The sequence below is a fragment of the Prosthecobacter sp. genome (assembly GCF_014879935.1).
In the GTDB taxonomy this organism is placed as follows: domain Bacteria; phylum Verrucomicrobiota; class Verrucomicrobiia; order Verrucomicrobiales; family Verrucomicrobiaceae; genus Prosthecobacter.
Window position 1 is genome coordinate 1 of sequence record NZ_JACSRD010000184.1, and the last position, 56550, is coordinate 56550.

A 56550-nucleotide genomic window follows, 5' to 3' on the forward strand; every position below is an offset into this window, starting at 1 on the left:
TTCGTCATTCGTCATTCGTCATTCGTCATTCGTCATTCGTCATTCGTCATTCGTCATTCGTCATTCGCCGTTCCCCATGCCCCGCCTGCTCCTCTTCGACATCGACGGCACTCTCATCGACAGCCACGGCGCAGGCGGAGGAGCGATCCTTGATGCGGCCGAGGAGCATTTCGGCATCAAACGCGAGCAATTGCCGCCGCTGCAACTGGCCGGCGCCACCGATCCAGCCATTGCGATGGACGTCTTCACCCTGGTGAAGCGTGAACACACCCGCGACGACGTTTTCGCCTTTCTCGACCGCTATCTGGCCAATCTACAGCGCCGTCTTCAAGCCGAGGACTTCAGCGGCTTCACCCTGCCCGGCGTGGTCGAACTGCTGGAAACCCTCCGCCGCGAAACGGACGCTCATCTTGGTCTGCTGACGGGCAATGTCCGGCGTGGTGCGCAGATCAAGCTCTCCCGCCACGGCATTCACCACCATTTCATCGACGGCGGTTTCGGCTGCGACCATCACGACCGCAATCAGCTCGGTCCCGTGGCTCTGAAACGCATGCAGGACGCCACCGGCATGACCTTCAATGCGGCCGATGTCATCGTCATTGGCGACACGCCGAAGGACATCCGCTGCGCCGAGGCGTTTGGCGCGAAATGCCTCGCCGTCGCCACCGGGCAGTATTCCTGTGCAGAACTCAGTGCGCTCAAACCGTGGCGCTGCGTCGAATCCTTTGCCGACGTGCCCGCCATCGTCGAATTGCTGCTCAGAGCAGCCTAAAGTGGTCCGCACAGTCCTCTGTGCGGTCTGCGAACGCCGCCCCTTCCGCACACAGGACTGTGCGGACCACCTTCAGCCATGAGCCATTCTCCAGATGCCACACGCGCCATGCGGCTGTCCCTCGCCGTGGGATTCCTCATGCTCGTGCTGAAGGTGGGTGCGTATCTGCTGACCGGTTCAGCGGCCATCCTTGGGGATGCGGCGGAGTCGATCGTGCATGTCGCCGCCGTGATGTTCGCCTCCTTCAGCCTCGGCTACCTGCACAAGCCCGCCGATGACGACCATCCCTACGGCCACAGCAAGATCGCTTTCTTCTCCGCCGGCATCGAAGGTGCGCTGATCATCGTCGCGGCCCTTTTCATCATCGTGGAATCCACCCGCCGCTGGATCCAGCACCTGCCGCCGGCCAATCTCGACCAAGGCCTCATCCTGACCGCGCTCACCATTGTCATCAATGCCGTGCTCGGCCTCTACCTCATCCGCACGGGCAGGAAAGCGGGATCACTCATCCTCGAAGCGAACGGCAAACACGTGCTGACCGATGTCTGGACCAGCCTCGGCGCCTTGGTCGGCCTCGGGCTGGTCGCTCTCACCAGCTGGCATGGCTGGGACCCGCTCTGCGGCCTTCTCATGGCCGCGAACATCATCTGGACCGGCTATGGCCTCATGCGCCAGAGCGTCGGCGGATTGATGGACACGGCTGATCCGGAGCTCAATGCCGCGCTCGACGCCGCCCTGCGTCGGGAGACCGAGAAACACGGGCTCCACTTCCACGCCCTGCGCCACCGCGATGCTGGCGAGATGCACTACGTCGAGGTGCATCTTCTCTTCGATGACGGCATCATGCTTCGCGACGCGCATCGCATCGCCACCGAGATCGAACAGGCGGTCGAAGCCAGTGTGGACCGCCCCGTGCTCATCACCACGCATCTCGAATGCCAGGGCGACCACGACGAGCTTCACCAGCACGGCGAGGCCAGCGATCCGAAACGCATCCGTCCATGATTCCGCTGTCCGCAGATGCCTTGAACGAAGACTCCGCCGCATGGCACGTCACCGTGCTTGATGAGGTCAATTCGACGAGCGACTGGCTCAAATCGAACGCTGCAACGCTTCCCGTCAGCACCGTGGTTTTCGCCGAATCCCAAACCGCCGGCCGCGGCCGCCGCGACAACCGCTGGATCGCCCCGCGTGGCAAGGATTTGATGTTCTCGCTGCTCCTGCAGCCTGCCGCGCCGCTCGAAAAGTGGCCGCGCATCACCACCCTGGCCGCGCTCGCGATTTGCAAAGCCATCGAGGCCGAACTGCCGCTGCAGCCACGCATCAAGTGGCCCAACGACGTGTATTTGAACGACCGCAAGATCAGCGGCCTGCTCGCCGAGACCGTTTCGACGCCGAACGGCCTGCGTCTCGTGCTCGGCATCGGTTTGAACGTCAACACGCTCGATTTCCCGCCCGATCTGCCCGCCACGTCGCTCCTGAAGCAGCTTTCCTCGCCCGTTCTTCACGAGATCAACCGCAACGCGCTCGCAGCACGCCTGCTCGGCACGCTCCACGCTGAATTCCAACGCAGCGACGACAACTTCACCACCGCCGTTGCCGAGGTCCGCGAACGAAGCTGGCTGCTCGGCCGACAAATCCGCGCCAAAGCCCCGCACGGCGAAGTCTTCGGCCGTGTCCTCGATCTGAACGAGGAAGGCCACCTCATCCTCGAATTCCCCGACGGCAGCACCCACACGCTGACCAGCGCGGACGAGGTGCGGCCGACATCGTTTTGCTGAGCTGATTTAGCGGCAAGCTGGCAACAGACCTGCTTTTCCTGAGCACAGCCCCGGAGCAATGACATAAATGCTTCATGGATCAGGCTCACATTTCCCATTCTTTTGCTTGAGAATTTGATCTCATCCCGAATAAGATCGGCCCACAATCACCTCCTCATAAACTCATGAGCTCAGAACACGAACTGCCGGCCGATTCCGAGGAAACCACATCGCGAGCAAGCCTGTTTCCAACGGTGGAAGAGATGGCGGCCCTGCTGCCGCAATACGAGTTTCACAGTGTCATCGGCACGGGAGGCATGGGCGCGGTGTATCTCGCACGACAGGCGGCCCTGGACCGGTGGGAGGCCATCAAGGTGCTGCCAGCCTCGGCCTCGCTGGATCAAGAGGAAGCCGGGCGCTTCATCTCCGAGGCCAGGGCCATGGCGAAGCTGAACCACCCGCACATCGCCGCCGTGCATGACTTTGGCCAGACAACGCAGGGACACCTCTATCTGGTGATGGAGTTCGTGAACGGGCAGGACCTCCATGCGCTGATCCACAGCGACCTCGTCAATGCGGATCTCATCCGGGCGCTCGTGTTTCAACTGTGTGATGCCCTTCAGTATGCGCATCATCACGGCGTCATTCATCGTGACATCAAGCCGGCCAACATTTTGATCGCCGAGAACTGGCAGGCCAAGATCGTGGATTTCGGCCTCGCCGGCGGCTGGAACATCAATCCTTCGGAAGGCTCAGCGTATGGAACGCCCGACTACGTGGCTCCCGAACGCCTGACACCAGACGCGGTGGTGGATCACCGCGCGGACATCTACGCGCTCGGTGTGGTGATTCACGAGATGTTCACCCGTGTCACGCCGTACGCTTCCGGCAGTGTGGCCGGAGAAGGCATTCCCGCCGAGTTTGTGGCCGTCATCAACCGCTGCATGGAAGCGGACCCGGCCCGGCGCTTCCAGCACTGCGGCGAGATCAAGAGCTTCCTCTCCGCCGCAGCCATCAAGCCGTCTTCGACCACCTCAGCAGCTCCAGCCAAACGGGCGCTTCCTCCGCATTTGCAGGCACGGGTCGGGCCGCGCAGCCCAAACCGCCCGGTCAAGACCACGGGCGGTGCCGGCAAATGGCTGTGGGCGACAGCCTGCATCCTTCTGCTCATGGCGGGCGGATGGTTCATCCAGAATCAAAAGACCAAGGCGTCTGCAAGCGCGGGCGCTTCGGCATCGGCAGACAAGCCGTCTGCGACCAAAAGCGGCAAGCCCGCCGAAACTCCCGCCGGTGCCGAGGGCAGCCCTGCGGGTCCGTTCAAACCTGGAGCGGGAGAGTTTTCGATCCTCAAGCGACTCACGGGTCACAAGGAATTCGTTCTCGCTTCTGCCATCCTTCCCGATCAGCGGCGGGCGGTTTCAGGCGGCAACGATGACACGTTGATCGTCTGGGACCTGGCCTCCGGCAATGCCTTGCAAACCTTCCCCTCCCCGGTGGGTGATGTGGATGGGATCGTCCCGAGCAAGGATGGAAAGCTGCTGCTGCTGTGGTCCGTGCGGACCGACCAGGTCTCCATCTTCGATCTCGCTTCTGGAGCTTCGAAGGCCCTGATCCGCGCCCCCACCAAGGCACTGAACAACGTGGTCTGGTCGGCCGATGAAAAGACGGCCTATTTGCTCTGCGCCGACACGGACGGCGGCGTTTACCACTGGGATCCGCAGGAGGGCGCCGTGCTGAAAAAGTTCAGCGAGTGGCCACGTGCCGCATTCCACGCCTTTCCGCTGCCAGCGGAATCATCCGGAGCAGAAACGCAATTGCTGGTCCTCGGCAGCACGCTCAAACCCAATCCGGGAAGCGCCGCGCCAAACACCAGCCCGCTGATCATCGACAAGCCAGCCGCAGGCATCTTCTCGGTCCCAGGACATTCACTCGTGCGCACTCCGGTGTACAACAATCTCCGCAACAAGCTGTCAATGTGCCCGGATGGCACCGCCCTGCTCGGCGGCCTCGGTGCCCTCTACATCCTCGATCTCCCGGATCTCTCCACCCGGACGACCATTCCAGCACAAAACCAGGTGGCGGCTTTGAGTTCCACCTGGCTCGCAGGCGGGCGCATGATCGCAGCAGGCCTGAGCACAGGGCTCCTGCGCATCTTCGAGGCCGACACCGGCACCGAACTGCAGAGTCTCGACATCGGATTGCGTGCCACCAAGATCAGTGTGGACGCCGAAAGCCAATGGCTGGTCGTCTCCGGTGTTTCCATCGATCCGAAGAACCCCAAAACCGAAGATTATGACGTGCTCGTGGTGCGGCTTCCGGATCTCACCAAGCTCGGCTCCGCAGAAGGCGCCCTGCGTTATGCGAAGCGGCAGCTCAACCGGCTGGACGCCATCGATCCCGAACTCGCCGCTCTCCGCAAAGAGGCCAGCCCCGCCGACGGCATCGCCAGCGACGAGGAGCTGCGCACGCGTGTCATCGACCTGACCACCAAATATGGCGCGGCTCTCAGCCGTGCCGCCGCGACCGCCCAGACCGGGCAGGACGTGGCCATGAAGGTGGAGGCGGCGGCCATCGGAACCGGAATGGCCGTGCCCCCGGCTTCGAATGACGCCGCCACTTCAGGAGAGCACAAACGCCTGCGCGAAATCTACCGGCAGCAACTGGCCCAGCTCGAAACCAGGCGCCAGGAGACGGCCGCATCCATGCGCGAAAAACTCACCACGACAGCAGCCGCTCTCGCCGAAAAGCGACGCCAGGCTGCAGACATCCCGGGAGCCACCCGCTGCGAGGCTCTGCTCGCCAGTTTTGACGAGGTGAAACCTTTTGAGACAGTCGTTGCATCATGCTTCACCGGAACCGCCCCCTCCACCGTGGCCGCGGCTCCTGCGGCTCCGACGCCGGCGGTGGCATCGGTGGGCACCCCCCTCAGAACAGCGCCACCTCCCCAGTCGCTCGTCATGCCTCCGGCTTCCACGACAGCAAGTGTTTCAACAGCCCCCAAAATTCCCTTCGCCAAAGGAGTGCGGACGGAGGTCACCGTCAGCCGTCCCTCAAAGACCACCAATTTCGACGACAAGACCCAGGTCATCACCCCGAAGGTGAAGCTGACAAACACGACAACGGAAACGTATGAGGGCTACAAGGCCGTGCTTTGCATTCTGGGTGAAAGCGTGGAACAACGTGGCGTTTACAAGATCCTGGCCCGCCACGAGATCGCCGTGTCACTTGCGCCGAGACAGGTGCTCGACAGTGAAGGCAAAACGGTCATGACAGAGTTCGACAATTTTGCCGCGAATGGCGTCAGCTTCGGGTTCAAATACGACGGTTGGGTGATTCAGGTCACTGATCCTCAGAACGCGGTTGCCTACACAAAGTCCACTTCACCCACCTTGGAGAAACTTGTCGAGGTGATTCCCTCTCTCAAGGAAGGACAGACTTATGACAAACGCTGGAAGCCGTTCGATTACCGATCGTTTTGATCGCTTGACCGTCCCCAAGTCGTCCGGGCTTTGTCGTTGAATTCCCAGTTCCTGCGGACTACTAGGCGCGCCCCATGTTCCGCGCCGTCCTCACGTCCCGTCTGCAAGCCGCTTTCACTGCGGCAGGCATCGAATTGCCCGCTGGCTTCACTCCGAATGTCGTCATCGCTTCCGACACGCGATATGGCGACTACCAGAGCAATGCGGCGATGGTTCTCGCGAAGCAGCTCAAGGCAAACCCACGTGCCCTTGCGCAGCAGATCGTGGACAAGCTCGACGTCACCGACCTGTGCGAAAAGACCAGCATCGACGGCCCGGGCTTCCTCAATTTCACGCTCAGCGCCGCCGCTTTGGCGCAACGGCTCGCGGTCATCGTTTCGGATGACAAAGTCGGCGTTCCAGCCGTCGCGCAGCCGAAGACCATCGTCGTCGATTTCTCCGCGCCGAACATCGCCAAGCCGATGCACGTCGGCCACATTCGCAGCACCTTCATCGGCGACTCGCTGGCCCGCGTGGCACGCTTCATCGGCCACAAGGTCATCACCGACAACCACGTCGGCGACTGGGGCACGCAGTTCGGCATGATCATCCACGGCTGGAAAACGCAGCTCGATCAGGCGAAGCTTAAAGCGGACCCAATTCACGAACTCGTCAGCGTATATAAAGCCGTCAACGCCGCCACGAAGGCCGATGAAAGCGTTTTGGAGACCTGCAAAGCCGAACTCGTGAAGCTTCAGCAGGGCGACGCCGAAAATCTCGGAATCTGGAAGGAATGCGTGCGCCTCACGCTCGAGCAGCTCGAAAAGGTTTACAGCACGCTCGACATCAAGTTCGACCACTACCTCGGTGAGAGCTTCTACAACGACGCCTTGGCCCCGCTGGTGGCCGAAATGCTCACGCAAGGCATCGCGACGATCAGCGAAGGCGCGACGGTCGTCTTCAGCGATGGCAGCGTGAAGCCGGAAAACGATCCTTTCCTCATCAAGGAGAAGGACGAGTGGAAAGCCGCGCCGTGCATCATCCGCAAAGGCGACGGCGGCTTCCTCTACGCCACCACGGACCTTGCCACGATCGACTACCGCGTGAAGGAATGGAAAGCCGATGAGATCTGGTATGTCGTCGGTGCGCCGCAGCAGCTCCATTTCCGCCAGGTCTTCGCTGCGGCTCAACGTCGCGGTGTGACCACGAAAATGACGCACATCGCGTTCGGCAGCATTTTGGGACCGGACGGCAAGATGTTCAAAACCCGCAGCGGCGAGACCGTCGGCCTGCTCGAAGTCATCGACGAAGCCATCGAACGCGCCCGCGCCGCCGCCGATGAAAAAGAGCAAGGTTTCACTACCGAAGAGAAAGACGAGATCGCCCGCATCATCGGCTCTGGAGCCGTGAAATACGCCGAACTCAGCCAGAACCGCCTCACTGACTACAAATTCAGTTGGGACAAGATGCTGAGCCTTCAGGGCAACACCGCGCCCTACCTGCTCAACGCCTACGTCCGCACTCGCAGCATCTTCCGCAAGCTCGATGGCGCTGTCACCCTCACCGCTGATTTGGCAATCACCGAGCCCGCCGAGCGTGCCTTGGCGATGAAATTGGCCCAGTTCGCCGAAAACGCGCACGACATCCTCGACGACCATCGCCCGAATCTGCTCGCGAACTACCTCTACGAGCTCGCCGACACCTACCACAGCTTTTACGAAGCCTGCCACGTCCTCCGCGCCGAAGGCACCGCTCGCAACACCCGCCTCACGCTCTGCGAAGCCACCAGCCGCGTCCTCAAGACCGGCCTCGGCCTCCTCGGCATTCAGACGACGGAGCGGATGTGAGGAAAGCGCTCAGCGCTGCGTCAGGCCTTGTGACGTCTCGCTGCTTCAGCGGCCTGCGTCATTTGAGAGGCCCTGCTCATCGTGCATCCCGGACTGGAAGGCGGTGGAGCCGGCTGGTCAGGCTGCGGCCTGGACCCGGGGTCTGGCAGGAGGTCTGCAATCAACACGAGTGAACCGATGACGGGAAAAAGATGGCGTTTGATGCTCATGACGGACAAAATAATGATCATTCGCGACAGAAGCGTCAATCCTCATTGTCATGCCCCTGCCACACCGGCCACTTGAAAGCGCAGCGGCGATCCTGACCCCGCTAGATCGCGCACGTTGGCTGCTGTTGAGATTGCTGGGCCCACTGGCAAAGCCACTGGTGCGGAAACGCGAACTGCGAGTGCTGGTGGCCGGATGTGGCGTGATTGGCTTCTCACTGGCGGCGACGTTGCTCTCTCCGTTCTGGCTGCTCGCGCTGGGGCCGGTGATGCTCGGAGTGCCGCATCTGGTGGCGGATCTGCGTTATCTCGTGGTGCGTCCCGGGTTGCATCGACGGCGTGTGTTCTGGCTGCCAGTCGGTTTGCCATTGCTGCTGGCGGGAATGGCTCATTTCACGATGACCAGTGGCTTGGCGGCCTGCGCTGCCATGGCATTGCTGGCGCGTGGAACTGTGGCCCGCAAGGCGATCGCGCTGAGTGTCATCGGAGGGTGTCTGGCGGGCGTGTGGATGGCTGGCGAGGTTTCAGCTCTGATCTTTGCTCATCTGCACAATCTCATCGCCGTCCTGCTGTGGTGGTGCTGGAGGCCGCGCAGCGGTTCGCGGCGTCAGACGTTGGTGCCTCTGTTGTTTGTCACCGCTTCCGTCGTGATTGCAGGTGGATGGCTGGAGCCGTGGACACGTGGTTTGTTCTGGCAACCTGCGGACCTCGGACCGGATTATCATCTGGCGTTTCTGGCCCCTGGAATCGCCGCACCCTGGGCCATGCGGCTGGTGCTGCTGTTCGCCTTTGCGCAGTCTGTTCACTACGGAGTGTGGCTGCGACTGATTCCGGAGGACGACCGACCGCAGCAGACGCCGCGCACGTTCCGCGCCAGCGCACGCGCCTTGCAGGCCGATCTCGGGACACCGCTGCTCACGGCTGCGGTCATCATTGCCCTTGGGATCTCACTTTGGTCGGTGTTTGATCTGTCAGCTGCACGGGAGAGCTATCTGCGCATGGCGCTGTTTCACGGCTATCTGGAACTCATCGCCGCCACGTGGCTGTTCGTGGAGCGCCCCGCTGCCCTGGAGGAATTGGCGTGAGCTTGGACAACTGGTCAGGCGCCTATTGGTTCACCCAGGCCGTCGAGGTACCGGTTTACCTGTGTTTCGCACGCTCACTGAACCTCAAGAAGCGGGCTGTTTATGCGTTCGGTGCCAGCACGATCACACACCCGTTTCTATGGTTCTGCCTGCCGTGGACCAGCAGTCCTTACCTGCCGCTGTTGATCGTGGCTGAGACGTTTGCCGTGGTCCTTGAGGCATGGTGGGGCCGGGGGTGGAAGATTCCACGCCCGTGGACCGCGTCGCTGATCGCCAACGCCACCAGTGCGTGCCTGGGTTTTGCCGTTCGCCACGCCTTTCAAGCATAGTCTGGAAGATCGGCCGTTCCGCACAGTTTAGGCGGCATGCGCTCACTGGTTCTTCTTTTCATCGTCGGATTCGGCTCTGCCCGGTCGGAACAACTGCTGGCCTTCGATGGCGCGGCTGGATTTGGAGCCTTCGCGAAGGGCGGCAAAGGTGGACGGGTCATCGAAATAACACGGCTGGATGACGATCTAGACAGTCCGCCAGAAGGCACCTTCCGTTGGGCCGTGACTCAAAAGGGGCCGCGCATCGTGAAGTTTCGGGTCGCGGGAACGATTCAATTGCAGGACGCGGTGGAGATTCGCGAACCTTTCATCACGATCGACGGGCAGGATGCGCCGGGGATGGGCGTCTGCATTCGGGGAGGCAGTTTGGAGTTCAAGGACACGCATGACATCATCGTGCGGCACATCCGTGTGCGGCTGGGAGATGAGACAACGCTGCGGAAGAACCGTGAAAAGGGCCTGAAGCGGCCAAAAGGCTCCGGCGGACTGGATTGCATCGAGCTGAAGAACTGTCGCGATGCCATCTTCGATCACATCTCGGCTTCCTGGAGCTGCGATGAGCTGTTCAGCGTGGTGCATTGCCGGAATGTGACCGTGCAGTGGTGCCTGCTGGCGGAACCGCTGAGCAATCCGGCCATTCATCCCTATGGCGACAACCACGCGTTCTGCTTCAACTCCAGCGCGAACACCTTGAGCGTGCATCACTGCCTGTTCGCCCGCTACGTGATGCGCGGACCGCAGTTTGAAGCCAATGACATGCGCAAAGGCGACGATTACGCGGTTCAGATGGAAGCCATCAATAATGTGATGTTCGACTACCAGCGTTCCGGCTCGCGTTACACGACGGGAATCGAGGATCACAAGGACGAGGCGGCGAAACAGGGTTACGCGTTCCAGTTCATCGGCAATCTCTACCTCGGCGACCCAAAGCGGCCTGCCATCGAAGCGGTGATGAAACACGAGGTGCATGATGGCGTGCGTGCTTTTGTCGATGATCGGAAGCTGGTGCAGCTCAGCGACACGAAAGGCCGCGAGAAGCTCATGAACGATGCCTTGAAGCAGATTCAGGAGCAGCCCGTGTTCACCAGCCCCGTGCCGATCGCGGCAAAAAGCGCCGATGAAGTGATTCACAGCGTGCTGGAGGGCGCGGGCTGCTCCCACGCGCGCGATGCGGTGGATGAGCGAGTGATTGCCCATGTGCGTGAGAAGAAGTTCCAGCCGGTGCTGCACTCACAAAACGAGGTGGGCGGCTGGCCGAAACTGGCGGAGTGAGGAATCGCTGGCACGCGCCTCATTCGTCACTACACATTCGGCCTCTGCCATGCCAGTCCCCCTTCTCGACGTCAACGCCCAGAACCACCCTCTCGAAGCCGAACTCCAGGCCGCCTTCACGAAGGTGCTGAATCACGGGCGGTTCATCATGGGACCGGAGATGGAGGTCTTTGAGCAGGAAGTGGCGGCCATGACAGGTGCGAAGCACGCGCTGTCGGTCTCTTCTGGCACGGACGCGCTGCTGCTGGCGCTGATGGCGCTGGACATCAAGCCGGGTGATGAGGTGTTGTGCCCAGCGTTCACGTTTTTTGCCACGGCAGGAGCGGTTTCGCGTCTGGGAGCCGTGCCGGTGTTCACGGATGTCTGCCCGGTCTGTTTCAACATGGATGTGAATGACGCACGGGCAAAGATCACGGCCAAAACGAAGGTGATCATGCCGGTGCATCTGTTTGGTCAATGCGCGGACATGGACCCGATCCTCGCGCTGGCGAAGGAACATGGCCTGAAAGTGATCGAGGACACGGCGCAGTCCATCGGCGCACAATACAAGGGCCGTCAGGCCGGCACGATGTCGGACTTCGGCACCTACAGCTTCTTCCCGAGCAAAAATCTCGGCGGATTCGGCGACGGCGGCATGCTGGTCACGAATGACGACAATCTGGCCGAGTATGCCCGCGTTCTACGCGTGCATGGCGGCAAGCCGAAGTACTACCATCACTACGTCGGCGGCAATTTCCGCATGGACACGCTGCAATGCGCCCTGCTGAGCGTGAAGCTGAAGCGCTACGCGCAATACACGGCGGACCGCCAGCGCAACGCGGCGCATTACATCGCCGGGCTTTCCAAACTGCCCGGCGTCGTCCAGGCTGATCCGGCGCACTGCAAGTGCCTGAAGTCGCAGGACGACTGGCTGACCGCGCAGAACGCCAAGATCGTGCTGCCGGTCAGCTACGAACATAACTCGCACATCTGGAACCAGTTCACGCTGCGCGTGCTCGATGGCAGACGCGACTCGCTGCGTGATCACCTCGTGGCCGGGAAGATCGGCTGCGACATCTACTATCCTGTCACGCTCGACCAGCAGAAGTGCTTCGCGAATCTGCCGGAAAGCTCACGTGCCGGTTGCGAGGTGTCGCATCGCGTGGCGGGCGAAGTGCTCAGCATTCCGATCTACGGCGAATTGACCGAAGCACAGCGCAACGAGGTGATTTCAGTGATCGCCGGGTGGCTGTGATCGAGGTGCCCGCCGAACTCAACGGCGGCTGTCTTCACCCGACAAAAATGAAGGCCGACGAATCGTCGGCCTTCGGGAAAATCACTGTTTTGGCGCTGATGGCGGGGCCGCTGGCGCAGCCGTCGTAGGAGCCGCCGGTGCTGGTGTGGTGGCTGCAGGCGGAGCCGCAGGTGCCGGTGTGGCTGGCGAACTTGGCGGAGCAGGAACGGGGGCAGGCGCAGCAGGAGCGGGCTGTGGAGTCGCTGGCGCGGCCGGTGTCGGCGTGGTCGCAGTTGGAGGCAGCATGGCAGGAGCCACTGGCGCTCCAGGAGGTGCGATGCTGGCACCGAGACCGCCACCGCCAGGAGCGAGATTGATTTTGGGCATGCCAGGAATCGTGGGGGCGGCGCCGGGCTTCGGCTCGACTTTGGGAGCCGGGGGCGGATCGACTTCCTTGGTCGGCAAAGAAGCGGCGATCCAGTTCAGGCGGTCCTGGCCCAGGCTTTGGAACTCCTGCCGGTCGGCAAACTTCACCGCAAGCTCCTCGTAGGCCTTTTTGGCCTCGTCCTGCTTGCCTTCGGCCCAAAGAAGGTCGCCGAGGCGGATCTGGGCCAGAGGAGCGGCTTCACTGCTGGAAAACTCGTTCGTGATGCGCTCAAAGACGGCCTTGGCCTCTTTGCGGTCGCCCATGGAGTCAAGCTTGGTGCCAAGGCCCAGCAGCACATTCACGGCCAGCGGATGATCCGCATGCTTCGTGGTGAACTCACGCAGCGCTTCAATGGCCGAGCTCTTCTTGTTTTGATCCCAGAGCAGGTCCGCTTTCAGGAGCAGCGCGTTGGCGGCCGCGTTCGTCCCGGCATAACGGGAGATGACAAGATCGCAGTCCTCGACCGTCTTCGCCGCCGTGAATGCCTCCGCAGCCTCGTTCGCCTTCACCTTGCTCTGATGGCTGATGAAGCCATAGGCGCAGATGGCCAGCACCACGATGACGAAGAGCCAGACGAGCTTGCGGAAATTGTCCTCCAGAAACTTCTCCACGCCGGTGGACGGGACTTCCTGGGACATTGTATCGAGTTGGGACATGATGGGGAGGCTTGAGGGGATGAATGACGAATGTCGAAGTCAGAATGACGAGTGTCCGGGATGCGAATGACAGAAGCTCATGATGCGCTCAGGCATTCGTCATTCGGATTCCGTCATCGTGACTCTCACGCGCCGACCTTGGCACGAGCTTCGTCGGCCAGGGCGGTGGAGAGGTAGCGTTCACCCGTGGAGCAGGCGACGGTGACGATGAGCTTGCCGGCGTTTTCGGGCCGCTTGGCGACTTCAATGGCCGCGCAGACATTCGCGCCCGTGCTGATGCCGACGAGGATGCCTTCTTCCTTCGCCAGGCGACGGGCCATGGCGAACGCGTCGTCGTTGCTGACCTTGACGCACTCGGTGATCTGGGGATTTCCAGCGCTGTCCTTGAGGTGGAGGTTGGCAGGCACGAAACCGGCACCGGTGCCCTGGATCTTGTGTGGGCCGGGCTGCACGGGCTGTCCGGCGAGCGTCTGATTGATGACCGGCGAGGCCTCAGGCTCCACGGCGATGGCGGCAAAGGAAGGCTTGCGAGCCTTGATCACTTCGGTCACGCCGGTGATCGTCCCGCCGGTGCCGACAGCGGCCACGAGGATGTCGATCTTGCCATCGGTGTCAGTCCACAGCTCCTCGGCGGTGGTTTTCGCGTGAATGGCGGGGTTGGCAGGGTTTTCAAACTGCTGCGGCATCCAGGCGTTCGGCGTGGTCTCGACGAGTTCGGTCGCCTTGGCGATCGCGCCTTTCATGCCCTGCGCACCCGGGGTGAGAACGAGCTCGGCTCCGAGCAGGGCCAGAAGCGTGCGCCGCTCCAGGGACATCGTCTCAGGCATCGTCAGGATGAGCTTGTAGCCCTTCGCGGCGGCCACAAAGGCCAGCGCGATGCCCGTGTTGCCACTGGTGGGCTCCACAATCACGGTGTCGGGCTTCAAAATGCCCTTCTTTTCGGCGTCTTCGATCATGGCCATGCCGATACGGTCCTTCACGCTGCCGAGCGGATTGAAGAACTCGCACTTGAGGGCGATGGTGGCATTCAGGCCGGCGGTGACCTTGTTCAGCTTCACCAGCGGGGTCTTGCCCACGGTTTCGACGATGTTGTTGTAGATGCCCATGATGTTCGGAGGTTGCGGTTGATCGTGATTGCCGGTTCCGGCGGTTGTTTCAGAAATCAATGCTGGGAGCAGAACTCCTCGAAGCGGTCCATGCCGGCGTTGATGATGTCCAGGCCGGTGGCGTAGCTGAAGCGGATCGTGTACTCGGAGCCGAAGGCCACGCCGGGCACGGCGGCCACCTTCTGCTTGCTGAGCAGCTTCTCGCAGAAGTTCACCGACTTGATCTGCATCGGTTCGATATCGACGAGGAAGTAGAAGGCGCCCATCGGCTCGACGACGCGGACGTTCTTGATGTTCGAAAGGCGGCCTAGCATGTACTGGCGGCGCACGTCGAACTCATCGCGCATGTCGCTCACGATCTGCTGGTCCATCTGCAAGGCGGCGAGGGCGCCGTATTGCGCGAAGCTGGTCGGATTGCTCGTGGTGTGGCTCTGGATCGTGTCGATGGCCTCGGCGATCTTTTTCGGGGCGGCGGTGTAGCCGAGACGCCAGCCAGTCATCGCATAAGCCTTGGAGAAGCCGTTGATGGTGATGGTGTGGTCGTAGATGTCTTTGCCCAGGGAAGCGATGCTGACATGCTCATGGCCGCCATAGACGAGCTTCTCGTAGATTTCGTCGGAGAGGATCACGATGCCCTCGCCCACGGCGATCTCGGCCAGCGCCTTCAGCTCGTCCTTGGAGTAAACCGAGCCGGTCGGATTGCCTGGCGTGTTGAGAATGATCATCTTCGTCATCGGGGACATGGCGTCCTCGAACTCATCGGGGGTCAGCTTCCAGCCGTTCTCACGCTTCGTTTCGACGATCACCGGAATGCCGCCGACCATGCGCACCATCTCCGGGTAGCTGGTCCAGTAAGGGGCGGGAATGATGACCTCATCGCCCGGATTCACCACGGCGAGGATCGCATTGTAGCAGGAGTGCTTCGCACCGCAGTTCACGCTGATCTGGGAGGGGTCGTACTGCACGCTGTTGTCCACCATGAGCTTCGCGGCGATGGACTCGCGCAGTTCCAGGATGCCGGCGCTCTCGGTGTAGCGGGTTTTGCCGGATGCCAGGGCCTCCGTGGCGGCGGCGATGATCGGAGCTGGCGTATTGAAGTCCGGCTCCCCGGCTCCGAAGCTCAAAACGTCCACGCCCTGCTTCTTCAGCGCCTTCGCCTGAGCTGTGATGGACAGGGTCATGGAAGGGGCGACTTCGGCGATGTTTTTGGCGATGAAATCCATAGAATGAGGCTGGGTTGGACGGTAAAAATGCGGGGGGCCGCCTATAAAGGAGGGGGCCGTGGCTTTGTCAATCAATCGTCCCGTGCGCGTCCATGGCCTGCTTGTGCATGACAAAACGCCGCCGTAGTCATGCCGCACATGACAAGTCAACGCCCGCCCGCCCCCCATCGCCGCCAGCCTGTTCCGATCCGGGGGCTGGCGCTGGATGTGCTCGGAGAATGGGCTGCGGGTGATCGCTTCGCGGCCGAACTTCTCGACCAGGCGCAACGTGAGTGCGGCATCGCTGGCTCTGACGCGGCTTTCTTGCGGGACATCGTGCTCACCACCCTGCGTAATCTCTCGCTGCTCGACCACTGGATCGCCGTGCTCACGGACAACAAGCACCTCGACCATCGCAGCCGCTGGGGCCTGCGCATCGGCCTTTGCCAGCTTTTGATCCTGAAAGTCTCCGAACACGCCGCTGTCAACGAAACCGTCGCCGCCACCGGCCGTGCACGCAGTCTGATCAATGCGGTGCTGCGCCGTGCCTGCCGTGAATCTGCTGCTCTGCTCGATCAAGTCGATGCACGGCCGCTCGAAACCCGCACCTCCCACCCCAACTGGCTCGTGGAGCACTGGCAGACGGTGTTTGGCTCCGAGAAAACGGCCGCGCTGTGCGAATGGAACCAGCAGCCCGCGCCCATGTGTGCTCGCATCAACCGCCTGCATCCCGACATGGCGGATGCATCCGACGATTTCATCGTCTGCGAGTCGCTGCCGCGTGAAGACCTTGCCGCAGGCAAAGTGTACATGCAGGACCCCAGCACGGCGCTCGCCCCACGGCTGCTCGCACCTCAGCCAGGACAGCGCGTGCTCGATGCCTGCGCCGCTCCGGGTGGCAAAACCGCCCTTCTCGCCCAGCTCATGAACAACACGGGCGAAATTATCGCCTGTGACGTCTCGCCAGGCCGGCTGCGTCGTCTGGAAGGCAATCTGCACCGCCTCCAGGTGGCCAACGCGCGCATCGAACAGCACGACTGGGCGCAGGATTCCGTGCCTGCGTTTGCGCAGGATGGCTTCGACCGCATTCTTCTCGATGTTCCCTGCTCAAACACCGGCGTCATGCGCCGCCGAGTCGATGTGCGCTGGCGTTTGAAGCCGGAGGACCTCCAGGCACAGGCGCAAACGCAGGAACGCCTGCTGCGAAACACCCTGCGCGTCCTGAAACCCGGCGGCATCCTCGTTTACAGCACCTGCAGCATCGAACCGGCGGAGAACGAGCAGCTCGTTGCCATGGTTCTCGAATCAACTCCCGGCCACGAACTCGTGACCACCAGCCGCAGCTTCCCACCGGACGACCAGATCGACGGGGCCTTCGCCGCCGCGATCGGCCGCATCTGATCAAAATCCGGCGTGACATTCGTCTTCCCACTCATCACAACTCCTCCCGCCATGAAACTCACCTCGATTCTCCTCTCACTCGGCCTTGCCTTTCAGCTCCAAGCCGCCGACGCGCCAAACGCCGCTGGTTTGCAGCTCTACAGCCTGCGCAGCCAGTTCAAACTTCGCGGTGTGCCGTGGACGCTCGACCGTGTGAAGGAGTTTGGCATCAAGGAGGTCGAACTCGCGGGCACCTACGATCTCACGCCCGAGCAGTTCAAAGCGGAGCTGGAACAACGCGGGCTCAAGGCCGTCAGCAGCCACTTTCCGTATGCACGCTACAAGAACGATCTCGACAACGTCGTGAAGGACGCGAAGACGCTCGGCATCAAGTATGCCGGCTGTGCCTGGATCGACCACAAGGACAGCTTCGATGAAGCTGAGTGCCGCGACGCGATCGCCACCTTCAACAAAGCAGGCGAAGCACTCGCCAAGGAAGGCATCACCATGTTCTACCACGCCCACGGCTTCGAGTTCGAAACCTATGGAGACGGCACGCTCTTCGACCTCTTCATGCGTGAGACGAAACCCGAGTTTGTCTCCGTGCAGATGGACGTTCTGTGGATCGTCTTCCCCGGCCAGGATCCGGTGAAGCTGCTGGAGAAGTACAACGGCCGCTGGAAGCTCATGCACCTCAAGGATTTGAAGAAAGGCGTGCAAACCGGCTTCCTCACCGGCAAAACTGACGTCGCCAACGATGTCACCCTCGGCACCGGCCAGATGGACTGGGCTTCCATCTTCGCCGCAGCCCGGAAAAACGGCGTGCAGCACTACTTCATCGAGGACGAATCCCCCACCTCGATGGATCAGATCCCCAACAGCCTGACATTCCTCCGCGCCAACGGCTTCGAGTGATCCCATGCCACGCCGCCTCCACGCCAGCATCCTGCATGGCGTTTTCATCCTTTCCGGCATCTCGGCGCTGATCTACCAGCTCGTGTGGCAGCGGGCGCTGCTCACGATCTACGGCAGCAACGTCGAATCCGTGGCGATGGTGGTGGCGGCGTTTCTCGCCGGACTCGGCATCGGCAGCCTCTTCGGCGGTTGGATTTCCAAATCCACACGAGCACCGCTCGTGCTACTCTTCGGTCTCGCCGAACTCGGTGTCGGTGCCTACGGCCTCGTGTCGCTGAAGCTGTTCGATACCGTCGGCGCGATCACCTCGGCACAGGCGCACGGCCTCACGACCGGCGTCCTCGTCTTCCTGCTCGTTTTTCTGCCCACGCTGCTCATGGGAGCCACGCTGCCCATGCTCGTGGCGCATCAGGTGCGCGACACCGCGCACGTGGGGCAGACGGTGAGCCGGCTCTACTTCGTGAACACGCTCGGCGCGGCCCTCGGTGCCTTCATCGCCGCGAAATGGCTTCTCGGTGGCTTCGGCATGCGCGGAACGGTTCACATCGCCGCCAGTTTGAATGCGCTCGCGGCTCTGATCGTGCTCATCGCGCTGCGCAAAGCACCGCAAGCCTCCGATCAGCCTGCCACATCACACATTCCTGATCCCTCATCCCAAATCCCCTTCCCCACGGCGCTCTGGTGGTCCGCGCTCTCCGGCTTCCTCGCCCTTTCGTGGGAGATCATATGGTCCCGCGTCTTCAACTTCGCCAGCGCCTCGCGCGCGCCCGTTTTCGGCTACATGCTCGGCAGTTACCTGCTCGGGCTCGCGTTAGGATCGCTGTTCAGCCAGCGATTGCTGGCTAAAGCCGGCGGCCTCCGACTCAAATTCGGACGTTGGGTGCTGTTGTCGAGTGTGTGTGCTTTCATGATCGCGCCAATCACCGCCATCATGGCTGCACAGGTTCATTGGGAATATGGCTTCATCCTCGTCGTTGCCGCGGGGATGCTGCTCGGCATCACTTTTCCACTGCTCTGCCAAGCCGCTATTCCACCAAGTAAAGACACAGGCAGCCAGCTCTCGCGGCTCTATCTCGCCAACATCATTGGTTCCGGTGCTGGAAGCCTGCTCACCGGTTTCCTTTTCATGGAATGGACAAACTTGCAGCTCCTAAGCGTACTGTTGCTGCTCGTTTCGTGGCTGTGGGCAGAGTCAATTGGCCGCTTCCAACTGCCTCACAAACAACGTTGGCAGCCGCTTTGCGTGATGGCCGTCAGCTTGGGCACCTTCCAAGGCTTCTATGAGCGCCTGCAATACAAGCACGACTTCAACTATGGCATGAGCTTCGCCCAGACCATCGAATCGCGCCACGGAGTCATCACGGTGGACACCAGCGGCGCGGTTTACGGCAACGGCGCTTACGACGGCATGATCGGCACGAAGCTGGAGCCGAAGTCCTGGCTCGTGCGGCCTTACTTCCTCTCCGCCGTGCATGATCGCATCGAAAACGTGCTCGTCATTGGCGTCGCCAGTGGTTCGTGGACGCAGATCCTCGTCAATCATCCGCAGGTGAAAAAGGTCACTGCCATCGAGCTCAGCCACGGCTACCTCGATTTGATTCGCTCGCGCCCCGAAGTCGCCAGCCTGCTCACCAATCCGAAGCTCGAACTCGTCATCGACGACGGCCGCCGCTGGTTGCGGCAGCATCCGGAAGCGAAGTTTGACGCCATCGTGATGAACACCACGCACCACTGGCGCGAATTCGCCTCCGCACTGCTCTCCCGCGAGTTTTTGACCGAGGTCAAAGCCCACCTCACACCCGACGGCATCGCCTTCTGGAACTGCACCGAGTCACCACGTGCCGCCCGCACGGGCATGGACGTGTTCCCGCACACGATGATGGTGATGAACCACTGCCTCGCCAGCAACGCCCCGCTGGAGCCAAACCGCGACCGCTGGCAGAAAATCCTCGCCGATTACCGCATCGACGGCCAGCCCGTCATCGCCGCCGATCAAATCGAAGGCGTCCTCACCTTCCTCGACGTCGAATCGCTCCCCGTGCCCGGTGACATGTGGCACTGGTGCCGCCGCGAGGCCATGCAGCAGGCCTGGGGCAAGGCCGAAGTGATCACCGATGACAATCTAGGCCACGAGTATCGCTGAGCGTTGCATTTGCATCCGCCGCCGTCCCTGCCTAAACAGACGCATGCCTGCGACCACTCCCACCGCGATGATCGATCTCGTGCGCGAGACTGTTTTGCCCGATCTGCCTGCTGATTTCAGCGCCGAGGCCGATTTTTTCGAGTCGGGGCTTGATTCGATGGGCGTGATGCAGCTCGTGATGTTTCTGGAGGAGCGCTTCGCCAAGAAGGTGGAGCCTGATGAGCTCAGCCGGGCGAATTTCCGCAGCGGAAACGCCCTGGCCGCGCTGGTGAACGGACAAGCCGCATGAGCACCGCGACGCCCGCCATTCCGCAGTTTCCGATCACCGGCACGGATGGATTCGTCACCGCGCTGGATCATCTCTCGCGTGCCGCGGATGGACGTGGACTCGATGCGCTGAGCCAGATCGATGTCGCCGGCCAGCCGGATGTGGAACGGCTGCGATGGCTCGCAGCCGAGTTACCGAAGCGTCTGCCGCTGCTGCACGCCACGCTGCGCAAAGATGGCGTCTGGGCGGTTCCGTATTGGGAGTGTTCCGGCGAACCGACGCCGGTGCCGATGCAGTTTCATCGCCTCCGTGGCGTGAGCGGGCCGGAAAACTCGGAAGTCGAGTCCATCTCCGAATTGCGAGCATTGCGCATGCATGGGCAGCCACGTGCCTCGCTCGGCCCGCCGCACATCCGCTTCGATGTCGTGCGCACGGGCGATCAAACATGGTCCATCGTGATGAACTGGTCCCACCTGCTGCTCGATGGCACCGGCGTGGAGCTGTTGTTCAAACACATGAACGAGCTGTGGCTCGATCCGCAGGCCGTTTCGCCGCAGCAGCCGGTCATCACGGACAACCGGCCATGGTGGAAGCTGTTTCAGGAGAGCGAGGCATGCGGCCGGCACCTCATGAAACTCGGCGCCGAGCCGTTTGTGTCCGCCAGCCGCGGCAGACTCGTCACCGGCCGCCGTGGCTGCTTCTGGGAGACGTTTTCGCCCGAGGAAACGGCGAAGATCCGGCTCACGCTCGGCAAGATCGGCGGCGACATGATGCGCACTTTCTTCTACGCCGGACTCGCCGCACGCTGCCATCAGGCCGTGTTTCAATCCCGCGGCCAGCATGATCTCTCGTATGCCGTGCCCATGCCGGTGCAGCAGCGGCCGAAGGATGCGAATGGCAAAACAGCCGTGTTTCAGAACCACATGGCGATGTTCTTCTTCATCCTAAAAGAAAACGATCTCACCGACCTCGGCACGGCCAGCAAGGCGCTGATGCGGCAGCACATGGAGCATCTGAAGCTCAAGCGGCACCTGTCCTTCAACGCCATGCAGCTCCTCATGCGCCGCATGCCGGGCAAGCTGATGCTCGACATGGTGCGCCTGGGCCAGCGAGGCGAGATCGCCTCATTCTACCACGCCTACACCGGCAGCTTTGGCGAAGGCATGACGACCTTCTGCGGCGGTGACATCCTCAACGCCATCCACATGCCCACGCTGTGCGCGCCTCCCGGCAGCGGCCTGTTTGTCTCCGAATGCCGCGACCAGCTCACCGTCACCGTGAGTTACCTCGACTCGTGCCTGAGCGAGTCCGAGACCGATCTCATGCGCGAGCGCTGGCGTTCTGACCTTCTCGGTGAATGATGCGGCCATGAACCCGGATGTTCTTGTCATCGGCGGAGGCAGCGCAGGCGTGGCGGCAGCGATTGCCGCCGCACGTCGGGGCGCGGACACGCTGCTGGTGGAACGCCACGCCTTTTTCGGCGGCGCCGGCACCGCCTCGCTCGTGCATTCGTTCTGCGGTTTGTATGATCTGCCTCAAACTCCTGAGGCGGCACCCCAAGTGGCCAATCCAGGGCTGCCGGCCGAGTTGGAGCGCGAACTGCGTGCTCAAGGCATCGCGCATGGCCCGCTGCGCATGGGCAAGGTGGATGTGCTCATGCATCAGCCGCAGCGTCTGGCGTTGTTTTTTGATCAATGGTGCTCCCGACAAGCGAATCTCAAGGTGCTGCTCCACACGAAGGTCATCGATGCCCGGGTGGAGTCTCGACACGTCGCCGAAGTCACACTGCACTGCCGTGGCAGCACCTGGAAAGTGCGTCCACGCACGATCGTCGATGCCAGCGGTGACGCGGTGCTCGCAGCGATCACGAATCATGCCTGGGACCAGACTCCCGCGAAGGAACTGCAGCGCCCGGCCTACATCGTCGGGCTCGCCGAGGTCGATGCCGCTGCTTTGAGCGGCGACGGACCGCTGAAGATCGCCGGATGCCTCGCCCGGGCCATTCAGGATCAAAAATTGCCCGCCGCCGCAGCCGGAGCGCATTTCCGTGCGGGAACGACCGCAAACGAAGCCTTCCTCACGCTCGATCTCACCGGCGACTCGCCCGAATGCCCGTTCGATGCGACCGACGCCCGCAGCCTGACCTGGATCGAGATGCAGGGCCGAGAGGTGACCTTCGCCATCGTCGAGCATCTGCGCACGGCATTCGAAGGCTTCTCGAAGGCACGCATCACCACACTGCCGCTGCGTGCTGGCATTCGCGAAAGCCGCCGCTGGATCGGTGAGACCGTTTTGACCGAAGAGGACCTGCTGGAAAGCCGTGACAGCGATGACTCAGTCGCCTACGCCACCTGGCCAATGGAGCTGCGCGAAACGGCCCGTGGCCCGCGTCTGCTCTATCCGCGTGAGCCGAAGGCCTGCGGCATCCCGCTCGGTTGCCTGCGTGCGCGTGATCTGGGCAATGTGTTCGTCGCCGGACGCTGCCTTTCGGCCACGCATCGTGCCCAGGCGAGCATTCGCGTCATGGGCACGGCGGTGGCGACCGGACAAGCAGCGGGCATCGCTGCCGCAAATGAAGAACAGAACACCGCAGCTCTTGCGCAGCACGTCAGGGCGGCTTTAAGCGATTTAAAAGCGTGAACATCGTCGATCTCATCTTCCAACGAGCCACCGCGGCGGACAACGCGGTCATCAGCCCGGAGCTGAGGCTCACGTTTGGCGAGCTGGAGGCACGCATGAACGACTGCGCGAACCGCATGAGCGCCGACGCGGCATGGCCGAAGAAAAGCCGGCCGCGCATCGGGCTCGATGCTCCCAGCGGTACGGACTACATCGTGGTGGCGCTGGCGATCTTGAAGCAGAACGCCTGCTTTGTGCCGATCCCGGCCGAACTGACCGCCAGCGAGCGTGCGCAGCTCGCGAAATCGACCGCGCTCGATGCGATCGTGTTTGCCAAAAACGCCGAGGATTGGCGCATCGAACCTGTGACGCACGATTCGACGCCTGCCTTCGATGAAGCAGCCCTTGCGGCACTGAACCCGGCTTTCATCCGCTTCAGCAGCGGCACGACAGGCACCTCGAAAGGCATCGTGATCTCGCACGAGACGCTGCTGGGCCGCATCACCGCGGCGAACGAGGGTTTGCGCATCGGTCCGCAGGATCGTGTGCTGTGGGTGCTGCCGATGGCGCATCACTTTGCCGTTTCGATCATTCTTTACCTCTACCACGGCGCCACCACGATCCTCGCCCCTGCGAGCGACCCGAAAGTGATGCTGGCGATGATGCGCGAGCATGGCGCGACGGTGATGTATGGCTCGCCTTACCACTACACGATGCTTTCGGGCCAGCCGGATGCGGCTGCTCTTGGATCCTTGCGTCTCGCCGTTTCGACGGCTTTCGCCTTGAGCACCGAGGTCGCGGCACTTTTCGCGAACAAGACCGGCCTGCACCTCACGCAGGGCATGGGCATCATCGAAGCCGGACTGCCGATCCTGAATTTGGAGCATGCGAAGGACAAACCGACCTCCATAGGCCAGCCGCTGCCTGCGTTTGAGGTGAAACTCGATGACGGCGAGCTGATGCTGCGCGGACCGGGCTTGTTCGACGCGTATCTGACCCCCTGGCAGCCACGAGATACCGTCTTGCGCGATGGATGGTTCGCCACGGGCGACATCGCGGCACAGGATGAGGACGGCTGCCTTTACCTGCGCGGCCGTGTGCGCAGCGTGATCAATGTCGGCGGCTTGAAATGCTTTCCTGAGGAGGTGGAGGCGGTTTTGTGCAGCCATCCAGGCGTCAAAGCGGCGCGTGTGTCCGCACGCGCCCATCCCGCACTGGGAGCGATGCCTTCGGCTGAAATCATCCCGCAGGATGCGGCAGCACCACCGCCGGTGGGCGAGCTGAGAAAACTTTGCCAGGAGCGTCTCTCCGCCTACAAAGTGCCGCTGTTCTACACGTTTGTCTCCGAGCTGCCATTGACCGCCAGCGGCAAGCTGCGCCGCTACTGAAGTCCCCCATGAAACGCTCCCCACGAATCGCCATTCTCGGTGCCGGACCGGCCGGCAGCGCCCTGGCCGCCCTGCTGGCACGTCAGGGCATCCAGTCCGTCGTTTTTGATGACGAAAAACGCCCCGCGCTGCTGGTTGGTGAATCACTCATTCCCGCCATCGTCGCGATTCTCCAGCGCATGGGCATCGAGGACCGCGTGGCCGCCATCGCGCAGCACAAGCCGGGCGCGAGCTTCATCCACCACTGCGGCACGCGGATGGATTTCAACTTCATGTCCGTCAAAGGACGGCTGCCAACCTACGCCTACAATGTGCCGCGGCCCGCATTCGACGATTTGATCAAAGACTTCGCGAAGGAACAAGGCGTGACCTTTGTGAAGCATCGCGCTCACCTCGTGGCGCATCCGGGTGGCAAGCCAGAACTCGAACTGGACGCTGCCGCGCTGGCCGCGGGCGGTTGGAGCGATGGCGACAAGCCCGCGCTCGTCGTCGATGCAAGCGGACGCTCGCGCACTTCGGCCAAACTGCTCGGCATCCAGGCCGAAACGGGTCCGCGCAAGGACACGGCGCACTTCGCGCACTTCACCGGCATCGAGCATCCGTATCCGCAGGGCCAGATCGCCATCATGTTTCACGAATGGGGCTGGAGCTGGCGCATTCCGCTGCCGGACCGCCTTTCGTTCGGCGTGGTGATGAATCCGAAGTCGCTGGCCGACTTCGGCGCGAATGGCGAGGAGAGGCTCGACAAGATCCTGGCGACCGACAGCGTGCTCGCACCGCTCGGGAAGGGCCGTCAGCGCGTGAGCGACGTGTACACTTACACGAACTACCAGCTTCTCTCGGACCGTGCGCATGGTCCCGGCTGGGTGTCGATTGGCGACGCGTTCGGCTTTGTCGATCCCATGCTCTCGCCGGGTGTCTTCCTCGCCCTCGATGCTGCAGAGTCGCTGAGCGCGATCTTTGCGAAGCACGGCGCCGCATTGCTCGATTCCCCTGACAAACTGACGAAGGAACTGGCCGGCTACGAGAAGCGCCAGCGCGCCTGGCACGAGGCATGGCACGAACTCATCTCCTACTTCTACGACGGCCGCATCGTGGCCTTCTACGAACGCGGCATGCAGCTCAAAGCGGACTATCCTGGCTGGTTCAGCAACATGATGGAGTCGGTTTCATCGCGAACGCTGGCGATGATGGCCACGGGAGCCTCCACGATGTCCGCCTGGAACCGTGGTTACCTGCGCAGTTGCTCGAAGTGGCTGCTGAATCGCGACCGGGCCAAGGAACTCGCCCTGCCATAACCTCCGCGAATGATGTTTGCGCGATTGCAGTCCTCCCCCACAGCCGCGCACGTGCTGCCGCTGGTGCTGTTCACGCTATTGAACGCCCTCCCCGGCCTGTTTCGCGTGGAGAACTCGGAGCTGCCATGGCATGTCCGTGCCCCGGAGCACTGGGCCTATCCCTTGCAGACGGTGATCTGTGCGGCCGCGCTGCTGTTCTTCCGAAAACACTACACCCTCAAGCCCTGGCGGGGTCTGGGGCTGGCGTTTGTGCTGGGCATTTTGGGCATTGCCGTGTGGATCGCCCCCTCGCTGCTGCGGGAGCACTGGGTGCAGCAGGGGCACGAACCTGCGTCCTGGTGGAAATGGCTGGGGTTGGCCGAGCGAACGGACGGGTTTGATCCGATGATCGCGAAGGATTCCGCCCTCTGGCTCGGCACGGTGGTCGGCTTTCGCTTTGCGAGAATGGTGCTGGTCGTGCCTTTTATCGAGGAGCTGTTTTGGCGCGGGTTTTTGATGCGATTCTTGCTCGTGGAAGATGGGCGGTTCGAGAAAGTCCCGTTCGGCATGCATTCGTGGCGGGTTTTCTGGATCGTCACCGTGGCGGTGATGCTGATTCACAACACGGAGGACTACCTGGGCGCTCTGGTGTGGGGTTCGCTGATGTATTTCGTGGCCGTGCGGACGAAGAGTCTCGGTGCCTGCGTGTTCATGCACGCGATCGGGAACCTGGCACTCGGGCTCTACGTCATGAAGACGCAGCAGTGGGGCTTCTGGTGATCAGCCCTGAAGGGTCTCCACACGCATCCAGCTCGGCTCTCCACGCACGCATTTCAGCTCGCGGATGGCGGTGATGGCCTTCTTCATGTCGCCGAGACGCGCGTCGTGGATCATGAGCACGAGCGATGTGGCACCACTGGTGTCTTCGAGGTCTTCAGGCTGGATCATCGACGAGATGCCGATGCCGCGCTCCCCCAGCACCGTGGCCACCTGGGCGAGCACTCCCGGCACGTCATCGACGGTCAGACGCAGGTAATAGTGAGACACCGTGTCCTCGATCGGCTTCGATTTGCCGTAGAGGCCATGCGGAACGAACCCGCTGTGGCGTGCGCCATGCATCAGCACGGCGGCGGCCTCGCAGAGGTCGCTGATCACACTGCTGCTGGTCGGGTCCTGACCGGCACCACGGCCATAGAAGAGCGTCTCGCCGACGACATCGCCATTCACAAGCACCGCGTTGAAGGCTCCGCTCACGCTGGCGAGCACGTGCGAAAGAGGCACCAGCGCGGGCTGCGTGCGCACCTCGACGAGGCCGTTTTCATCCGCACGGATGACGGAAAGCAGCTTGATCGTGTAGCCGAGACGGGCGGCGAATTTGAAATCGGTGATGTCCACCCGGTCCACGCCTTCCACGTGCACCTTGTCTTGCGGAATCCAGAAGCCGTAGCTGAGCGACGCCAGGATGATCGCCTTGTGGGCGGCGTCCCAGCCGCTGACATCGAGCGTGGGATCGGCCTCGGCATAGCCTTTTTCCTGCGCCTCCTGAAGAGCGTCCTCATAGCTGAGGCCTGCCTGCGACATGCGGGTGAGGATGTAGTTGCAGGTGCCGTTGATGATGCCGTGGATGGAGCGGATATGGTTCCCCACGAGGCCCTCCTGCAGCACCTGGATGATGGGAATGCCTCCAGCGACGGCCGCCTCGAAGTAAATCGGTACACCGCATTCCTCGGCGAGGGCAAAGAGTTCCTTCCCGCGCTCAGCCAGCAGCGCCTTGTTGCCGGTCACCACGATCTTTTTCGCCCGCAAGGCTGCGGCGACCATCTCGTAGGCCGTGGTCGTGCCGCCGATCAGTTCGACGATCACCGGAATGGCGGGATCATTCACCAGTTCCTTCCAGTCCGTCGTCAGGAGCTCCGCCGGCACCTCCACATCCCGCGACCGGCTCAGATTGCGCACCGCCACGCGGGTCACTTGCAGCTCCGCCCCGATGCGCTGGCTGATCAGGGCCCGGTTCTTCAGGAGATTCTTGAACACTCCGGCACCCACATTGCCTAAACCTGCCAAACCTATGTTGATGACACGCGGGGAGCTGACGCTGGACATGATGGGAGAAGTGTTGCCGGAAAAGAAGGGCCGTAGTCATGGCGGAGGCCCCGGGAACTCGCAAGCGGGAACCCTCGCGAAGACGTGCTCCACAATTCCCCTAGGCGAGCGAACCAAAACCACTGAAAATCAACGATTTGCGTCGAACAAGTCGCAAATTAGGCCTTGTCCGGCGGGGGCCTCGTCTGGTAAAGAATCTTTTATTCATATGGCTTTCCGTTCAATCAGCTACTGGTTCGTCTGTAGCGCTCTCGCTGTCATCGCGGTAGGCGCTGCCGAGCCAGTCGTCGATTCGGCCGCCTTCAACCTGCCGGGGGACGTCCCGGCGCTCGTGCAGCCGGTGCCGGAACCCAGCCGGGCGTTGCTGCTGTTCGCCGGCATCATGGCGATGGCGTTCACCTATCGGAGAGCCTGGCTGAACTGGAAACGCAGTGCCCAGGGCTGACCCCTGGCTTCCCCTGTTTTGGCGAGTGTTTTTTGATCGACGCCCTTCCACGCGCCGCCTAGCCTCGCGGCCATGAAAGCGATTCCCGCCCTGCTTTTCCTCGGCTGTGCAGCCCTTCCCGCCGCTGACCTGTCTTTTCCGAAGGCGGCCGTCGCCAGCGTGAATCCCATCGCCACCCAGGCGGGTGTCCAGGCGCTGAAAAAGGGCGGAAACGCCGTGGATGCCGCCATTGCGGTCGGTTTGACGCTCGGAGTCGTCGATGGGCACAATTCAGGCATCGGCGGCGGCTGTTTCTTTGTCATTCACGGCGCCGACGGCACCGTCACCTGTATCGACGGTCGTGAAATGGCCGGAGCAGCGGCGAGCCGCGACATGTATGTCATCAACGGCAAACTCGACAACGAAGCCAGCAAGACCGGGGCGCTCGCCTCCGGGGTGCCGGGGTATCTCAAGGCCTGCGCCGTGGCCCAGAAAAAGCATGGGAAGCTCAAGCTGGCCGATGTGCTGCTGCCTGCTGCCGAGATCGCGGAGAAAGGCTTTCCCATCGACGAAGTCTATGAGCGCAAACTGGCCGCCACCGCCGCCAAGCTTGCCCTTTTCCCGGCTTCCGCAGCCATCTTCCTCAAAGACGGCAAGCCCTTGAAAAAGGGCGACACTCTGGTCCAAACCGACCTTGCAGCCACCTATCGCGCTGTTGCCGAAAAAGGCGTCGAATGGTTCTACGAAGGCGAATTCGCCGCCAAAACCGCCGAATGGATGAAAAACAACGGTGGCATCCTCACTGCGGCTGATTTCGCGAACTACCAAGCCCCCGAACGCGAACCGATCCGCTCGAAGTATCGCGGCTACGACCTCGTCACCATGCCGCCGCCCAGTTCTGGCGGCGTCCACGTCGCGCAGATCCTGAACATCCTGGAAAACTTCCCGCTGCGACACTTCCGCGCCAGCAGTCGCGTTCACGTCATCACCGAGGCCATGAAGCTCGCCTTTGCGGATCGCGCCCACTGGCTCGGCGACCCCGATTTCGCCAAAGTGCCGCGTGGCCTCGTCGATCCGGCCTATGCGAACGAACTCGCGAAAAAGATCGACCTCGATCACGTGACCGCCGTTCCCGGCCATGGCATGCCGCCGCATTGGGAAGGCGACATCTTCGGGAAACACACCACCTTCCTCTGCACCGCCGACGCCGAGGGCAACTGGGTGGCTCTCAATCAAACCATCAACACCGCGTTTGGCAGCAAAGTCGTCATTCCAGGCACCGGAGTGCTCTTGAACGACGAGATGGACGACTTCGCCGTGCAGCCCGGCGTGCCAAACGCCTTCAAACTCGTCGGAGCCGAAGCCAACGCCATCGCCCCCGGCAAGCGCCCGCTTTCCAGCATGAGTCCGACGATTGTGCTCAAAGACGGCAAGCCCGTCATCGTCACCGGAGCTGCCGGCGGTCCCACCATCATCACGCAGGCGCTGCTGCTGCTCACCCACATCATCGACGACGGCATGCTGCCCGCCGAGGCGCTCGCCGAACCACGCTTCCATCACCAATGGAACCCGGACGAGTTGAAGATCGAAAAAGCCTTCGGCGACGCAACGCTCACTCGTGTGGAGAAACTCGGCCACAAACTGTCCCCGAGCACCAGCTTCGGCGCCTGCCAGGCGATCTACTTCGATGCGGAAAAGAAACTCTTCTTCCCCGCCCACGATCCCCGGGTGCCAGGCAAGGCAGACGGCCAATGACGGCAAGGTTGCCTTTCTCAATGTCTGCCAGTATCATCCTGTCATGTCCTTCGACCCTTTTGCCGTCCAGCTCCCGCCTACGGGCGTTGAGCTGCGCCTCCCGCCGCCCAACCGGCGTGAGTTAAGCTACGAGGAGAAATATCAACAGGTCCGCCGTCACCTGCGTGATGACGATGCTGGAGAGATGTCTGTGCAAATGAAGGCCCAAGTGCATGCCAGCGAAAATCAGCCAGCGCGACTTTGCTCAGTTGCTTGATGGCCCGGCGGTGGATCGCGAAATCGACCGGTTGACTCGTAAACGCGGCGGCTGGCTTGATGTGGCGCAGATCCTCAGCCGCCGAATCAACGGCACCGTGGATTGGGAGCGCCTGGGTCCGGCTGGATCGCGTTATTCCGTCATCGGCAGCCGTGGTGAGGCGGTGCTTTTCGATGATCGCATGGATGAAAGCCGCATCATCAAACTGCGTGGCCGCGAGGAAAACGGCTACGGCACGGCGGGCTTCGGCTGCATCCTGGTGCGCAACGAGCGCGGCATGATCGAATATGGCCCCGGCTCCATGGAGCAGGCATTGGAACGTGAGCGGTTGAGCTGGCAGGTGCTCGGGTTTGGCTGCGAACTGGAGGCGATCATCGGAGACCATGCCGGAATGCTGCTGGCTCAGCGTTTCATCGCCGGACGGGCACCGACGGAGCGGGAAATCCGCTCCTGGATGACCGAACGCGGATGGGAGCCGCTCCAGATGCGGCGGGATGTGTCGGTGACGCTGCGCGACCACGCCTGGCAGCGGGATGGCATCGGTGCGTTTGATGCCAACGAGACCAATTTCATCCGCAGCGAGGCCGACGGCGAATTGTATCCGATTGACCTCATCGTGTGGCCGATGCCGCAGTAGCGGGTGTCAGTCTTCCTTCAGTTTCCGTCGCAGCGTCGCCCGGTTCATCTTCAACGCAGCCGCCAGTCGGGTTGGTTTGCCGTCGAAGCGCTGCAAGAGCGTGTCGAGCATCGAAGCTTCCACTGTTTCGAGCAGATCGTCGTAGGCAGGCATGGATTCGTCGGGACCGGTGGTCTTCTGGTCGAGCCAGGCTGCCAGGCTGCGTTTCATGGTCTCTTCCAGGTGGTTTCCGTCATCGGCTTTGACGAGGGTGGAAGGCAGATGATGCGGCAGGATCGTCCGGCCGCCGCACACGGCGGCGGCGTGCGACATCGAGGTCTTCAGTTCACGCACGTTGCCCGGCCAGGCGTAGGCCTTGAGCGCGGCCAGGGCCTCGGCAGAGAGCACGTGATCCCCCAGGAATGAGGCCGCCAGCGCCGGGAGGTCCGCGGTACGCTCCGCCAGCGGTGGCAGGGTGACCTGAAGCACCGTCAGGGCGTAAAACAGGTCTTCACGCAGCGCTGACAGCTCGCCGCCAGCCGTGCTGAACAACCGTGCCTGCAAACCTGGAATGCGATGCAGCAGCGCCGCCTGCAGGGGCTTTGAAAAGGTGCTGATCTCATCCAGAACGAGCACTCCACGGCCTGCTTTGGCCATCGCTTCGTCCAAGGCGGCCTCCACGCGATCCGCAGCCCATTCATCGGCCCGGAAAACGACCAGCGGCTCGCTCGAACGGGCGCTGTGGCGGTGAATGACCTGCGCGGCGAGCGTCTTGCCGCTTCCCGGCGGTCCTTGCAGCAAAACGGGCGCGTCACAGCCACTCGCCTGGGCGATCACGGCAAAGGCCCGCTGCATGGCATCGCTGGTGCCGATCATCGTTGTTCCGGAGGTCGATGCCGCCTTCGCCGGTGTGAAGACCTCGCGGATGGTACGCTGGATGGCGGCGAGATCGAGGGGCTTGAGGAAGTACTCGCGTGCTCCCAGCCTGCGGGCCTCCAGCGCGGTGTCGAGCGTGCCGTGCGCCGTGATGATGATGACGGGCGGCGGCTTTGGCAGTGCCTGGATTTTCTCCAGCACCTTCAGGCCGCTCACATCGGGAAGACCGACGTCGAGGATGACAAGGCCGAAGTTCTGAGTGCCGAGCTTGTCGATGCCGCCCTGTCCACTGGCCGCGACCACGGGCGTGGCGTCCATGCGGCGCACGACCGTGGCCAGTGCCGCGGCGAGTGCGTATTCGTCTTCGATGATGAGGATGGCGGAATTCATGAGGCAGCAGAAGGAAGTGTCACGGTGACGAGCGCCCCGCCCTTGGGGTGATTCTTCATCTCCAAACGTCCACCGTGGGCCTCCACGATGCCAGCGACGATGTTCAGCCCGACGCCCATGCCGCCTTCCTTCTCGGTGAAGAAAAGCTCGGTGCCCCGGGCCAGTGCGTCTTCGGTAAAACCGGGGCCGGAGTCGGCAAAACGGAGGGTGACCTCGCCGGACCGGTCTTCAGCCCCGATGCGCAGAGAACCGCCGCGCGGCATCGCCTGGATGGCATTCACGAGGATGTTTCGAAAGGCCTGCGCGAGCCGCTGAGCGTCTCCCATCACCCAGATCGGTCCCGCCAAGGTGTTTTCCAGGCGCACACCGGCGTGTTGGGCCTGCGCCTCGAGGTTTTGCGCGACTGAGAGGATGCAGCCCGCCACATCCAGCCTCACGAGCTTCGGCGGCAGCGGGCTGGCCAGATGGAGCCACTGGTTCACGAGGCCGGCGATGACCTCCGACTCGCTCTGAATGATCTGCACCGCCCGCCTGTCCTCCTCATCGCCGGGTGTCATCAGTTGCGCATGCAGTTGGATGGACGCGAGCGGGTTTTTGATGTCATGCGCCAGACTCGTCGCCACGCGACCCAGCATGGCGAGGCGCTCTGACTGTGCCCGTTTGAGGCGTTCCCTCGCGAGCGCCCACCCGACGAGCGCTGAAACGAGCCAGAAGACGAGCAGCGCGTTCCGGGTGCCAGGATCACGCAGTGAAAGCTGCGATGCGGCCGGTTTGCGCGTGAAAATCATGTCATGCTTGCCGTCCAGCCGGATGACCACGGTGTTCTCGTCCGCGGCGTTCGTCGTTCCTGCCTCACGAAACTCGATGTGCTCGCCAATCAGCCGTTCCAGGTCGCGGGCGAGCCGTTCGCTGCGCGGAAGGTTCATCTGGCGCACAAAATCCGCGTCCGCCTGCGCCAGCGCGTGAAACAGGCGTGTCGATTCCTCGCTCTCGCGCTGCCGCAGCCACGCCAGCAGCAGCAACGACCCCACGACAACAAACGCGAGGAAACCGAGGCCGAAGCGCCAGGATTTGAGCAAAGACGTCACGTGGCGAGGATGGAGGCGAGGCGTCCGGGCTGTCAACAGGCCTGGCTGGACTCAAGCCGTGGCGACTTTCGGCACCAGATGCTCCGCAGCCTTGGCGGCTTCTGCCAGCACCTCGGGATTGAGGTTCTTCTGCTCAAACTCGCGGCACCAGCCTTTGATTTCGAGCTCGTTGAAGATCTTGCCCAGCACACGACGCAGCAGGCCCTTCAGGTTCGGCAGTTCGACCTGCTGAAGCGAGCGGATGGCGACTTCCTTGTAGCTTTCGAGCAGCGTCATCGCCTTCTCATGCGCACCGCTTTGCAGCGCCCATTGACGGATGGTGGCGTTGTCGGGCTTCGTGGTGGCCACGCCGTTCCAGAGCGCCTCCATCTGCTCCTTGACCTCTCCCGTGCCTTTTTCACGCAGCAACGACAGCACAATGCTGGGGCGCATGTTCCACTCGTTGCCAGCAGCGGAGTCCTCCCCGAGGTCATCCAGGTCATCGCGGATCTGATAAGCGATGCCGAGGTTCTCACTGTAGGCGTGGAGCACGTCCGCGCATTCGTCGAGCTGGCCGGCAAGAGCTGCGCCCACTTTCAGGGCCACTTCAAAGGCGGGAGCGGTCTTGCTGCGGAAGATTTCCAGCACCTGCGTGCTGCTCAGAGCCACGGGATGACGCGTCCAGAGCAGTTCGGCCCCCTGACCGATGCAAAGCTCGCGCTGGCCTTCCGCCGCGACGAGCAAGGCCGCGCTGCGGATGTGGGCAGGCGCATCGTTGTCAGCCAGAAGGCGGTAACCTTCGCCAATGAGCAGGTCACCGATGTTCAACGCGACAGGAATGCCATGCTCGGTGTGCAGCGTGGTTTCGCCGTAGCGCTCGGCGTCGCCATCCTCGATGTCGTCGTGGACGAGCGAGGCCTTGTGGAAGATCTCGACCGCGATGGCGGCTTTTTTGACGGTGTCGGAGATGGGGCCTTCCGGATCTTCACGCAGCGCCTGATAAGCCGCGACCGTGAGGAAAGGACGCCAGCGTTTGCCAGCGCGTGCCAGCCATTCACGCGCGATGTCGTCGCTGTGACCACGTGAGGGGCCCATGAGCGCGTCCAGCGACTCGCGGGTGAACCACGTCTTCACCTCGTCGTGAAGCGCGTTGAGGTTCAGGCGGCGTGTTTTGTCCTCGCTGGTGAGGTGGATGTAGTCCCACACCCAGTCGATATCGACGACGGTGTCGATGCAGTCGTCCTGGAGCAGCGGCACCGCGACGGCCGGAATGGCGGCGGCTTCCACATACGGGAAGGTGCGCTCCAGCACAGGCAGGCAGGAAATGCCGACGATGGCCTCGATCTTGCCCGTCTGAATGAGTGACATGACGATGGCGCTGCCTTCGGCCACGAGGACGGCGTAACCGAGCTTCTCCGCCTCGTTCTGGAAGTCCTGGATCGAGCACAGCCCGCACTGTTTGCAGAGCAGGCCGAATTCATCGAAGGGAGCCGGGCACTTGCTCTCCACGCGAAGGCATTTCGGCATCAGCAGCAGGCGCTTTTCAAAAGGGATCGTGGCCAGCGACTCGCGCCAGGTCTCATTCGCCAGCAAGACGCCGACGTAGTCGCGATACACCCGGTCGATGCCATAGATTGCCAGTACTTTGTCCGTGTGCTCCTGCAGATCGCCCAAGGGCACAGGCGGCACGAGATTCGCCTCCTCGGCATACTGCCTGACCTGCCCGAGGATCTCATCGCGATGCTGCTTGGTCTGCGGGATGTTCTTCTTCGGCTGGCGAAGACGGCGGTTCAGGCCGGGGATGGGCGGCGGCAGGGCGGCAGAACGAACGGCAACGGTGGACATGAACGAATGTGGAGGGAAGGAGCGGAGGGGCGGGTGCCCCGGTTTAACCGCGCTCAGGGGTGGCTGTCTTGCAGATATTGCGGATCAGTATGCGAATCCTGTGTGTTTGGACCGAAAGAGGACTGGAACGGCAGTGCGACGGCCATTTCGAGATCACCCGGTCACACCACCGTGCCGCGACTGCTCTTCGGGGTGGTTTTCTTGCGCGGTTTGCCCTCAGGAAGGCCTTCGTCCTGCAAAATCGTGTCCTGCGGGAGCGGCTCGGCCCCATCCTCGCCCGGACGCTCCGGTTCGGCGAAGGGAGATGCCTTTTGATAAAGTTTCAGGCGGTCGCTGAACTCGTCCTCCAGCTTCTTGCGTTCGTCTTTGGCCAGATCCTTGTCCTCGTCCAGGACGGCGAGGGAGCGCTTCTGCCAGAGTTCCGCCTCCTTGAATTCGCCATTGCGCGCCAGGGCTGCCGCCATGGTGTCGATCATCTCGTAGGGCTGCACGTCACTTTGCGCCACCTCCGCCACCAGCTTCAGCGCCCGGCGGGCCAGCAGCACGGCGGTCTCCCCGTTGTGCAGATTCTCCTCCGGGCAGGTGGCCAGGAACCAGGCCAGATTGTTCGAGGCCCACGGATCCTCCGAACGCGCCGCACGGCGATACCAGGCACCCGCACGGCGATAATCGACCGGCACGCCCTGGCCGGTGTAGTACATGTTCGCGAGGCGGGTCATGGCAGGCACGAAATCCTGCTGCGCGGCCTTCAAATACCAAAGCGCCGCCTTCGCGGTGCTCTTCGCCAGTCCGCTGCCCATTTCGAGCTTCGAGGCATACGCCGTCTGCGAGGGCGGATTGCCCTGGTCCGCAGCTTTCTTGAACCACTCCGCAGCCTTCTCCAGATCCTTCTTCACGCCTTTCCCGTCCTCATACAGGATAGCCAGACTGTGCTGCGACAGGGCAAAGCCGAGGTCTGCGGAGGTGCGATACCATTCCGCCGCCTTCGCCAGATCCTTCTTCACGCCGACGCCGTCCTCATAAAGCGTGCCCATGATGTGCTGCGCGCGCAGGTGCTTCTGCTTCGCGGCTTTCTCGATGAAAGCCACCCCTTCCGCCGGACTCTTCTTCACCCCTTCCCCGGTGATCATCCGCAGTCCCAGTTCGAACTGCGCCTCCGAGTCGCCGCGGTCTGCCCAGTCCCGGAGTTCCTTCTCATTCACCTGCTGCTGCGCCTGGGAAACGCCCCCCAGCATGAATGCCGCGGAGATGGCACAAGCGATCAGGAACATGAGGGGCTTTTGCTTCATAGATGTGAAAACTACGTCCGGCGGCCCTGCTCTCAACCATCAAAATCACGCGTTCCTTCACAAAACATTCGATCCGCCGGAGTCCCGTCCACAAAATCGGCCAGGAACGGCAGCCCGTCAGCTCACTGGCCGATTTTGAGACCCGGCCGCGTCTTTTTCGCCGCCACGATGGCCGCCGGAGTGATCTTCGACCTGTAGAAAAAGAAGCGCGTCAGTTTGGGCATGGCGAGGAGGCCCGGCAGCGCCGCATCCGTCACCTCGCAATCGTAAAACGAAAGATCTTCCAGGCTCTTGATGGCCATGAGTTCGGCGATCACCGCGTCTCCCGCCGGCCCTCCGCCAAAGTTGAGCTTTCGCACGGTCGGCATCCGGGCGATCGCACGGGCGCCCTCCACTCCCGGCTGCCGCTCCAGATAGAGGTCCGTCAGCTTCAGCGAGCCCAGATAGGCGATGCCCTCGTCGGTGAGCGTTTTGCCTTTGATCGAGAGCTTCTTCAAAGCCGGCAGAGCAGCGGCAGCCAGATCACGCAGTCCCTGGTTGGTGATGTTGCAGGGCGGATTGCCTCCACCTCCCCCCAGACAGAGATCGTCCAGCACGACACAGCCTGAGAGCACGTTCAATCCCTCTCCGGTGAAGTCCGGTGCCGCCAGATTGAGGGATTTGAGCTTCGTCAGCCCGGCCAGATGGGGCAGGCACGCACTGGTGATCTTCGTCTGCTTCAAATCGAGCACCTCAAGACTCGTCAAATTCGACAGAGCCCGCAACGATTCGTCAACGACCTGTGTGTTCGCAAGCCTCAGGGTCTTGAGCTGCATGAGGCCGGCCAGGTGGGCCAGACCGCTGCCATGAACGCCCCGCACATCCACCAAGTCCAGGCGCTCCAGGCCCGTCATCCCCTTGAGAGCGGACAATCCCTCGTCTGCGACCGCCGTGCCATTCAGATCGAGTGAGGTGACCTTCGTGCACTCCGCAAGCGCCAGCAGCGCCTTGCTGTCGAAACCCGGATTCCCGCGCAGGGACAAGTCGCGCAGGTGCTTCAGCGCCGCCAGTCGGGCCAGCGCCTCCGAGGTCAGCGACTTGGTGTCGTTAAAGTTGACGACCTGGAGGTTTTTCCAACGCAGCAGGTGATCGATGCAAGCAGGCTGCAGCCCCACATTGTAACATTCAATCTCCCGCATGCTGTCCGCGCACGAAGCCAGGGCCGCCAGTCCGGAACCGGTCACGTTCGGCAGATGATGGAGTTGGAGAACCTCAAGATCGCGCAGGCCATTCAGCCGCGTGAGGTCGTCGTCAGTGATGGCCGCTCCTTCCTTCGGTTTGAGGTTCAAAAAGATTCGCTGGATGCTGAACCGCCCGGAAGGCAGGTCCTTCACCGCCTTGATGCCTCCCGCGACGCCTTTCACGTTGATTTCACCGCCCAACGAAAGGACCCATTCCGCCGCCCGACGCCAGGAACTGCCCGATTCGCCTGCGGCGACTGCGGAAGGCGCTGGCGGGGCCGTTTTCTCCGCTGCCACGGGTGCATCCACCACAGCGACGGCTTCCGCCCGACGCGCTGCCAGTGCATCACGCGCCTCCTTGATGCGGAGAGCGTCATCGATCTTGTTCTGCTGCGTCAGTTCCTTCTGAAACCCTTCCAGAGCCCTGTCATAAGTCTCGAACAAGGGGGCCGCCTTCGCATTCCGCACCTTCGCATAGCCCGCCTCGGTGCTGCGCCAGGTGCCACGCAGGCGTTTCAGTGAATCCGGCAGGGTGTCGAGGTCTTCCGGCGGCAGACCTTTGCCATCGACGATGCGCTGCTTCTCCTCACGCAGGACCAACGCGTCGTCCAGTCTCGCCGCTTTGGCCGCGGCCGACAGTTCGCGGTCGAGCGCGGCCAGGTAGCCTGTGTTGAGCGTGTTGATGTGCGCCTTGTAGGCCGCCTCGGCTTCGCGTTCGAGGGCAGCCTGGAACTTGGTTTCGAAATCAGCCAGCTTCAGCGCGACGGGATCGCTCGGTGGCGGCATCGAGGGCTCGGTTCCGGCCGGCAGGGGCTTGGCAACCGAAGGCATGGCGGCTGGGGCAGGCGCAGGCATTGCCGCAGCGACGGGCGCGGCTTTCATCGGCGGTGGCGTCTCCAGACGCGATTCCGGCCGGGCTTTGCGTAGCACCTTCGCATCCCCTTCAAACACACGCAGCGTGAAGACCTGCACCGCATACTTGTCACTCTTCACGAACACGGAAGTCAGTGGCTGGCCCGGGAACTCCGGATGAGACTCGCCTTGCTTGCCATGGGCATCGAGGTCACCGCTCCAGTCGGCCAGCGGGTTGCCTTTCACGTTGAGCCGCTGGATGAAGACACGATCCGTGCTGCCGGGGCCGTCGATCACACGGATCGCCACATGCACCTCGCGTTCAGCATTTCCCCATGTCTGGCCGTCCTGCTCGCCGATCACCTTCCGACCGTGACCGTTAAAGACGAGCGGCAGGATGCGGCCGTTCTTCAACGGCAGATCCACATGGATGCGGTCGTTGCCGCTGTGTTTGGTCGCTTTGAACTCGATCTCGTAATCCGAGCACTCCAAGGCCACCGGCGGTGCCAGTTTGCCGCTCTGCCCGTCCGGCTGGAACACCAAACTGCTTCCTTCCCGCTTCCACTCGTTCCTGCCCGCCTCTTTCGTGACCGCCACGGCGTCCTTCACCGGATCGAGCAACGCCAGAAGATCGATGGTCTTCAAAGCATTCCGCTTGGGCGGTCTTGGCAGCGTCGCGGCCTTTGCGGTGGACGGTGGTGGAGACGGTTTGGACACCGGCTTCGGTTCAGACGCGACTTTGGTGGCCACTTCCGGCGATTTCTCGCTCTCGACAGGCCGGTTCACCGCAAACCAGCCTCCGACCAGCGCCAGCACTGAGACGGACACGCCCATGAACAGGCCGCGTGTGGATTTTCCCGCCGCTGCGGGCGATTTCGACGCATCCCCCGCTTTGGAGTGCTTCTTCGGTGGTGCCGGGGCGTCACCCGCAGCGGGTTTGGCAGCCGTCTCGACCACCTTGGGCGCTGGAGCAGCGGTTTGGGCCGCCGCACGCGGGATCGTCAAGATGGTGTCCAGGTCCCGTCGGATCTCAGCGGCGCTTTGATAACGCGACTCCCGGTCCGTCTGCATCGCCTTGGCAATGATCGCATCGAAACGTGGATCGGTCCCTAGTTTAAGCCCCGGCATCGTCCACATGCCGCGCGGGATCTCGCCGGTGAGCATCTGGTAAAGCATCACACCAATCGCATAGAGATCCGCGCGGCCATCCAGCGGCATGCCGGGGATGAGTGCCTCCGGCGCGACAAAATCCGGCGTGCCCATCGCCATGTTCGTCTTCGTCAGGCCGCTCTGCCCCGGGTCATTCTGCTTCGCCAGGCCAAAGTCCGCCACCTTCACCGCGCCGTCCATGTTGATGAGGATGTTCGCCGGTTTGATGTCGCGGTGGATGATGCCGTTCCGGTGCGCGTAGTTCAGCGCATCACACACGTGTGCCGTGATCGACAGCGCGTAGTCCTCCGGCAGCTTTCCCTGCGCGCTGATCATCCGCGCCACATCCGTGCCATTGACGAACTCCATCACGATGTAAAGCAGCCCGGTCTGCGTCTCGCCAAACTCAAACACGTTGACAATGCTCGGATGATTGAGCTTCGCCATCGTGCGCGCCTCGTTTTTGAAGCGCTCGGCGAATTGCGCGTCCGTGTCGTCGATCAGGCCGCCCGGCAGCACCTTCACCGCCACCGGCCGGTCCAGTGACACCTGCACTGCCTTGTACACCGCCCCCATCCCTCCGCGGCCCAGCAGCACCTCGAAACGATACTGCGGGAGCATCGCCTGCATTTCCTCCAGGGAAGGCGGCTGCCATAGGCCTGGAGGCTTCGATCCGGAAGAGGAGGTGCTCATGACGTGCGCGTAAATGATCCGGGGCAAAGGTTTACCCTCTGCCGAGCGCCCGATGCCAGCCTTTTTTTGCCCCCGACGCCCGGATTGACAATTTCACCGCCCCATCCACACTCCGCCACGCTTTCGCGGGTGTAGTTCAATGGTAGAACACGAGCTTCCCAAGCTTGATACGTGGGTTCGATTCCCATCACCCGCTCCACCTTATAAAATCAAGGTTTTGCATGCCAGAAAGCGCAAAGTAAGAACAAAAATAAGAACATGTTCGACCACATCTGATGATGTTTGATCAGGTCTGAAACCACTCTGGCTGTTTATCGTGTGCGCATATTCACGCAGCATCGCCTGCCTCATCCTCGATACATACAGCCACGTTCGCCGACCGCATCATGACCGCATGGCGGAACTGCTGGCGTAAAGTCATTTGGGTGTGAACTTCGTTCCTTCACCCCTGCACATCGAAAGGCAGGTTGAAATACTCGAACACAGCCTTGGTTCGTTCGAAGATCTGGCGCTCGTTCATTCCGGCACGTTCACACATCTCGTTCATCGGCACAAATCCACCGCTGATGAACTGCACCACCTCCAAGGGATTGATCTGCACCTGAACTTGTGGCTGCCCCTGAACCTTGAGCGCATCCAGTGAATCAAGGCAGCACATCACCATCATCATGAGGTTCTCGGTGTGTGACGACACCAAGGTGGTTTCAAAAAAATGCTTGATCGTTTATCTAAGCGGCCTGTTCTCTAAAAAATGCAGAAGCACAAACTGGAACTCCCAACCGCACCACCCGTCACAGGACGAGTTCCCCGGTCACCCCAGCCAGTTCAAGCCATCAATGATGGTCTGAAGGATCGGGTTGTTCACAAACCAGTCTCATTGCCGCAAGAGGAAAAAGTTGCTGCCGCTGACACAATACCGAGTAGCCCTGAATTCGATGATGCCACGGCCCAACGAATCGGCGACCTCCTTCAAGAATTTGTTGTCGAATTGGACAGTAAAAAGAGGTTCGACGACGCCTTGGTCATCGCCAGACTGCATCGCAATGTGCAGCCGCAAAATTTGACGGGCTTCTACACTGAAGCGTTGATGCTTTTCAGCTTAGGCCGTTATGACGAGGCAAGGGGAGTCCTTTTGAATGCACCCGGAACCGTGTGGGATTACCCACAGTTTCACCACAATATGGCGTGTATTGAGGTTGGCCTGGGGAATCTCCCCGCAGGGTTGGAGCATGCAACGAACGCTGCGCGTCTGAACAAAAACGCGCTGCGTGAAATGCTCAAAGACCCAGATCTCAAACCAATCTGGGTGCCCCTCAAACAAAACACGAAGGACATTCGATAACGGCTGCCTCGTCGTATCCAAGCCGGAGCGAAAATAATGTGCCCATTTCCGTTTTTCTCGACATGCTGGCAAAATGGGTTCCCACAGTTTGATCGAAGACAACCTGCCTCTTGCCGAAGTGATCGCGCTGGAATACGCGAATATTCCTGGCAGCAGCGTGGATGACGCAAGGTCTGAGGCCCATATGGCGCTGATGCGGGCTGCCGATGCGTACGATTCAGAAAAGGGAGAGTTCATACATTTTGCCTCTCGGGTGATGCGGAACGCACTCAATTCCTTGTATGCCAAGCAACTGCGATACGCACGCGTATTCCCAAAGTCACTTGAAGACCCGGTCGATTGGAGCAAACTCAGAGCGGCCACAGGGACCGATGGCAGTTCTGACCAACTCCAACCGAGCGATCCCAAACAGGATGTGCTCAAAGAGGTTCGCAGACAGGAAACTTTGGCGGCTTTGGGTGCTGTTTTGAATCTGCTTTCTCCTCGTGAGCGTTTGCTGGTGGATGCGCTTAGAAATGGCAGCAGCTATGCAGAGATTGGCGAGAATTTGGGGGTAACCAAGCAGGCAGCTCACAAAGCAGTGAAATCAGGCATTGCCAAGCTGCGTGAGGGGCTTGCAAGGATGGGGTATCGCGGACTTGCCTCCGATGGGCACTTGGATTCGGGCGAAAAAAGCAATTCACGCCAGAGCGGTTGACGTTTTTACGGCTGGTTTGTATAAAGAATTAAGCCACCCTCAACAATCGAAACTGTGAAACCGCAGCAAGACAGCTCACAAAACCTATATCTTGTCCATCACGCGGGGCAGGTTCAGGGGCCGTTCGACCTCGATTTCGTTGAAGCGATGGTGATGTCGGGTGTTTACGCTCCCTCTGTCATGATTCAGAAGGCTGGAACCACTTCACAAGTTGAGTTTTCTCAAGTGATTCGATCCAAGTCAGGATTGACCCCACTCAGTCACGGAGCCGCCCGTGCAGTCCAAAAAGAAGCGAGCAGTGCTGTGCTTGCGCCAGCCACACGCATTCCAGAAACCAGAGACCAATCCATACCACAGACTGGCATAACCAACTCAAAACCGCTGAGCATTGAGGCAAAATTTGCATGGGTAATTTGCATAAGCGTTGGTCTGTTTCTCTTCTGGATATTCGGAGAGGTCGCCTCAAAAAGGTCATCTCCATCAAAACAAACTGCGGCTGCTCCGTATGCTGATAATTCATGGAGCCAGAATCAGCCTCCACAGACGGTGCCACCACAAACCAAACCGGTGATTTCACAGCCTGTTTACACTCCCCCTGCTCCGATCTACACGCCCCCCGCTCCACTGACATACACCCCACCCCCTTCACCACTAACCTCTGGGTTTCCTACAACTTCATACCCGAGGTCACCTTCAGTCGCGACACCGGGAACCGCATCAGAAGAATCGACTCAAATTTATCGTGACGCCTCCGGGCGCATGTTCCGCGTTCCAAACTCGGCTTACTACGGGCTGCTCGCAAAGAAAACGGCCCTGGAATCGGAAAAAGCAACTTTGGACCAAGCAGAGACTGAAATCAGTGCTCTTAGCGCTGACATTAACCGCTCACGTCGCTACCTGGATCGCACCAGCCAGTATTCGGTCGATTCGTTCAACCAGAAAGTGAATCGGGTCAATGAAATGAGCAATCGCCTTCAGGATGCAACCGACGCCTATAATCGGGGAGTGGATGCTTTTAACGCCGAGTTGGCGAGGGTCGGCACACCCATCTACTAACAGCTCATGGCAATTCTCTCCGAAGGCCAAAACATTCGCGATACCTACGAGGTCGAAAGATTTCTGGGAGAAGGTGCCTTTGCGGAGGTTTTCCGCGTGCGGCACCGCTTTCTGGGAAGACAGGCGATGAAAGTGTTCAAGGGCGCTGGTATGACCTTGCCCGATATTGAGGACATGCTCGGGGAGGCAATCATGCTGTCGAAGATCGGCCATCCAAATATCGTTCGTGTGTTCGATGCCAATACCGTTGAAACTCCCAAGGGACTATATGGCTACTTCACCATGGAAAACGTTCCGGGCGGTAGCCTGGATAAATTCTGGCAATCGCATGGTACGGAATTTGTCCCGTTGGCAACGACGGTCGATATAATCAAGCAGGTTTGTCGTGGGCTTTCGGTGGCTCACCGTGAACAACCGCCCATTGTGCATCGCGACATCAAGCCACAGAACATACTGGTCGGTTACGAGACGGATGGATTGCGAGCGCGTGTCAGCGACTTTGGCTTGGCGAAGCGGGTCAATCCACTCACTCTGCTTGCGACTGCCGCTGGCACGATCAGTTTCAAACCACCAGAGGCGTTTACGGAAAGCAAAGGTGACTCTTGTGCTGCCGATGTCTGGGCCATCGGCACCACGCTCTACCTGCTGCTCACCGACCAGTTGCCCTACAAGTACCCTACAGATCTGGGATGGGGCAGCAAAGACTTGTTCAAAGAAGAGATTCGCCCAGCTTCGGAATTGAATGCCGATGTGAATGCCGCTTTGGATGCCATCATCACGCGATCATTGAGCATCAGGCCGGTGGACAGATTTCAAAATGCCATGGAAATGCTTGATGCGTTGGAGCGCTGGAGGCCGGGGCATGGCGCCGCTTCTTCCAAACAACTTGCAGCCGATGTGTCCAAAGCCGCATTGGGCACCGCTCACTCATCACCCAATCAAGTGATGGCAGAGCAGATGGCCCTTCAGTCCATTGAACTCAAAAAGCAGGGGCGTCTCTCAGCTGCGGCAGATGTGATGGAGGAAGCCTTCAACAAGTGGCCTGATCTTCGTCAAAAATACGCCCCGCAAGTGCGTCTCTGGCGGTGCGGCATTTCCATGTAAGCCCAATTTTATGAGTCAGCCCACAGGAATAAATGAATGCGCACCCCTTTTGGAGGCTTGCACGCTCGAACTGTACCAGAAGAACATCTTCCGTATCACCGGGTTGCCAGTCGATGCCACACCCAAAGAGGTTGCTAAGCAGGCTCAAAGATTACAGATGATGATGGAGGAGGGCATGGCAGGGACTGCGGCCGGTGCCAAAGCCGCTTTCCCATTGGCCCCACCACCGACTACTGAGCAAATACGTGATGCCTTGGCGCGGATGAAGGAACCCGAGCACCGACTGGTGGATGAATTCTTTTGGTATTGGCCCGAAAAGTTTGGCTCTAGCAAGGAAGACATCTCCATTCAAGCTCTGCTCGCCGGAGACGCGCAGAAAGCCATTGAAATTTGGGGGGAACGAGAAACTGAGGGTTCTTTCGCAGCTCAGCATAACCTAGCCATCATGTTTCACATGTTTGCGGTCGATTGGACCAATCACCATGTGGCATATGAACTTGACGCTGGACGCGATGAGAAAATCATGGGCTACTGGCGCGATTCCTTCGAACGCTGGGAGGCGTTGGTCGATTCGGATGAACTCTGGGAAGTTCTCAAAGAACGAGTGCGCTCTCTCGAAGATGAGGCGCTGACCACGGGATTTGTGCGCAGAATGCGCCGTCTGCTCCCACAGGCATTGGACCGGGTAAATGCTGAGGCTGCGCTAAAGTTTGCTGAGCAGGGCCGAATGGATTGGGCAAAATTCCACGTGGATTTTATGCGGCAGACCAACCAAGGTCAAGATGACGTCGAAAGTACAGCAGAACTGGTGTTGGCACCCATACGGAAACGAGTCGATCAACAACTAAAGTCAGCCCAAACGCAGTCGGAAAGGAAACCCGATCAAGGCACGCAACTCGCCTCTGATCTCATGATCGCGTCAACACCTCTGATGGGTATTTATGATCTCTTTCATGGCGATGATGCACACCAACGAAATGATCTTTTCGACAGTGTTGCGGAGACTGTGGCAAATTTGCTGGTCGCACATCAAAAGGCTACAGGAGACAATCAAACCTTTGTGGAATTGTTGAAACAGGCCCTCCAGTTCGCCTCTGGCATGCACATTCGAGAGCGCTTGATGAGAAATATCGCGATTGGCGAGAACAACCTTGCTGGTGAGCAACTTGAGCCAATTTTCAACTCTCTACGCACAATTAAAGAAAGCTCTCTCGGTCCGGCACAAAAACTACAGCAGGTTCAGCGGACAATCATGACGCAACTACCGTCATGGGCGTCAACCCTGGGGCCAAGCTCCGAGACTTACAACAATCTTGTCAATACTGTTGCCATCACTTTGCGCGAAATATCAATCGCGGCTCATAACGATGAAAGCGATTCGGCAACGGCGGCGGCAGCCATCAATTTGGCATTAAAATTAGCAACCGATCCCGATCTCAAAAAGCGTATGATGGATGATCGGAGAACGCTAGAGAAGATTTTTAACGAGCAAAAGCAGTGGGATAGAACGATCAAAATTCGATCCGATGAGTTTGAGGTGACTCAGAGTTTTGTGCGCTATAACGGAACTCAAATTGCCGCCGCAAACATTACCGGGCTTCGGTTCGGAATTTTTACCCAGGTCGTAAATGGGATTGCAAGCACATCATATTTAATTGGCGTTCGCGGGCGAGATGATTCGATTTCGGTAGAATGTAAGCGGTTTTTTCGGAGTGACGCGCAGGCCCAAGCAGACTTCACTTCAATACTCGAATCTCTGTATCATCAAATTCTCCCGAATTACGTAACGATGCTTGCAGAGTATATCACGTCAGGAAAGCGAACGGTTCAAGTTGGACCCCTGTTGCTTACAAAGACCGGTGTGAGTTGCGAAACGGGCTCGTTGTGGTGGAAAAAGGAACTTCTAATTCCTTATCGGAACTTTGGCTTCAATGATTACCAAGGGCATGTCCATGTATCTGCTGAACACCCTGAGAAAATTCATTTTGCACTGAGTCGCAGAGACGTTTGGAATGCCGTAATCATTGAAAAGTTAGTTGAAATTATAAAACTTATCCAAGCTGGTGGCACCAAATAAACTCAAACTACCATTCCACTATGAACGTCCCTGATTCGCTTTCAATACCGCAGGTTCCAATGCCTGATCCCCGTCAATTTGCGAATGATCTGATTCAGGCGGCGGTTGCAGCCACGAATTCCAATCGAAAAGACCCAAGCAGCGATCTCAATGAACAGGGCCTTGTGAAAGCTTTGATAGCTGTCGCTAACCAAAGTTGGCGTATGGGTAGCGCCTTGATTGATGCTGAAACATCAGAGCCGAAAGCAAACCTTACACCCCAAGACATACGTAAACTTTCCAACGCCTTGGACGCAATACGTGAATGCATTCAAGGACTTGGTCTCAAGGTGATTGATCGAACAGGTGAAGCCTTTGATTCGGGTTTGCCCGATCAGGTGGTGACTGAAGAACCTCAAGAAGCCATTAGCAAAGAACGGATCATTCGCACGATTAGACCCACCATCATGTGGAACCAGACGATGGTTCAACGGGGCGAGATCGACATTGCCGTACCAACATCCAAGAAATAACAATCATAACAGCATGAGCAGAAGCACCATTGACTTTGGAATTGATCTTGGAACTACGAATAGCGCCATCGCTGTTCTGAACGGAATTGAACCTCAGATCATCAAGAATTCGGACGACCAAGATGTAACCCCTTCAGCGGTTTTTATCAACAAACAGGGGCTGGCATTTGTTGGAACGAGGGCGAAAAATGCGTTGGCCAGCGAGCGCAATCATGGAGATGCTTATGTCGAGTTTAAACGACAGATGGGGACGCCTCACCTTTATGATTTTGCTTCAAGCGGGCAGCGCAGAAAACCAGAAGAATTGTCTGCTGAAGTATTGAAAGCGATGCGTGCCTCTGGTGAGGCTAAGACCGGAGAGGTGATTCAGTCAGCGGTGATCACGGTGCCTGCGGCGTTCGAACTGCACCAATGTGATGCCACTCGACGTGCTGCTGAGTTGGCTGGTTTCACTGCAAGTCCGCTTCTCACCGAGCCAGTAGCCGCAGCTCTGGCTTACGGCTTCCAGATCGATTCTGAGAAGGCGTATTGGCTGGTTTATGATTTTGGTGGAGGGACTTTTGACGCCGCCTTGATCAAGGCGAATGAAGGGATGATCAATGTGGTGCATCATGGTGGCGACAATTTTCTTGGTGGCTCCGATATTGATTGGTCCGTGGTGGAAAAACTTGTTATCCCGCAGCTCACAAAAAACTTCAACCTGCCGGGCTTTGCTCGTGGATCAGAGCGTTGGGGGACAGAGATGAAGCGCCTCAAGCACGCGGTTGAGACGGCGCGCATCGAGCTTTCCATCAAGGACAAGACAACTTTGAGTGGAGGGATCGCCTTTGAAGATGCCACGGGAAACACCATCGAATGCGATGAGATTGTGCTGAGCCGTAACGATATTATTGCTGTTGCTGAACCAATCATTATGCGGTCAGTAGAAATTTGTTGTCGAGTGCTCAAGGAAAAAAATCTTAGCACGCAGGCCGTGCAAAAAGTGATTGTGGTAGGGGGGCCAACCAAGGCCCCCTACTTCCGAGAAATGCTCAACGCAGGCTTGGGCATCCCCATCGACTTTAGCCAAGATCCGTTGACTGTGGTTGCTCGCGGAGCTGCTGTTTTCGCAGGCACTCAAAAAGTGGACTCAAAACTACAGAAGAAAGCAGCGGCAGGAGAATTTCAGGTCAATATTTCAGATAGTTACAAGCCGGTGGGGCACGATATTGATCCCTTGATCGCCGGCAAAGTGATGAATCCAACTGGAGAACCTATAGTTGGATTCACGCTTGAGTTTGTTAATCGCGATACCAAGTGGCGCAGTGGACAAATTCCGCTGAACGCAGAGGGTGCTTTTATGGCAAATTTGCTGGCTGAGAAGGGTTCGCGAAACACGTTTCACATCGAAATTGCAGACCGCCACGGCACGATACAAAAAGCCGTGCCTGACCATGTAGTTTACACGATTGGAGCCGTGATCGAAGAGCAGCCATTACTCAAATCCATCGGCTTAGGTCTTGCGGATGGAACCGTTGAGTGGTTTTTCAAGGCTGGTTCTGGTCTTCCGCAGAAAAAACGAGGAGGAAAAGCATACAGGACCACGATTGCCTTGAAAACAGGACAACCAGGTGAGCCAGTTCGCATCCCAGTTTTTGAAGGTGAGAATGAACTTGCGATGCGAAATCGGGAAGTGGGAGCACTAGAGATTGATTCGTCAATGGTGCGTCGCGACCTCCCGGCAAGGGCAGAGGTCGAAGTGACACTGAAAGTCACTGAATCCCGAACAATTAAACTGGAAGCCTATTTTCCGCTCTTGGACGAAGAATTCAAAAAGGATCTGAAGATCGAAAAGCAGGAGGCTGATGCGACGTTGATTGCTGCAACGCTGAGGGAAGAGAAGGCGAGGCTCGAAGAGCTTAAACAAAAAGCCGAACAAGCTGGAGATGCGGCCGTCCTCGATGAGTTAGAGAAACTGGAATCTGATCGGGAACTTGTTGATGCCGTGCGCGCAGCCAAAGGAGATCCTTCAGCCGCAGAGAAGGCGCAAAAGAGGCTTTTGGATCTGCAGCTTCAACTCGATGCTGCACAGGAAAAGTTGAAATGGCCCACGCTTATCGCGGAAGCCAAGGAGCTTCAGGGAGAGCTTCAAGAACTGGCCTCAAGACATGGAAATAGCGGCCAGAAAGACAAAGCAGAGGACTGGTCTGATGCTGTGGAATCAATCATCGCGAAGAAACAGACAGATCGGCTAGCGAAAAAAATTGAGGAGGGCCATTCCATTTATGCACAAATTTTATTTTCAATCCCTGCTTACTGGGTGGGCCAGTTTCAACGTATGGAAGGTGAGAAGCACAAATTTAGAGACTCAGATGCAGCAGAACGTTTGTTTGAGCGTGGTAGGAGCTATCTCCAGCAAAACAATGTGGAGGGACTTACCGATGTTGTGAGGAAACTTTGGAATCTCCTTCCCAAAGATGAAGCCGAGAAAGCACAAAGCGGAATTGGGTCAACCATTCTCTGATTTCGACCATGTCGAGTTTGCCAGACCAGTCCCAAACCGCGGTCAGCCGCATCGTAGAGCGTTTTGAGGACCGTCTGCGACTCGCACGTGCTATGGAGATGGCTTCAAGCAAACGCCTGCTGGAAGCTGAGGCGCTATTGTGTCCCGGAGGCATGACGCCACAATCAGCGGACGGGCTGGACCTCCTGGCTCGAATCTATGTGCAACAGGGGCGTTTTGATCTTGCGAGGCGGCGTTGGGAGGAAGCTTTGAAGTTGGGTGGACGCCAAGTTGAATTTGAGAATTGTCTCAAAGTTCTCGATGACTTCACCAAGCAGGTGTTTCGACGCCGCCTGTTGATCTGGAAAATCTCGCTGGTCTTATTGATCACCACGCTGCTGATCTGTGTAGGAGTTCATATGAATCTACTCTGCTCTACCAAGTGATCGACTGCCATGAGTTCGCAACCACTACGCCATTCTGATTCCCTGCTGATTGCTTGGCGGCTGGCTGAGCTTGAGGCAGCTAACCTTCACTGTGCCGAGTTGGAGCCTGAACATTATTTTCTGGCGCTGCTCAAGCTGGTGGAATTGGATGTGGCAGGCATCTTGGCTGAGAACACGTCGCTCTCCGATCAGCGTATCCAACAGGAAGTTTGTTCAGTCCTAAAATTGGCTGCCTGCCTTGCAACGGCGGGTTTGGAAACAACTCAAATCAGACGTCGATTGCGAAGGGCTCTCGTTCGTGGTTCCAAGTCAGAGAAGGTGGACACACATCTCAGGCGGAGTGGGCTTTCGCGGGAGGTCTTTGCCGAAGCCGATAAGGTGGCGGCACTAACAGCGTGTGAAATGATCGAGCCACTGCACCTGCTTGCTGGCATTGTGACGGTTTCCGGTCCCTGGCTGCTGAGCGTTTTGGATCAAGCGGGTATTGCGGCGGGAGTTTTTTCCGAAGCGGTGCTGACTGCACTGCAAGGAGCAGCGGTTGAACAGGCGGGCCCCAGCGAAGCAAAGCCTCCACAAGTACATCACCAGCCAGACAAACAACTGAACAAGCGAAAGCCTGCAAACAATCTGGTGGATAGACTGGGGCGCGACCTGACTGCACTAGCTCGGCAGGGAGAACTATCGACGGTGATTGGCAGAAAGGTGGAGATGCGCTCTCTGATTCAGACGCTGCTACGCAGCCGGAAAAACAATGCCATTCTCATCGGTGAAGCTGGGGTGGGAAAAACAGGAGTCGTCGAAGGTCTGGCCCAACGAATTGCCAAGGGGGAGGTTCCTCCCGAGTTTGCTAGCAAGCGCATCATCGAGATTTCGATGGGGAGCCTTGTTGCCGGAACCAATCTGAGGGGTGACATGGAGGCACGCCTGCAAGTCCTGATTGCTGAGGCGAAACGTGATCCTGATCTAATCCTCTTTATCGACGAAATCCACCTGATGGCTGGAGCTGGACAGGGATCTGGGGCCATGGATGCTGCCAATTTGCTGAAGCCAGCCCTAGCCCGCGGCGAAGTGTGTGTCATTGGAGCGACAACAACGCAGGAATATCGAAAGCATATTGAAGTTGACCCTGCTCTAGCACGCCGGTTTGAAGTGATTGAAGTCTTTGAGCCAGATCGCACTGAAACGATTGCCATACTCCAAGGATTACGATCCAACATCGAAGTCCATCACGGGGTTAAAATTGAAGATGGTGCAATGGATGCGGCAGTTGATTTGACCGTCCGCTATCTCCCAGCCCATCGTCTGCCAGACAAGGCAATTGATGTCTTAGATCAGGCCTGCGCCCAAGCCAGGCTACGGTCATTGTCAGGTGATTTTAGAGCGCAGTTTAGAGCCGGGCTTTCGATCACGCGGAAGGATGTGGCTGCGGCTGTGGCTCACCGTTGCAAGGTGCCAGTGGGTGAACTGACCGAAGACGATTCGGCACGACTGCTGCGCCTGGAAGCCGATCTCGAAAAGCGGGTGAAGGGGCAACGTCGAGCCATTGAGGCGGTGAGCGAGGCGATTCGTCTGGCGCGGTCTGGCCTCAAGCAAGGTGGAAGACCCATCGGAGTGTTTTTGTTTGCTGGCCCCAGTGGTACAGGAAAGACTGAACTCGCCAAGGCACTGGCCGAGTGTTTGTTTGGAAATGAGAAGCAGCTCATTCGGATCGATATGTCTGAGCTTATGGAGGCGCACAGCGTATCAAAACTAATTGGGGCACCGCCCGGATTCATCGGCCATGACCAAGGCGGACAGCTCACGGAGCAAGTCAGAAGCCAGCCCTACAGCGTGGTTTTGCTGGATGAAGTGGAGAAGGCGCACCCGAAGATTATGGACATTTTCCTCCAAATTTTCGACAATGGATTCATCACCGATTCCCACGGTGTTCGCTGCGATTTTCGTGAGACGATCATCATTCTCACTTCGAACGTTGGAGCCGTCGGGAAAAAGGCTGCAATCGGATTCCAAAAAGAGGGCAAAGAGGCAGCTCCAGACAAGGAACTCAGCCAAACCATCCTTGCCGAGGCAAGAAAACTTTTTCGCCCAGAATTCATCAACCGCTTAACAGACATCGTGGCCTTTCAGCCGCTCGGTCACGATGAAGTGAAGCAGGTTCTCGCGTTGACTATCGCTCGCCTAAACGGACGCCTGAAGGACAAAAACATCGTCCTCGAACTCACCCCTACAGCAGAAGCCATGCTCATTGCTCAGGGGTATAGCGAGGAATATGGAGCACGTCATCTCGAACGCACAGTGGAACGCTTGATCTCAAAGCCCCTTGCCGAATTGATCTTGGCCGACAAAGCTGCAGCAGGTTCTCACATATTATGCAATGAGCAGGATGGCCGCATTTTCATGCAGCACTCGGCTGGGTCCCGATAACGTCCAAGTATGTCTGAGAAGCGCAAAATACTAATGCCGGAAGCCCCTCCAGATTGGAAGGCAACGACGACAAGTGACAGCGCCAAAACAAAAAATGGTGCAGATGCTCCCACACAGTCATTTTCAACAAAGCCAGCTACAAAATTAATACCACCGCCGCTGCCGAAGTCGCAAAACGATAAAAAAGCGAATAATAAGCCACCAGAAAGCCTCGTCTCAGTACCACCGCCGTTACCCTCAGCAACTCCAAGCAGAGAAAACAAAGGTATTCCGCCGGAGTTGTTGGACGTTACGAACCGAGAGTTCACCGTAAAGATGGGCGGTTTTTTCTTTGGTGATAAGTACCGGCTCACTGTGAAGGACTCCACACTCTCCTTTGTAAATCTCAAGAGTGGATTTGAAATCACTTTCGACCCTGCCAATGAGTTTCATGATTTTACGCTTAGGAATCCTTGGACCTCAGGCTCTGATGAGCATGTTATAATTGAAACAAAAAAGCGTGAGCGATTTGCTTTCACAATTCCTGTTAAGGCATGGCCGACGCTTCGGGATTGGTGGAAACGAATGAAGCCGTAACATTATCGCGCTATAAGCTCTTCAGTGCTGCATTATAACGACAAGCAGGAATACACAGAACACGAAGTTGGCGTGGCCTAAAATTTGGAGTTCGATCAGTACCGATTCCGTGAAGCGCAAAATAACTAGGGCGAAGCTCCGCCACCTCTTGAAGATGACGGAGCCATGAGTGGACCTTTAGCCTTTGGGTGGGAATGGATCACTGCCGTAGCTCCACGATTCGCGGATTTTATTGTCCGCGCCGTGAATCCTCAGTTCGCCGCCAGCCTTTTGAGCTAGCGGACGACCTGCGGCAATAGCCTCGCCCTGCGTCCGATGAACGGACGAAGCGCGCTGATTACCAGCACCCACCACTGCGTAGCCGGTCTCCCGGCGAGTCACATGATAGTTTTTAGCCATCTTCTTGGTCTCCTGTTTGCAATCCCTTTATAAAGCCTCGATTTGGGCTTGACCCCCACTGGCTGATCTTGCAGAATCGGCGCGCTTTGAACCAAGCCTGCTACCAGGAGGGTGTCTCCAGCAAGGGACACCATCTGAAGCAAAGGAGCCGGTTCCGGTTGCACCCGGAATCGGCTTCTCTGTTTTGGAATTCGACTTTCCATTGCTCCAAAATGAATGTTTACAAAAGATGGTCAAGGATATATTTATGTAAACCATGACCACCGAAGCCCCCGACATCTTTTCCAAACGGCTTCGTCAAGCGCGAGCGATGAAGGGTTTAGCCCTGAGAGGATTGGCAGATGCGATTGGCGGAGCGGTCTCTCACACTGCCCTTGCCAAATATGAGGCAGGTCAGATGCAGCCAGATTCCGCTGTTTTGATCAAGCTCTGTGACGCACTGGATCAGGTGCCTGATTATTTCTTCCGCCCATTCACCATCACTCTTCAGGACGTTCGATTTAGGAAAAAGGCTTCACTAGGCGTGAAGGCTGAGCAGGCGGTTCGTGAGCGAGCCATGGAGTATTTCGAGCGCTACCATGAGATCGAACAAATCGTGGATGCTCCCAGCAAGTTCCCTGGCCGGCTAGCAGGGCCTAGCATCAAGACTCCAGAAGCTGCTGAAAAAATGGCGGATGAACTGCGCAAGGAATGGAAGCTGGGAAGAGATCCGCTGCCGAATGTGATCGAACTGATCGAGTCACATGGCATCAAGGTGTTTGAACTAGCAAATGCTGACCAGGATTTTGACGGATTCTCTGCTGAGACTGAGGCTGGCCCTGTCATCGTGCTGGCTGACTGGCTGAATGTGAACCTGCTCAGGAAGCGCATGACTGCCGTTCATGAGCTGGCGCATCTTGTCCTGCCTCTCGCCAAGAACCTTTCCGAGAAGGAGGAGGAAGACATTGTGAAACGGTTCGCTGGGGCATTGCTGCTGCCCAAGGAGAGCTTTGAGCAAACTTTTGGAAAGCACCGGACCAGTTTGAGCCTGGGGGAGCTGATCGAGATGAAGGCTAATTTTGGTGCCTCCATCTGGGCCATCATGATGAGAGCACGACAGCTAGGACTCATCGGCGAACAGGTGTTTTTGCGCTTCTGCCGGGAGGCGAATGCTTGGCGTGCTCAAAAACGTGAACCTGGTGATGACCTGTATCGTGGAAACGAGAGCCACTCCCGATTCAAACAACTGGTTCATCGTGCGGTCGCAGAGGAATGCATTAGCGCATCAAAGGCATCCAGCTTGCTCGGACAGACCATTGGTGAGTTCCGAAAAGAGTTCCGGGAGGTGTTTTCCTGACGGCAATGAAGATTGCAGTCAAAGACGCCTGTGTGTTGATCGACCTGATCAACGGGGGGCTTATTGGTGCCTGGTTTAAGCTTGGCATTGAGACATGGACGACAGATCTTGTGATCCGACAAGTCAGAAAGGAAAGCCAGTGGCCTGTGGTCGAGGCATTGCAAGCTACAGGTGTCATCAAGGTGAAGTCCTTCGATGATGCCGAACTAAAGAAAGTCCGTGATTTTCAGTATGCTGCGAGTTTGGGGATCGAGGATCAATCCGTGCTTTTTCTCGCCAATGAACTCAAGGCCGTTCTGCTCACGAGCGACAAGAAGCTTCGTGCGCAAGCATCCGCCGCCAAAGTGAGGGTGATGGGTATTCTGGGAATCTTGGATGAGCTTCTGGCGCAATCCATCATCACGCAGCAGTCGGCAGTGGAAAAGCTGCAAGCGATGATGGAGCAAGGGGCATTCCTGCCGTCTGGTGAATGTCAGAAGCGCCTTGAACTGTGGCTTCGATCACAGTGACCCGCAGCTAAAGAAAAGGGACCCGGATAAATCGAATCCCCTCCCTTTCACTCGGTCAGGCCGACGTGAGTGTCCATAATGCCGTGGAGGGCCTCAGTGCAATGACCGTTCCTTTTGTGTCATAAACATTCGATAGGCTGGCGGTTCGTTGTTCATACCAACATTCCGTCAGACCTCCGCAAACGATCAACCTCAACCATGTCACGGCCCACCCACTATTCGCCCGTGATCTCCAGGTTCGTCGTCTCCGTCCTCTACCACGAGGCCCGGCAGCGCAGGATTCCGATGACTCGTCTCACGGATGAACTGCTGCTCCAGGCGCTTCGTGGCACCCCCGGATGGCAGACGGCCACCAACCTGCGAATCACCGACGATTCCGCCTCCAACACTCCGGCTCCTGGGATCGCGCAAGCGGCTTAGGGGCACTCCACCACCATCACCACAGGAAGCCCATGTGCCTTCACCGGCGCGTGGGCTTTTTCGTGTCCACACCCACAACCCAACACACACATCATCATGGCTATCAAACTCAGCGCCAATTATTCCAAAAAGCTCGGCCTGCCTCAATACAGCAGCCACAGCTTCTCCGCCTCCATCGAGACGGAACTCTCCGACATCACCCAGGCGGAGACGGAGATCGCCAGGCTTTACGGCCTGCTCCAGCACTCTGTTGACCAGGAAATCCAGCATCCCGGTTTCGTGCCGGAAGGCAATGGATCGAACGGCTCCAACGGCAATCATGCGCCGCAGAACGGACGCACCTACTCGACCAATGGCAATGGTCATCGTGCTCCTGCCAAACCGGCGGCTGATCGCTGGAACTGCACGGAGGGACAGCGCGGGTTCATCCTGCGCATCATCAACGAGAACCAGCTCCCCAAGCACGAGGTGGAAGACCTTGCGCAGCAGCTCTTTGGCACCGGCGTCAAGGAGCTGAACAAAATGCAGGCCAGCCAGCTCATCGAGGATCTTCTCGTGAAAGTGGGCAAGCCTGCTCCACGCCAGACCCGCTGGCAGCAACGCCCCACCGCCCAAGCCGCATGAACGCCGAAGCCAGCTCCATCCCCAAGGAGCCAGGCGAGAAGGACATCCTCAGCGACCTGCAACGAACCGTCTCGGCCTCTCGGCTGGGGCTGTTCTTGCAGTGTCGTCTGAAGTTCTACTTCCGCTATGTGCTCCGCCTCACCAAGCCCAAGACACCCTCGCTCCATCTCGGCAGCTCGGTTCATGCCGTGCTGAAGTCCTGGAACAAGGCACGCTGGCTGCAAAAGCCGCTCACGCTCAAGCAGGCACATGTCGCCTACACCACCGCGTGGGCGGACACCTCGGAAGGTTCCGTCACCTGGGAGCCTGGCGAGGAAGACGATGAGAAAACCACCGGCTGGCGTCTGGTGGATACTTACCTGCGGGAATCCCACGTTCCCGCCGAGTTGAAGCCTGATGCCGTCGAGGTGTCGGTGGAGGCGGACCTGCGCATGCATGGTCTGCCTAAACTCATCGGTATCCTCGACCTCGTTCAGCGCGGGGAGATCATCGACTACAAGACGGCCTCCACCACGCCCAACGCCGACAAGGTCATCCACACGACCGAAATCCAGACCAGTGCTTACGCCATCCTCTACCGGCACAACACCGGCCAGCAGGAAAACGGCATGCAGCTCCATCACCTGGTCAAGCTCAAGAACCCCAAGGTCGTCATCACCACCATGCCACCCATGAGCCAGCAGCAGGA

48 protein-coding genes and 1 tRNA gene are annotated in these 56550 nt (G+C 59.4%); 38 read left to right on the top strand and 11 right to left on the bottom strand.

Annotated elements, in window-relative coordinates; all coding sequences use genetic code 11:
- The 9 genes from IAE77_RS19935 to IAE77_RS19975 all read left to right on the top strand — a co-directional run.
- Positions 1-772, top strand: a 772-nt coding sequence (locus tag IAE77_RS19935) for an HAD family hydrolase (RefSeq protein ID WP_294230497.1), incomplete at its 5' end; no start/stop codon positions are given.
- A gap of 78 nt (positions 773-850) precedes the next feature.
- Positions 851-1777, top strand: coding sequence for a cation diffusion facilitator family transporter (locus IAE77_RS19940; RefSeq protein ID WP_294230500.1), 927 nt, complete (start codon positions 851-853; stop codon positions 1775-1777).
- The gene (locus IAE77_RS19945) at positions 1774-2553 is read left to right on the top strand and encodes a biotin--[acetyl-CoA-carboxylase] ligase (RefSeq protein WP_294230502.1); all 780 of its coding nucleotides are present in this window, start codon (positions 1774-1776) and stop codon (positions 2551-2553) included. The genes IAE77_RS19940 and IAE77_RS19945 overlap by 4 nt, the downstream gene beginning before the upstream one ends.
- Positions 2554-2717: 164 nt before the next feature.
- On the top strand, positions 2718-6011 hold the full coding sequence (locus IAE77_RS19950; protein ID WP_294230505.1) for a WD40 repeat domain-containing serine/threonine-protein kinase: 3294 nt from the start codon (positions 2718-2720) through the stop codon (positions 6009-6011).
- 74 nt (positions 6012-6085) lie between these two features.
- Positions 6086-7837 carry an arginine--tRNA ligase gene (gene argS, locus IAE77_RS19955; protein ID WP_294230508.1) on the top strand — a complete coding sequence of 584 codons (1752 nt, stop codon included), beginning with the start codon at positions 6086-6088 and terminating at the stop codon, positions 7835-7837.
- A gap of 259 nt (positions 7838-8096) precedes the next feature.
- A complete protein-coding gene (locus IAE77_RS19960; protein ID WP_294230510.1) occupies positions 8097-9128 on the top strand; it encodes a hypothetical protein in 1032 nt (343 codons plus the stop codon).
- Positions 9125-9457, top strand: coding sequence for a hypothetical protein (locus IAE77_RS19965; RefSeq protein ID WP_294230512.1), 333 nt, complete (start codon positions 9125-9127; stop codon positions 9455-9457). Before IAE77_RS19960 ends, IAE77_RS19965 begins: the two co-directional genes overlap by 4 nt.
- A gap of 36 nt (positions 9458-9493) precedes the next feature.
- A complete protein-coding gene (locus IAE77_RS19970; protein ID WP_294230514.1) occupies positions 9494-10729 on the top strand; it encodes a hypothetical protein in 1236 nt (411 codons plus the stop codon).
- Between the two features lie 49 nt (positions 10730-10778).
- The gene (locus IAE77_RS19975) at positions 10779-11963 is read left to right on the top strand and encodes a DegT/DnrJ/EryC1/StrS family aminotransferase (RefSeq protein ID WP_294230516.1); all 1185 of its coding nucleotides are present in this window, start codon (positions 10779-10781) and stop codon (positions 11961-11963) included.
- A gap of 81 nt (positions 11964-12044) precedes the next feature.
- On the opposite strand, the gene IAE77_RS19980 is transcribed toward IAE77_RS19975, so the two are convergent.
- The 3 genes from IAE77_RS19980 to IAE77_RS19990 all read right to left on the bottom strand — a co-directional run bounded on the left by IAE77_RS19980 (position 12045) and on the right by IAE77_RS19990 (position 15354).
- Complete coding sequence (locus IAE77_RS19980; RefSeq protein WP_294230518.1) at positions 12045-13025, bottom strand: tetratricopeptide repeat protein; 981 nt, start codon at positions 13023-13025, stop codon at positions 12045-12047.
- Between the two features lie 125 nt (positions 13026-13150).
- Positions 13151-14131 carry a cysteine synthase A gene (gene cysK / locus IAE77_RS19985; protein WP_294230521.1) on the bottom strand — a complete coding sequence of 327 codons (981 nt, stop codon included), beginning with the start codon at positions 14129-14131 and terminating at the stop codon, positions 13151-13153.
- A gap of 56 nt (positions 14132-14187) precedes the next feature.
- Positions 14188-15354: a pyridoxal phosphate-dependent aminotransferase gene (locus IAE77_RS19990; protein ID WP_294230524.1), complete on the bottom strand. Its 1167-nt coding sequence runs from the start codon at positions 15352-15354 to the stop codon at positions 14188-14190.
- A gap of 138 nt (positions 15355-15492) precedes the next feature.
- On the opposite strand from IAE77_RS19990, the gene IAE77_RS19995 reads away from it, so the two are divergent.
- Genes IAE77_RS19995 through IAE77_RS20035 form a run of 9 tightly spaced genes read left to right on the top strand, consistent with a single transcriptional unit; the run spans position 15493 to position 26103 of the window.
- A complete protein-coding gene (locus IAE77_RS19995; RefSeq protein ID WP_294230526.1) occupies positions 15493-16734 on the top strand; it encodes a transcription antitermination factor NusB in 1242 nt (413 codons plus the stop codon).
- A 51-nt stretch (positions 16735-16785) separates the two neighbouring features.
- Positions 16786-17628 (top strand): sugar phosphate isomerase/epimerase, encoded by an 843-nt coding sequence (locus tag IAE77_RS20000; RefSeq protein ID WP_294230529.1) that lies wholly within the window; start codon positions 16786-16788, stop codon positions 17626-17628.
- A gap of 4 nt (positions 17629-17632) precedes the next feature.
- On the top strand, positions 17633-19771 hold the full coding sequence (locus IAE77_RS20005) for a fused MFS/spermidine synthase (RefSeq protein WP_294230532.1): 2139 nt from the start codon (positions 17633-17635) through the stop codon (positions 19769-19771).
- Positions 19772-19814: 43 nt separating this feature from the next.
- Complete coding sequence (locus IAE77_RS20010; RefSeq protein WP_294230535.1) at positions 19815-20060, top strand: acyl carrier protein; 246 nt, start codon at positions 19815-19817, stop codon at positions 20058-20060.
- The gene (locus tag IAE77_RS20015; protein ID WP_294230538.1) at positions 20057-21400 is read left to right on the top strand and encodes a hypothetical protein; all 1344 of its coding nucleotides are present in this window, start codon (positions 20057-20059) and stop codon (positions 21398-21400) included. The genes IAE77_RS20010 and IAE77_RS20015 overlap by 4 nt, the downstream gene beginning before the upstream one ends.
- Positions 21401-21407: 7 nt before the next feature.
- The gene (locus IAE77_RS20020; RefSeq protein ID WP_294230540.1) at positions 21408-22679 is read left to right on the top strand and encodes an FAD-dependent oxidoreductase; all 1272 of its coding nucleotides are present in this window, start codon (positions 21408-21410) and stop codon (positions 22677-22679) included.
- Positions 22676-24046, top strand: a complete 1371-nt coding sequence (locus IAE77_RS20025; RefSeq protein ID WP_294230543.1) for an AMP-binding protein — start codon at positions 22676-22678, stop codon at positions 24044-24046. The genes IAE77_RS20020 and IAE77_RS20025 overlap by 4 nt, the downstream gene beginning before the upstream one ends.
- An 8-nt stretch (positions 24047-24054) precedes the next feature.
- The gene (locus IAE77_RS20030; RefSeq protein ID WP_294230546.1) at positions 24055-25344 is read left to right on the top strand and encodes a tryptophan 7-halogenase; all 1290 of its coding nucleotides are present in this window, start codon (positions 24055-24057) and stop codon (positions 25342-25344) included.
- Between the two features lie 51 nt (positions 25345-25395).
- Positions 25396-26103 (top strand): CAAX prenyl protease-related protein, encoded by a 708-nt coding sequence (locus IAE77_RS20035; protein WP_294230549.1) that lies wholly within the window; start codon positions 25396-25398, stop codon positions 26101-26103.
- On the opposite strand, the gene IAE77_RS20040 is transcribed toward IAE77_RS20035, so the two are convergent.
- Positions 26104-27426 (bottom strand): homoserine dehydrogenase, encoded by a 1323-nt coding sequence (locus tag IAE77_RS20040; protein WP_294230552.1) that lies wholly within the window; start codon positions 27424-27426, stop codon positions 26104-26106.
- Positions 27427-27634: 208 nt separating this feature from the next.
- On the opposite strand from IAE77_RS20040, the gene IAE77_RS20045 reads away from it, so the two are divergent.
- The 4 genes from IAE77_RS20045 (at position 27635) to IAE77_RS20060 (ending at position 30498) form a co-directional block, all read left to right on the top strand.
- Positions 27635-27871, top strand: a complete 237-nt coding sequence (locus IAE77_RS20045) for a PEP-CTERM sorting domain-containing protein (RefSeq protein ID WP_294230558.1) — start codon at positions 27635-27637, stop codon at positions 27869-27871.
- A 72-nt stretch (positions 27872-27943) separates the two neighbouring features.
- Entirely contained in the window at positions 27944-29605 is a 1662-nt protein-coding gene (ggt, locus tag IAE77_RS20050; protein ID WP_294230561.1) for a gamma-glutamyltransferase, read from the top strand.
- A 43-nt stretch (positions 29606-29648) separates the two neighbouring features.
- Positions 29649-29861: a hypothetical protein gene (locus IAE77_RS20055; protein ID WP_294230563.1), complete on the top strand. Its 213-nt coding sequence runs from the start codon at positions 29649-29651 to the stop codon at positions 29859-29861.
- Complete coding sequence (locus tag IAE77_RS20060) at positions 29818-30498, top strand: hypothetical protein (protein WP_294230566.1); 681 nt, start codon at positions 29818-29820, stop codon at positions 30496-30498. The genes IAE77_RS20055 and IAE77_RS20060 overlap by 44 nt, the downstream gene beginning before the upstream one ends.
- A gap of 6 nt (positions 30499-30504) precedes the next feature.
- On the opposite strand, the gene IAE77_RS20065 is transcribed toward IAE77_RS20060, so the two are convergent.
- The 5 genes from IAE77_RS20065 to IAE77_RS20085 all read right to left on the bottom strand — a co-directional run bounded on the left by IAE77_RS20065 (position 30505) and on the right by IAE77_RS20085 (position 39858).
- The gene (locus IAE77_RS20065) at positions 30505-31743 is read right to left on the bottom strand and encodes a response regulator (protein WP_294230569.1); all 1239 of its coding nucleotides are present in this window, start codon (positions 31741-31743) and stop codon (positions 30505-30507) included.
- Entirely contained in the window at positions 31740-32831 is a 1092-nt protein-coding gene (locus IAE77_RS20070) for a HAMP domain-containing sensor histidine kinase (protein WP_294230572.1), read from the bottom strand. Before IAE77_RS20070 ends, IAE77_RS20065 begins: the two co-directional genes overlap by 4 nt.
- Positions 32832-32882: 51 nt before the next feature.
- A complete protein-coding gene (locus IAE77_RS20075) occupies positions 32883-34655 on the bottom strand; it encodes a polyprenyl synthetase family protein (protein WP_294230575.1) in 1773 nt (590 codons plus the stop codon).
- A gap of 161 nt (positions 34656-34816) precedes the next feature.
- Positions 34817-35926: a tetratricopeptide repeat protein gene (locus IAE77_RS20080; RefSeq protein ID WP_294230578.1), complete on the bottom strand. Its 1110-nt coding sequence runs from the start codon at positions 35924-35926 to the stop codon at positions 34817-34819.
- A gap of 140 nt (positions 35927-36066) precedes the next feature.
- The gene (locus tag IAE77_RS20085; protein ID WP_294230581.1) at positions 36067-39858 is read right to left on the bottom strand and encodes a protein kinase; all 3792 of its coding nucleotides are present in this window, start codon (positions 39856-39858) and stop codon (positions 36067-36069) included.
- Between the two features lie 125 nt (positions 39859-39983).
- Between IAE77_RS20085 and IAE77_RS20090 the strand changes: the two genes are divergently transcribed.
- Positions 39984-40057: transfer RNA gene (locus tag IAE77_RS20090), tRNA-Gly, on the top strand.
- Positions 40058-40300: 243 nt separating this feature from the next.
- Here IAE77_RS20090 and IAE77_RS20095 read toward each other — a convergent pair.
- Entirely contained in the window at positions 40301-40555 is a 255-nt protein-coding gene (locus tag IAE77_RS20095) for a hypothetical protein (protein WP_294230583.1), read from the bottom strand.
- A 54-nt stretch (positions 40556-40609) separates the two neighbouring features.
- On the opposite strand from IAE77_RS20095, the gene IAE77_RS20100 reads away from it, so the two are divergent.
- From IAE77_RS20100 to IAE77_RS20145, 10 genes are all read left to right on the top strand, one after another.
- The gene (locus tag IAE77_RS20100; RefSeq protein ID WP_294230588.1) at positions 40610-41200 is read left to right on the top strand and encodes a hypothetical protein; all 591 of its coding nucleotides are present in this window, start codon (positions 40610-40612) and stop codon (positions 41198-41200) included.
- An 88-nt stretch (positions 41201-41288) separates the two neighbouring features.
- Complete coding sequence (locus IAE77_RS20105) at positions 41289-41897, top strand: sigma-70 family RNA polymerase sigma factor (RefSeq protein WP_294230591.1); 609 nt, start codon at positions 41289-41291, stop codon at positions 41895-41897.
- A 54-nt stretch (positions 41898-41951) separates the two neighbouring features.
- Positions 41952-42953: a hypothetical protein gene (locus IAE77_RS20110; protein WP_294230594.1), complete on the top strand. Its 1002-nt coding sequence runs from the start codon at positions 41952-41954 to the stop codon at positions 42951-42953.
- Between the two features lie 6 nt (positions 42954-42959).
- Positions 42960-44057: a serine/threonine-protein kinase gene (locus tag IAE77_RS20115; RefSeq protein ID WP_294230597.1), complete on the top strand. Its 1098-nt coding sequence runs from the start codon at positions 42960-42962 to the stop codon at positions 44055-44057.
- Positions 44058-44067: 10 nt separating this feature from the next.
- Positions 44068-46134 (top strand): hypothetical protein, encoded by a 2067-nt coding sequence (locus IAE77_RS20120; protein ID WP_294230600.1) that lies wholly within the window; start codon positions 44068-44070, stop codon positions 46132-46134.
- Positions 46135-46154: 20 nt separating this feature from the next.
- Positions 46155-46646: a hypothetical protein gene (locus tag IAE77_RS20125; RefSeq protein WP_294230602.1), complete on the top strand. Its 492-nt coding sequence runs from the start codon at positions 46155-46157 to the stop codon at positions 46644-46646.
- A 13-nt stretch (positions 46647-46659) separates the two neighbouring features.
- Complete coding sequence (locus tag IAE77_RS20130) at positions 46660-49149, top strand: Hsp70 family protein (protein WP_294230604.1); 2490 nt, start codon at positions 46660-46662, stop codon at positions 49147-49149.
- An 8-nt stretch (positions 49150-49157) separates the two neighbouring features.
- On the top strand, positions 49158-49574 hold the full coding sequence (locus tag IAE77_RS20135) for a hypothetical protein (protein ID WP_294230607.1): 417 nt from the start codon (positions 49158-49160) through the stop codon (positions 49572-49574).
- Positions 49575-49583: 9 nt separating this feature from the next.
- Positions 49584-51998, top strand: a complete 2415-nt coding sequence (locus tag IAE77_RS20140; RefSeq protein ID WP_294230612.1) for an ATP-dependent Clp protease ATP-binding subunit — start codon at positions 49584-49586, stop codon at positions 51996-51998.
- A gap of 9 nt (positions 51999-52007) precedes the next feature.
- Positions 52008-52574 carry a hypothetical protein gene (locus IAE77_RS20145; protein WP_294230615.1) on the top strand — a complete coding sequence of 189 codons (567 nt, stop codon included), beginning with the start codon at positions 52008-52010 and terminating at the stop codon, positions 52572-52574.
- 177 nt (positions 52575-52751) lie between these two features.
- Here IAE77_RS20145 and IAE77_RS30940 read toward each other — a convergent pair whose 3' ends face one another.
- Positions 52752-52973 carry a DUF2188 domain-containing protein gene (locus tag IAE77_RS30940; protein WP_345780998.1) on the bottom strand — a complete coding sequence of 74 codons (222 nt, stop codon included), beginning with the start codon at positions 52971-52973 and terminating at the stop codon, positions 52752-52754.
- A gap of 256 nt (positions 52974-53229) precedes the next feature.
- On the opposite strand from IAE77_RS30940, the gene IAE77_RS20150 reads away from it, so the two are divergent.
- The 5 genes from IAE77_RS20150 to IAE77_RS20170 form a co-directional block, all read left to right on the top strand.
- Positions 53230-54309, top strand: a complete 1080-nt coding sequence (locus IAE77_RS20150) for an XRE family transcriptional regulator (RefSeq protein WP_294230620.1) — start codon at positions 53230-53232, stop codon at positions 54307-54309.
- A gap of 5 nt (positions 54310-54314) precedes the next feature.
- On the top strand, positions 54315-54818 hold the full coding sequence (locus IAE77_RS20155; protein ID WP_294230623.1) for a hypothetical protein: 504 nt from the start codon (positions 54315-54317) through the stop codon (positions 54816-54818).
- A 198-nt stretch (positions 54819-55016) separates the two neighbouring features.
- Complete coding sequence (locus IAE77_RS20160; protein ID WP_294230626.1) at positions 55017-55238, top strand: hypothetical protein; 222 nt, start codon at positions 55017-55019, stop codon at positions 55236-55238.
- 96 nt (positions 55239-55334) lie between these two features.
- A complete protein-coding gene (locus tag IAE77_RS20165; protein ID WP_294230629.1) occupies positions 55335-55862 on the top strand; it encodes a hypothetical protein in 528 nt (175 codons plus the stop codon).
- Positions 55859-56550: PD-(D/E)XK nuclease family protein (locus IAE77_RS20170; protein ID WP_294230632.1), on the top strand; the 692-nt coding region annotated here is incomplete at its 3' end. The genes IAE77_RS20165 and IAE77_RS20170, both read left to right, overlap by 4 nt.

Bases quoted from the DNA above. Each gene is read 5' to 3' on its own strand.
- IAE77_RS20100 (WP_294230588.1), top strand. From the start codon at position 40,610: ATGCAGAAGCACAAACTGGAACTCCCAACCGCACCACCCGTCACAGGA.
- IAE77_RS20165 (WP_294230629.1), top strand. From the start codon at position 55,335: ATGGCTATCAAACTCAGCGCCAATTATTCCAAAAAGCTCGGCCTGCCT.
- IAE77_RS19960 (WP_294230510.1), top strand. From the start codon at position 8,097: ATGCCCCTGCCACACCGGCCACTTGAAAGCGCAGCGGCGATCCTGACC.
- IAE77_RS20135 (WP_294230607.1), top strand. From the start codon at position 49,158: ATGTCGAGTTTGCCAGACCAGTCCCAAACCGCGGTCAGCCGCATCGTA.
- IAE77_RS19990 (WP_294230524.1), bottom strand. From the start codon at position 15,354: ATGGATTTCATCGCCAAAAACATCGCCGAAGTCGCCCCTTCCATGACC.
- IAE77_RS20155 (WP_294230623.1), top strand. From the start codon at position 54,315: ATGAAGATTGCAGTCAAAGACGCCTGTGTGTTGATCGACCTGATCAAC.
- IAE77_RS20115 (WP_294230597.1), top strand. From the start codon at position 42,960: ATGGCAATTCTCTCCGAAGGCCAAAACATTCGCGATACCTACGAGGTC.
- IAE77_RS19975 (WP_294230516.1), top strand. From the start codon at position 10,779: ATGCCAGTCCCCCTTCTCGACGTCAACGCCCAGAACCACCCTCTCGAA.
- IAE77_RS20020 (WP_294230540.1), top strand. From the start codon at position 21,408: ATGAACCCGGATGTTCTTGTCATCGGCGGAGGCAGCGCAGGCGTGGCG.
- IAE77_RS19995 (WP_294230526.1), top strand. From the start codon at position 15,493: ATGACAAGTCAACGCCCGCCCGCCCCCCATCGCCGCCAGCCTGTTCCG.
- IAE77_RS20150 (WP_294230620.1), top strand. From the start codon at position 53,230: ATGACCACCGAAGCCCCCGACATCTTTTCCAAACGGCTTCGTCAAGCG.
- IAE77_RS20065 (WP_294230569.1), bottom strand. From the start codon at position 31,743: ATGAATTCCGCCATCCTCATCATCGAAGACGAATACGCACTCGCCGCG.
- IAE77_RS19945 (WP_294230502.1), top strand. From the start codon at position 1,774: ATGATTCCGCTGTCCGCAGATGCCTTGAACGAAGACTCCGCCGCATGG.
- IAE77_RS20075 (WP_294230575.1), bottom strand. From the start codon at position 34,655: ATGTCCACCGTTGCCGTTCGTTCTGCCGCCCTGCCGCCGCCCATCCCC.
- IAE77_RS20005 (WP_294230532.1), top strand. From the start codon at position 17,633: ATGCCACGCCGCCTCCACGCCAGCATCCTGCATGGCGTTTTCATCCTT.
- IAE77_RS20160 (WP_294230626.1), top strand. From the start codon at position 55,017: ATGTCACGGCCCACCCACTATTCGCCCGTGATCTCCAGGTTCGTCGTC.
- IAE77_RS20125 (WP_294230602.1), top strand. From the start codon at position 46,155: ATGAACGTCCCTGATTCGCTTTCAATACCGCAGGTTCCAATGCCTGAT.
- IAE77_RS20010 (WP_294230535.1), top strand. From the start codon at position 19,815: ATGCCTGCGACCACTCCCACCGCGATGATCGATCTCGTGCGCGAGACT.
- IAE77_RS20030 (WP_294230546.1), top strand. From the start codon at position 24,055: ATGAAACGCTCCCCACGAATCGCCATTCTCGGTGCCGGACCGGCCGGC.
- IAE77_RS19980 (WP_294230518.1), bottom strand. From the start codon at position 13,025: ATGTCCCAACTCGATACAATGTCCCAGGAAGTCCCGTCCACCGGCGTG.
- IAE77_RS20015 (WP_294230538.1), top strand. From the start codon at position 20,057: ATGAGCACCGCGACGCCCGCCATTCCGCAGTTTCCGATCACCGGCACG.
- argS (WP_294230508.1), top strand. From the start codon at position 6,086: ATGTTCCGCGCCGTCCTCACGTCCCGTCTGCAAGCCGCTTTCACTGCG.
- IAE77_RS20130 (WP_294230604.1), top strand. From the start codon at position 46,660: ATGAGCAGAAGCACCATTGACTTTGGAATTGATCTTGGAACTACGAAT.
- IAE77_RS19950 (WP_294230505.1), top strand. From the start codon at position 2,718: ATGAGCTCAGAACACGAACTGCCGGCCGATTCCGAGGAAACCACATCG.
- IAE77_RS20045 (WP_294230558.1), top strand. From the start codon at position 27,635: ATGGCTTTCCGTTCAATCAGCTACTGGTTCGTCTGTAGCGCTCTCGCT.
- IAE77_RS20120 (WP_294230600.1), top strand. From the start codon at position 44,068: ATGAGTCAGCCCACAGGAATAAATGAATGCGCACCCCTTTTGGAGGCT.
- IAE77_RS20040 (WP_294230552.1), bottom strand. From the start codon at position 27,426: ATGTCCAGCGTCAGCTCCCCGCGTGTCATCAACATAGGTTTGGCAGGT.
- IAE77_RS20145 (WP_294230615.1), top strand. From the start codon at position 52,008: ATGTCTGAGAAGCGCAAAATACTAATGCCGGAAGCCCCTCCAGATTGG.
- IAE77_RS19970 (WP_294230514.1), top strand. From the start codon at position 9,494: ATGCGCTCACTGGTTCTTCTTTTCATCGTCGGATTCGGCTCTGCCCGG.
- IAE77_RS30940 (WP_345780998.1), bottom strand. From the start codon at position 52,973: ATGGCTAAAAACTATCATGTGACTCGCCGGGAGACCGGCTACGCAGTG.
- IAE77_RS20055 (WP_294230563.1), top strand. From the start codon at position 29,649: ATGTCCTTCGACCCTTTTGCCGTCCAGCTCCCGCCTACGGGCGTTGAG.
- IAE77_RS20060 (WP_294230566.1), top strand. From the start codon at position 29,818: ATGCCAGCGAAAATCAGCCAGCGCGACTTTGCTCAGTTGCTTGATGGC.
- ggt (WP_294230561.1), top strand. From the start codon at position 27,944: ATGAAAGCGATTCCCGCCCTGCTTTTCCTCGGCTGTGCAGCCCTTCCC.
- IAE77_RS20140 (WP_294230612.1), top strand. From the start codon at position 49,584: ATGAGTTCGCAACCACTACGCCATTCTGATTCCCTGCTGATTGCTTGG.
- IAE77_RS20000 (WP_294230529.1), top strand. From the start codon at position 16,786: ATGAAACTCACCTCGATTCTCCTCTCACTCGGCCTTGCCTTTCAGCTC.
- IAE77_RS20085 (WP_294230581.1), bottom strand. From the start codon at position 39,858: ATGAGCACCTCCTCTTCCGGATCGAAGCCTCCAGGCCTATGGCAGCCG.
- IAE77_RS20080 (WP_294230578.1), bottom strand. From the start codon at position 35,926: ATGTTCCTGATCGCTTGTGCCATCTCCGCGGCATTCATGCTGGGGGGC.
- cysK (WP_294230521.1), bottom strand. From the start codon at position 14,131: ATGGGCATCTACAACAACATCGTCGAAACCGTGGGCAAGACCCCGCTG.
- IAE77_RS19940 (WP_294230500.1), top strand. From the start codon at position 851: ATGAGCCATTCTCCAGATGCCACACGCGCCATGCGGCTGTCCCTCGCC.